Annotated in this window: 53 protein-coding genes (1 of these 53 cut by a window edge); 32 read left to right on the forward strand and 21 right to left on the reverse strand. The window is 66.3% G+C overall.

Going from position 1 to position 55081, the window contains the following annotated elements:
* Both B4M43_RS04180 and norR read right to left on the reverse strand, forming a co-directional pair.
* Positions 1-2494, reverse strand: a 2494-nt coding sequence (locus tag B4M43_RS04180; RefSeq protein WP_296264488.1) for an Ig-like domain-containing protein, incomplete at its 3' end; no start/stop codon positions are given.
* A 187-nt stretch (positions 2495-2681) separates the two neighbouring features.
* Positions 2682-4232: a nitric oxide reductase transcriptional regulator NorR gene (gene norR, locus B4M43_RS04185; RefSeq protein WP_296264490.1), complete on the reverse strand. Its 1551-nt coding sequence runs from the start codon at positions 4230-4232 to the stop codon at positions 2682-2684.
* A 152-nt stretch (positions 4233-4384) separates the two neighbouring features.
* Between norR and hmpA the strand changes: the two genes are divergently transcribed.
* On the forward strand, positions 4385-5563 hold the full coding sequence (hmpA, locus tag B4M43_RS04190; protein ID WP_296264491.1) for an NO-inducible flavohemoprotein: 1179 nt from the start codon (positions 4385-4387) through the stop codon (positions 5561-5563).
* A gap of 49 nt (positions 5564-5612) precedes the next feature.
* On the opposite strand, the gene B4M43_RS04195 is transcribed toward hmpA, so the two are convergent.
* A complete protein-coding gene (locus B4M43_RS04195) occupies positions 5613-6569 on the reverse strand; it encodes an arsenic resistance protein (protein WP_296264493.1) in 957 nt (318 codons plus the stop codon).
* Between the two features lie 448 nt (positions 6570-7017).
* A complete protein-coding gene (locus tag B4M43_RS04200) occupies positions 7018-8196 on the reverse strand; it encodes an acetyl-CoA C-acetyltransferase (RefSeq protein WP_296264495.1) in 1179 nt (392 codons plus the stop codon).
* A gap of 278 nt (positions 8197-8474) precedes the next feature.
* Between B4M43_RS04200 and fabV the strand changes: the two genes are divergently transcribed.
* Complete coding sequence (fabV, locus tag B4M43_RS04205; RefSeq protein WP_296264496.1) at positions 8475-9686, forward strand: enoyl-ACP reductase FabV; 1212 nt, start codon at positions 8475-8477, stop codon at positions 9684-9686.
* A gap of 132 nt (positions 9687-9818) precedes the next feature.
* Here the strand turns inward: fabV and B4M43_RS04210 are convergent, their stop codons facing one another.
* Genes B4M43_RS04210 through folM form a run of 3 tightly spaced genes read right to left on the reverse strand, consistent with a single transcriptional unit; the run spans position 9819 to position 11227 of the window.
* Positions 9819-10160, reverse strand: a complete 342-nt coding sequence (locus tag B4M43_RS04210) for a HopJ type III effector protein (RefSeq protein WP_296264498.1) — start codon at positions 10158-10160, stop codon at positions 9819-9821.
* Entirely contained in the window at positions 10157-10450 is a 294-nt protein-coding gene (locus B4M43_RS04215) for a DUF1244 domain-containing protein (protein ID WP_296264499.1), read from the reverse strand. Before B4M43_RS04215 ends, B4M43_RS04210 begins: the two co-directional genes overlap by 4 nt.
* A gap of 45 nt (positions 10451-10495) precedes the next feature.
* Complete coding sequence (gene folM / locus B4M43_RS04220; protein WP_296264501.1) at positions 10496-11227, reverse strand: dihydromonapterin reductase; 732 nt, start codon at positions 11225-11227, stop codon at positions 10496-10498.
* A gap of 129 nt (positions 11228-11356) precedes the next feature.
* Here folM and B4M43_RS04225 point away from each other — a divergent pair, with 129 nt between their 5' ends.
* Complete coding sequence (locus B4M43_RS04225; protein WP_296264503.1) at positions 11357-12271, forward strand: MerR family transcriptional regulator; 915 nt, start codon at positions 11357-11359, stop codon at positions 12269-12271.
* A gap of 15 nt (positions 12272-12286) precedes the next feature.
* Here the strand turns inward: B4M43_RS04225 and B4M43_RS04230 are convergent, their stop codons facing one another.
* Positions 12287-12712 (reverse strand): PAS domain S-box protein, encoded by a 426-nt coding sequence (locus B4M43_RS04230; protein ID WP_296264506.1) that lies wholly within the window; start codon positions 12710-12712, stop codon positions 12287-12289.
* 103 nt (positions 12713-12815) lie between these two features.
* On the opposite strand from B4M43_RS04230, the gene B4M43_RS04235 reads away from it, so the two are divergent.
* Positions 12816-13271: a flavodoxin gene (locus B4M43_RS04235; protein WP_296264508.1), complete on the forward strand. Its 456-nt coding sequence runs from the start codon at positions 12816-12818 to the stop codon at positions 13269-13271.
* Positions 13272-13468: 197 nt separating this feature from the next.
* A complete protein-coding gene (locus tag B4M43_RS04240) occupies positions 13469-14395 on the forward strand; it encodes an alpha/beta fold hydrolase (protein ID WP_296264510.1) in 927 nt (308 codons plus the stop codon).
* Between the two features lie 209 nt (positions 14396-14604).
* Here the strand turns inward: B4M43_RS04240 and B4M43_RS04245 are convergent, their stop codons facing one another.
* Entirely contained in the window at positions 14605-15384 is a 780-nt protein-coding gene (locus B4M43_RS04245; protein WP_296264512.1) for an IclR family transcriptional regulator, read from the reverse strand.
* Between the two features lie 152 nt (positions 15385-15536).
* Between B4M43_RS04245 and hmgA the strand changes: the two genes are divergently transcribed.
* The 3 genes from hmgA to maiA are packed head-to-tail and all read left to right on the forward strand — an operon-like array spanning position 15537 to position 18792.
* Positions 15537-16844, forward strand: a complete 1308-nt coding sequence (gene hmgA, locus B4M43_RS04250; RefSeq protein ID WP_296264514.1) for a homogentisate 1,2-dioxygenase — start codon at positions 15537-15539, stop codon at positions 16842-16844.
* Complete coding sequence (gene fahA, locus B4M43_RS04255; protein ID WP_296264516.1) at positions 16841-18145, forward strand: fumarylacetoacetase; 1305 nt, start codon at positions 16841-16843, stop codon at positions 18143-18145. Before hmgA ends, fahA begins: the two co-directional genes overlap by 4 nt.
* Before the next feature lie 14 nt (positions 18146-18159).
* Positions 18160-18792: a maleylacetoacetate isomerase gene (gene maiA, locus B4M43_RS04260; RefSeq protein WP_296264518.1), complete on the forward strand. Its 633-nt coding sequence runs from the start codon at positions 18160-18162 to the stop codon at positions 18790-18792.
* On the opposite strand, the gene B4M43_RS04265 is transcribed toward maiA, so the two are convergent.
* Positions 18786-19592: a SirB1 family protein gene (locus B4M43_RS04265; RefSeq protein ID WP_296264520.1), complete on the reverse strand. Its 807-nt coding sequence runs from the start codon at positions 19590-19592 to the stop codon at positions 18786-18788. The two genes, maiA and B4M43_RS04265, sit on opposite strands and share 7 nt — an antisense overlap.
* Before the next feature lie 137 nt (positions 19593-19729).
* Here B4M43_RS04265 and B4M43_RS04270 point away from each other — a divergent pair, with 137 nt between their 5' ends.
* Positions 19730-20761, forward strand: coding sequence for a Glu/Leu/Phe/Val dehydrogenase family protein (locus B4M43_RS04270; RefSeq protein ID WP_296264522.1), 1032 nt, complete (start codon positions 19730-19732; stop codon positions 20759-20761).
* A 156-nt stretch (positions 20762-20917) separates the two neighbouring features.
* On the forward strand, positions 20918-22123 hold the full coding sequence (locus tag B4M43_RS04275; protein WP_296264524.1) for an MFS transporter: 1206 nt from the start codon (positions 20918-20920) through the stop codon (positions 22121-22123).
* A 54-nt stretch (positions 22124-22177) separates the two neighbouring features.
* Here the strand turns inward: B4M43_RS04275 and B4M43_RS04280 are convergent, their stop codons facing one another.
* Entirely contained in the window at positions 22178-22444 is a 267-nt protein-coding gene (locus B4M43_RS04280; RefSeq protein ID WP_296265316.1) for a YebG family protein, read from the reverse strand.
* A gap of 341 nt (positions 22445-22785) precedes the next feature.
* Here B4M43_RS04280 and B4M43_RS04285 point away from each other — a divergent pair, with 341 nt between their 5' ends.
* Entirely contained in the window at positions 22786-23223 is a 438-nt protein-coding gene (locus B4M43_RS04285; RefSeq protein WP_296264526.1) for a phosphate-starvation-inducible protein PsiE, read from the forward strand.
* Positions 23224-23241: 18 nt separating this feature from the next.
* Here B4M43_RS04285 and B4M43_RS04290 read toward each other — a convergent pair whose 3' ends face one another.
* Both B4M43_RS04290 and B4M43_RS04295 read right to left on the reverse strand, forming a co-directional pair.
* Positions 23242-24111 (reverse strand): DMT family transporter, encoded by an 870-nt coding sequence (locus B4M43_RS04290; protein WP_296264528.1) that lies wholly within the window; start codon positions 24109-24111, stop codon positions 23242-23244.
* On the reverse strand, positions 24108-24998 hold the full coding sequence (locus B4M43_RS04295; protein ID WP_296264529.1) for an aspartyl/asparaginyl beta-hydroxylase domain-containing protein: 891 nt from the start codon (positions 24996-24998) through the stop codon (positions 24108-24110). The genes B4M43_RS04290 and B4M43_RS04295 overlap by 4 nt, the downstream gene beginning before the upstream one ends.
* Positions 24999-25114: 116 nt before the next feature.
* Between B4M43_RS04295 and B4M43_RS04300 the strand changes: the two genes are divergently transcribed.
* Together B4M43_RS04300 and B4M43_RS04305 are read left to right on the forward strand one after the other, a co-directional pair.
* Positions 25115-26032 (forward strand): LysR substrate-binding domain-containing protein, encoded by a 918-nt coding sequence (locus B4M43_RS04300; protein ID WP_296264531.1) that lies wholly within the window; start codon positions 25115-25117, stop codon positions 26030-26032.
* Between the two features lie 198 nt (positions 26033-26230).
* Positions 26231-26533, forward strand: coding sequence for a hypothetical protein (locus B4M43_RS04305; RefSeq protein WP_296264532.1), 303 nt, complete (start codon positions 26231-26233; stop codon positions 26531-26533).
* On the opposite strand, the gene B4M43_RS04310 is transcribed toward B4M43_RS04305, so the two are convergent.
* Together B4M43_RS04310 and B4M43_RS04315 are read right to left on the reverse strand one after the other, a co-directional pair.
* On the reverse strand, positions 26522-26842 hold the full coding sequence (locus B4M43_RS04310; protein WP_296264534.1) for a DUF3509 domain-containing protein: 321 nt from the start codon (positions 26840-26842) through the stop codon (positions 26522-26524). The two genes, B4M43_RS04305 and B4M43_RS04310, sit on opposite strands and share 12 nt — an antisense overlap.
* A gap of 110 nt (positions 26843-26952) precedes the next feature.
* The gene (locus B4M43_RS04315; protein ID WP_296264536.1) at positions 26953-27303 is read right to left on the reverse strand and encodes an HPF/RaiA family ribosome-associated protein; all 351 of its coding nucleotides are present in this window, start codon (positions 27301-27303) and stop codon (positions 26953-26955) included.
* Between the two features lie 293 nt (positions 27304-27596).
* Here B4M43_RS04315 and B4M43_RS04320 point away from each other — a divergent pair, with 293 nt between their 5' ends.
* From B4M43_RS04320 to B4M43_RS04345, 6 genes are all read left to right on the forward strand, one after another.
* A complete protein-coding gene (locus B4M43_RS04320) occupies positions 27597-27902 on the forward strand; it encodes a DUF3649 domain-containing protein (RefSeq protein ID WP_296264538.1) in 306 nt (101 codons plus the stop codon).
* On the forward strand, positions 27899-29482 hold the full coding sequence (locus B4M43_RS04325) for a PepSY-associated TM helix domain-containing protein (RefSeq protein ID WP_296264540.1): 1584 nt from the start codon (positions 27899-27901) through the stop codon (positions 29480-29482). Before B4M43_RS04320 ends, B4M43_RS04325 begins: the two co-directional genes overlap by 4 nt.
* A complete protein-coding gene (locus tag B4M43_RS04330) occupies positions 29482-29808 on the forward strand; it encodes a DUF3325 domain-containing protein (protein WP_296264542.1) in 327 nt (108 codons plus the stop codon). The genes B4M43_RS04325 and B4M43_RS04330 overlap by 1 nt, the downstream gene beginning before the upstream one ends.
* A 4-nt stretch (positions 29809-29812) precedes the next feature.
* Entirely contained in the window at positions 29813-30388 is a 576-nt protein-coding gene (locus B4M43_RS04335) for an RNA polymerase sigma factor (RefSeq protein WP_296264544.1), read from the forward strand.
* A complete protein-coding gene (locus B4M43_RS04340) occupies positions 30385-31365 on the forward strand; it encodes a FecR family protein (RefSeq protein WP_296264546.1) in 981 nt (326 codons plus the stop codon). Before B4M43_RS04335 ends, B4M43_RS04340 begins: the two co-directional genes overlap by 4 nt.
* Positions 31366-31491: 126 nt before the next feature.
* The gene (locus tag B4M43_RS04345) at positions 31492-33888 is read left to right on the forward strand and encodes a TonB-dependent siderophore receptor (protein ID WP_296264548.1); all 2397 of its coding nucleotides are present in this window, start codon (positions 31492-31494) and stop codon (positions 33886-33888) included.
* A 229-nt stretch (positions 33889-34117) separates the two neighbouring features.
* Here the strand turns inward: B4M43_RS04345 and B4M43_RS04350 are convergent, their stop codons facing one another.
* Together B4M43_RS04350 and B4M43_RS04355 are read right to left on the reverse strand one after the other, a co-directional pair.
* The gene (locus tag B4M43_RS04350; protein ID WP_296264550.1) at positions 34118-35092 is read right to left on the reverse strand and encodes a 2-hydroxyacid dehydrogenase; all 975 of its coding nucleotides are present in this window, start codon (positions 35090-35092) and stop codon (positions 34118-34120) included.
* Positions 35093-35161: 69 nt separating this feature from the next.
* Positions 35162-36109, reverse strand: a complete 948-nt coding sequence (locus tag B4M43_RS04355) for a LysR family transcriptional regulator (RefSeq protein ID WP_296264553.1) — start codon at positions 36107-36109, stop codon at positions 35162-35164.
* A gap of 139 nt (positions 36110-36248) precedes the next feature.
* Between B4M43_RS04355 and B4M43_RS04360 the strand changes: the two genes are divergently transcribed.
* The 5 genes from B4M43_RS04360 (at position 36249) to B4M43_RS04380 (ending at position 41962) form a co-directional block, all read left to right on the forward strand.
* Positions 36249-37814 (forward strand): efflux transporter outer membrane subunit, encoded by a 1566-nt coding sequence (locus tag B4M43_RS04360; RefSeq protein ID WP_414707816.1) that lies wholly within the window; start codon positions 36249-36251, stop codon positions 37812-37814.
* A complete protein-coding gene (locus B4M43_RS04365; RefSeq protein ID WP_296264554.1) occupies positions 37811-39988 on the forward strand; it encodes an FUSC family protein in 2178 nt (725 codons plus the stop codon). The genes B4M43_RS04360 and B4M43_RS04365 overlap by 4 nt, the downstream gene beginning before the upstream one ends.
* Complete coding sequence (locus B4M43_RS04370; RefSeq protein WP_296264555.1) at positions 39978-40178, forward strand: DUF1656 domain-containing protein; 201 nt, start codon at positions 39978-39980, stop codon at positions 40176-40178. Before B4M43_RS04365 ends, B4M43_RS04370 begins: the two co-directional genes overlap by 11 nt.
* A 9-nt stretch (positions 40179-40187) precedes the next feature.
* Positions 40188-41054: an HlyD family secretion protein gene (locus B4M43_RS04375; RefSeq protein ID WP_296264556.1), complete on the forward strand. Its 867-nt coding sequence runs from the start codon at positions 40188-40190 to the stop codon at positions 41052-41054.
* A gap of 95 nt (positions 41055-41149) precedes the next feature.
* A complete protein-coding gene (locus B4M43_RS04380) occupies positions 41150-41962 on the forward strand; it encodes an RHS repeat-associated core domain-containing protein (RefSeq protein WP_296264558.1) in 813 nt (270 codons plus the stop codon).
* Between the two features lie 133 nt (positions 41963-42095).
* Here B4M43_RS04380 and B4M43_RS04385 read toward each other — a convergent pair whose 3' ends face one another.
* Positions 42096-42542: a universal stress protein gene (locus B4M43_RS04385; protein WP_296264560.1), complete on the reverse strand. Its 447-nt coding sequence runs from the start codon at positions 42540-42542 to the stop codon at positions 42096-42098.
* A gap of 154 nt (positions 42543-42696) precedes the next feature.
* Between B4M43_RS04385 and B4M43_RS04390 the strand changes: the two genes are divergently transcribed.
* The 4 genes from B4M43_RS04390 to B4M43_RS04405 all read left to right on the forward strand — a co-directional run bounded on the left by B4M43_RS04390 (position 42697) and on the right by B4M43_RS04405 (position 47832).
* The gene (locus B4M43_RS04390) at positions 42697-43623 is read left to right on the forward strand and encodes a LysR family transcriptional regulator (protein ID WP_296264562.1); all 927 of its coding nucleotides are present in this window, start codon (positions 42697-42699) and stop codon (positions 43621-43623) included.
* Between the two features lie 116 nt (positions 43624-43739).
* Entirely contained in the window at positions 43740-45281 is a 1542-nt protein-coding gene (locus B4M43_RS04395) for an MFS transporter (protein ID WP_296264563.1), read from the forward strand.
* A 23-nt stretch (positions 45282-45304) separates the two neighbouring features.
* Positions 45305-46378 (forward strand): HlyD family secretion protein, encoded by a 1074-nt coding sequence (locus B4M43_RS04400; RefSeq protein ID WP_296264564.1) that lies wholly within the window; start codon positions 45305-45307, stop codon positions 46376-46378.
* A complete protein-coding gene (locus B4M43_RS04405; protein WP_296264565.1) occupies positions 46375-47832 on the forward strand; it encodes an efflux transporter outer membrane subunit in 1458 nt (485 codons plus the stop codon). The genes B4M43_RS04400 and B4M43_RS04405 overlap by 4 nt, the downstream gene beginning before the upstream one ends.
* Here the strand turns inward: B4M43_RS04405 and B4M43_RS04410 are convergent.
* On the reverse strand, positions 47815-48639 hold the full coding sequence (locus tag B4M43_RS04410; RefSeq protein ID WP_296264566.1) for an SDR family oxidoreductase: 825 nt from the start codon (positions 48637-48639) through the stop codon (positions 47815-47817). The two genes, B4M43_RS04405 and B4M43_RS04410, sit on opposite strands and share 18 nt — an antisense overlap.
* A 455-nt stretch (positions 48640-49094) precedes the next feature.
* On the opposite strand from B4M43_RS04410, the gene B4M43_RS04415 reads away from it, so the two are divergent.
* The gene (locus B4M43_RS04415) at positions 49095-50171 is read left to right on the forward strand and encodes an aminotransferase class I/II-fold pyridoxal phosphate-dependent enzyme (protein WP_296264567.1); all 1077 of its coding nucleotides are present in this window, start codon (positions 49095-49097) and stop codon (positions 50169-50171) included.
* 120 nt (positions 50172-50291) lie between these two features.
* Here the strand turns inward: B4M43_RS04415 and B4M43_RS04420 are convergent, their stop codons facing one another.
* Positions 50292-50756, reverse strand: coding sequence for a multidrug transporter (locus B4M43_RS04420; RefSeq protein WP_296264568.1), 465 nt, complete (start codon positions 50754-50756; stop codon positions 50292-50294).
* A 274-nt stretch (positions 50757-51030) separates the two neighbouring features.
* On the opposite strand from B4M43_RS04420, the gene B4M43_RS04425 reads away from it, so the two are divergent.
* Positions 51031-51786, forward strand: a complete 756-nt coding sequence (locus B4M43_RS04425; protein WP_296264569.1) for a hypothetical protein — start codon at positions 51031-51033, stop codon at positions 51784-51786.
* 69 nt (positions 51787-51855) lie between these two features.
* Here B4M43_RS04425 and yaaA read toward each other — a convergent pair whose 3' ends face one another.
* The gene (gene yaaA, locus B4M43_RS04430; RefSeq protein ID WP_296264570.1) at positions 51856-52635 is read right to left on the reverse strand and encodes a peroxide stress protein YaaA; all 780 of its coding nucleotides are present in this window, start codon (positions 52633-52635) and stop codon (positions 51856-51858) included.
* 135 nt (positions 52636-52770) lie between these two features.
* On the opposite strand from yaaA, the gene B4M43_RS04435 reads away from it, so the two are divergent.
* Both B4M43_RS04435 and B4M43_RS04440 read left to right on the forward strand, forming a co-directional pair.
* Positions 52771-53904 carry a polysaccharide deacetylase family protein gene (locus tag B4M43_RS04435; RefSeq protein WP_296264571.1) on the forward strand — a complete coding sequence of 378 codons (1134 nt, stop codon included), beginning with the start codon at positions 52771-52773 and terminating at the stop codon, positions 53902-53904.
* Between the two features lie 288 nt (positions 53905-54192).
* A protein-coding gene (locus B4M43_RS04440) for a PhoH family protein (protein WP_296264572.1) crosses the window boundary here: on the forward strand, positions 54193-55081 show its 5' portion. 506 nt of this gene lie beyond the right edge of the window; the window shows 889 of its 1395 coding nt (coding positions 1-889); the start codon lies at positions 54193-54195; its stop codon lies beyond the right edge, outside the window.

The raw sequence follows: 55081 nt of genomic DNA on the forward strand, positions 1-55081 counted from the left end.
TTTGCGTCAGGGCGATGGCTTGGTTTGCGGCCACTGGAGTATCCAGGGTCAGCACGAAGGTGCCATTGGCGGCCACCGTGCCGGTGCCAATGAGGTTACCGTTGCCATCGCGCACCTGCACGGTGGCGCCTGCTTCGCCACGGCCAGACAACGTCACGCCATCGGCGCCGACCACCACATTGGTGACGGCAGCAGGCGCAGTGATGTCGGGCACCTGGAACGCCAGCGGCACGGAGGTGTTGCCTGCCGCGTCGGTCTGGCGCACGTCGATGAATTCGCCATTGGCCTGAGCTGGATTAAGGGCAAGAGTGAAGCTGCCATCGGCACCCACGGTACCGGTGCCTATCAAATTGCCTTGGGCATCACGCACTTGGACCGTGGCGCCAGGTTCGCCGGTACCGGTCAGGGTGACGCCATTGGCGACTGCTAGATCGGTCAGCGGGGCAGGTGCGGTCAGGTCTGGCGACAGCACCGATCCCGGTTGCGAGACATTGCCCGCGGCATCGGTCAGGTCCACTTGCAAAGCGCTGCCATCGATGACGGCGGGATTGAGCACGACGGTAAAGCTGCCATCAGTGCCCACGGTCCCGGTGCCAATCACATTGCCTTGGGCATCGCGCACATTGACGGTGGTACCGGCCTCGCCACGGCCGCTCAACTGGCTGCCGCCTGGGCTGACGACCAGGTTGGTGGGCGCATCGGGCGCGGTGTCATCGACCGGCGCGTCCACATCGGGCGCCGTCACCGCCACGCCGGCCGAAGTGTTGCCGGCCGCATCCTGCGCAGTGACCGACAGCGCCTGGCCGTCGATCTGCGGCGGCGCGAGCGTGACCGCGAAGCTGCCGGCGGCGTTGACGGTGGCCGTGCCGAGCACGTTGCCCTGCGCATCGACCACGCGCACGGTGCTGCCAGGTTCGGCGCGGCCGGTCAGCACCGTTCCGTCGGCGCTGACAGCCAGTTCGGTCGGAGCATTGGGGGCGGTGATGTCGGGGACTTGGAACGTCACCGGTACGGAGGTGTTGCCCGCCGCATCGGTCTGGCGCACATCGATGATCTCGCCGTTCGCTTGCGCCGGGTTGAGGTTCAGCGTGAACCCGCCGTCGGCGCCGACGGTGCCGCTGCCGATCAGGTTGCCGGCGGCATCGCGCACCTGGACCGTGGCGCCAGGCTCGCCCGTGCCGGTCAGGGTGACGCCATTGGCGATTGCCAGATCGGTCAGCGGGGCGGGTGCGGTCAAGTCCGGCGACAGTACCGAGCCCGGTTGCGAGACATTGCCTGCGGCATCGGTCAGGTCCACTTGCAGGGCACTGCCATCGATCACGGCAGGATCGAGCACGACGGTGAAGCTGCCATCGGCGCCTACGGTGCCGGTGCCGATCACATTGCCCTGGGCATCGCGCACGCTGACGGTGGCGCCGGCTTCGCCGCGGCCGCTCAATTGACTGCCGCCCGCGTTTACGGCCAGGTCGGTGGGTGCGTCCGGCGCGCTGGTGTCGGGTGGCGTGTTGGTCGCGGGCGCGGCGATGACCGTGCTGCCGGAGGTGTTGCCGGCCGGATCGGTCACGCTGACCTGCAAGGGCTGCCCGCCCGTCTGCGGAGGCTGCAAGGTGACGCTGAAGCTGCCATCGCCAGCCACCACGCCGCTGCCGAGCAGGCTGCCGTCCGGGCCACGCACCACCACGCTGGCGCCCGGCTCGGCGGTGCCGGAGACGACCGCGCCTTGGGGGTCGATCGCAAGGTCCGTGGGCGGTTGCGGCGCGGTGATGTCGGGCGCTGTGACCGTAGCGGAGTCGGAGGTGTTGCCAGCGGCGTCGGTCAGGCTGACGCCCAGCGCTTCGCCATTGGCCTGGGCCGGCGCCAAGGCGATGTCGAAGCTGCCATCGCCGGCCACCGTACCGCTGCCGATCAGATTGCCCGCCGCGTCGCGCACGTTGACGGTGCTGCCGGCTTCGCCACGCCCGCTCAAACGCAGGCCGTCGGCGCTGACCAGCAGGTCGGTCGCAGCGGCCGGGGCCGTGGTGTCCACTGGGGCACCGCCGCCGCCGCCGCCACCACCGCCACCGGCAGCGCCCCCGGCAGCCGCTGCGGCGCCGCCGGCGCCGAGCAGGCCTAGCCCGGCAATGGCGAAGGTAGGCGTGGCATTGCCCGCTTCGCCCAGGCCGGCCATGAGCTGGTCGAGCGAGGCGACGTCGTCGAAGGTGAAGCCGGTAAAGGCGTCGGCGTCGTAGAGGCCGTGCCAGAGCGTGCCGTCTTCGCCGACGAAGACGATGTCGTTGCCGATCCCTGCATCGTTGACCACGAAGAAGTTGCCGAGGGTGATCTTTTCCCCGGTCTTGAGCGTGACCACCAGGTTCTGCCCATCGCGCACCACATTGGCCACACGGTCGGGCGAGACCGGCAGTTGCACCAGGCTGGGTTGGTTGAGGCTGAGGTCGCCCCAGGCGGATTGCGACAGCTGTTCGGTGCTTTTGTCGGCGACGACGATGTTATCCATATGTGCTCCCTGCTGGATGGAGGGCTGTTACACCGCACGGCGGTGATCGGCCAATCCTGCTCGTCCGCGTGCGCGAACGAACCCGTAACAGCCCTGTTACAGATCGTTAAAAATGTATAGGTAGCACTGACCGAAACGACCAGTTTGTCTGGCGCGCCAAATATTTAACGGTCGAATAATTGGCGTGTCAGTCGATGCCCAGACGTTTGCACAGGCGGCTCAGGTTGGCTCGGTCGATACCCAGGTCACGCGCAGCAGCGGCGCGGTTTTGCGCATGCTGGGCGAGCGATCGCTGGATCAGATGGCGTTGGAAATCGTCCAGGCTTTGGCGTAAATCACCGGCGGATTGTCCGACAAACGGTATCGCTGAGGTTTCGATGGCCGTGGCGATGGCCGTGCTGGAAGGCAGGTCGAGGTCGCTCGTGGTCAAGCTCAGGATGCGCGGGCGGTGGGCTTGGCGGCCCAGTGCCTTGAGCGCGCTGCGGCCGATCAGATGCTCCAGTTCGCGCACGTTGCCCGGCCAGTCGTAACGCAGCAGCGCTGTTTGCGCGTCGGCGGCCAAGCGCAAGCCGTTCAGGCCCAGGCGCGAGCGGTTCTGTTCGAGGAAGGTACCGGCCAGGAGCAGGACGTCGCGCCCGCGTTCGCGCAGCGGCGGCACCCGCAGCGGGTACACGCTCAAGCGGTGGTAGAAGTCGGCACGCAGACGGCCTTGGCGCACCTCTTCGGCCAGGTCGCGGTTGGTGGCGGCGATCACCCGCACATCGACGCGGTGCTCGCGGTCCGAGCCCAGGCGCTGCAACTGGCCGCTTTGCAGCACCCGCAACAGTTTGGCCTGTACCGTCAGGCTCAACTCGCCCACTTCGTCGAGAAACAGCGTGCCGCCATGGGCCAGCTCGAACTTGCCGCGTCGGTCGCCATGGGCGCCGGTGAAGGCGCCACGCACATGGCCGAACAACTCGCTTTCCACCAGGGTGTCGGGCAGCGCCGCGCAATTGAGGCTGATCAAGGGTTTGTCGGCGCGCAGGCTGGCCTGGTGCAGGGCTTGGGCGACCAGCTCCTTGCCTACGCCGGTCTCGCCGGTGACCAGTACCGTCAGCTCGCTGGCCGCGACCAGATGCACCTGGTCGAGCAGTTGTCGGTGCGCTTCGCTCTGGCCGACCAACTGCCGCTCGGGGTGGCTGGCCTGGCGGTAGAGTTCGGCGCGTTGGCGTTCGTCTTCGGCGCGCAGGGCCAGGTGGGTGATGCGTTCGGCGACGGTGACAGTGGCCGCGGCCAGGCTGGCGAAGGCTTGCAGCTCATCCAGTTCGACCCTTTGGAATTGCTCCGGGCGCAAGGCATCTAGGGTCAGCAAGCCCCATGGGCGGTCTTCGACCAGCAGTGGGCAACCCATGCAGTCGTGCACGTGCAGATCGACCTGCGGAGCGTTGACCAGACCGTCGTAAGGGTCGGGCAACGGGCTGTCGCTGGGAAAGCGGGTAGGGGTGGGCTGGCTCAGCAGGATCTGGAAGCGCGGGTGCTCGCTGATCTTGAAACGCCGGCCCAAGGTGTCGGGCGTCAAGCCATCGACCGCCAGCGGCACCAGCCACTCGCCGTCTAGCCGCAGCAGCGCGGCGGCGTCGCAGGGCAGCAGGTCGCGCAGGGCTTGCAGCAGGCGACGGTAGCGTTCGTTTTCGGGCAGCTCGCGGGACAGGTCGCGGACCAGGGGCAGCAGAGCACGGAGCAATGGGGTGGCGGTCATAAAGACTCCTCGTGGTCGAAATGACTATAGCTGCGAGCGAGTCATTTCGACACAATCCTCGTTTAAAGCCTTGATTTAAAAGGGACTCGTGGTTGGCACGCATTGTGTAGTACCTGGGTATCCGTTTCCCATGTTTGCCCCAGGAGTCACCCATGCTCACCGCCGACCAACGCGCCATCGTCAAAGCCACCGTCCCGCTGCTCGAAAGCGGCGGCGAAGCGCTGACCACGCATTTCTACAAGATGATGCTCGACGAGCACCCCGAGGTGCGTCCGTTGTTCAACCAGGCCCACCAGGCCAATGGCGACCAGCCGCGGGCGCTGGCCAACGGCGTGCTGATGTACGCCCGGCACATCGATCGGTTGGAACAGCTGGGCGGCCTGGTCGGGCAGATCATCAACAAGCACGTGGCGCTGCAAATCCTGCCCGAGCATTACCCGATCGTCGGGGGCTGCCTGCTGCGGGCCATCAGGGAAGTGCTCGGCGAAGACATTGCCACGCCGGCGGTGATCGATGCCTGGGGGGCGGCTTACGGCCAACTGGCGGACATCCTCATCGGCGCCGAGGAAAACCTGTATCAGGCCAAGGAGCATGCGATGGGCGGCTGGCGTGGCACCCGCGCCTTCAGGCTGGCGCGCCGCGAACAAGAGAGCGTGGACATCGTGTCCTTCTACTTCGCGCCGGTCGATGGCCAGCCGGTGCTCAAGGCCGAGCCTGGCCAGTACATCGGTTTGCAGGTGTCCGTCGACGGCAGCGAGCAGCGCCGCAATTATTCGCTGTCGGCGCTGTGCGATGGCCGCGAGTACCGCATCAGCGTCAAGCGCGAGGCAGGCGGCAAGGTGTCCAACTACCTGCACGATCGGTTGCAGGTGGGCGATGTGCTGCAACTGTTCCCGCCAGCCGGTGATTTCACCCTGACGGCCAGCGACAAGCCGCTGGTGCTGATCAGTGGCGGCGTCGGCATCACACCGACTCTGGCCATGCTGCAAGCGGCCCTGGCAAGCGGCCGGCCGGTGCGTTTCATCCACTGCGCGCGCAACGCCGCTGTGCATGCCTTCCGTGACACCGTCGATGCGCTGGCGGCGGAGCACCCGCAGCTCGAACGGTTCTACTGCTATGCCGAAGACGATGGCGGCGCGCCTGCCCAGGCGGTCGGCTTGATGAGCCAGGCACTGCTCGGTGAATGGCTGCCCGTCGAGCGCGACGTGGACGTGTATTTCCTTGGTCCGAAGCCGTTCATGGCGGCGATCAAGCGCCAGCTCGCGGCGTTGGGCATCCCGCCGGAGCAAAGTCGTTTCGAGTTCTTCGGGCCTGCGGCTGCGCTGGAGTGAGACGCCGCTTGGCCGTCAGTGCGGCAGGCCTCTTAGGGGTCAACGCGCCTCAGCGGCGGATCAGCACCGGCAGCAGCCGCACGTAGATCAACTCGGCCACCAGCTCCACCAGGGTCTGGGTCATCACGGCGGCGGCGGCGAGGGTGCGCAGTTCGGGCGGCAGGGCCAGGGCCAGGGGCAGCACCACCAGCGAGTTGCGTGTGGCGGTGCTGAAGGCGAGCGCACGTGCCTGCGGCACAGGCAGGCGCCACAGCCGGGCCACGAGCAGGCCGATGCACGGTGCCAGGACGGCGAAACCGACGTACACCGGCACTACCGGCAGCAGCCGACCCGCATCGGCCACCACCTCGCCGATCTGCGACGCCACCACCAGCATCAGCACCAGCGCCATGGCCGGCACCGGCAGCCAGGCACAGGCCCTGTCCCAGGCCGCCATGCCGGCGAAGCGCCGGGCGCTGGCGCTGGTGGCCACGGCCAGCAACAGCGGCAGCGCGATCAGGCCCAGGAAGGCGCCGATGAAGGGCGTGAAGGTGAGCCGTACCATCATCCCCTGGCCCATCATCGCGGTGACGTAGATCGGTAGCAGCAGCAACTGCACCAGCAGCAACACCGGTGTCGCGGCGAGCATCGAACGGGCATCGCCCTTGCCCAAGTGGGTGAACACCACCACGTAGTCGATGCAGGGCGTCAACAGCACCAGCAGCGCGCCGATCAACAGCGCCGGATGCTCGACCAGGCTGCGTGTGCCCACCCATACCAGCAGCGGCACCAGCACGAAATTGGCCAGCAGCAGGGCCGCCATGAAGCGGCCCCTGGGCAGGCTGGTGCGCAGGTCGAGGAAGGGGATTTGCAGGAACATGGCGTACATCAGGAGCGCGATGGCCGGAGCGATCATCCCGCTGAGGCTCGCTGCGGCGCCGGGGGCCAGCAACCCGACGACCGCGGCGAGCGCCACGGCGGCGAAGTACAAGGGGATCTGGCGCTGTTCGAGTTGGTCTCGGGTCAAGGGGGGGCTGCCTGCGCGGTTCGGTGGGCTGCCGGGCGACGGGCGCGTCGGGCCGGGCAGGTGAGGGCCGGCATTATGCCTCAGGGGTGTGGGTGAGTTGAGGGGAATGGCCAAGGGCGCTCTGACTTACCTGTGGTGACTGACACCGTGGAGCGGCCATTGGGCCGGCGGTGCCGGCCATCGCGACTAAAGTCGCTCCCACAATGGGGGGAGGAGTGGCTCCTGAACACTTGGGCACAGTCTATCCCTGTGGGAGCGGCTTCAGCCGCGATGGGCGGCATCGCCGCCCCGAGTCCAGACACTGCATACTCACTGTCGGAAAAGTGTCAGCGCCATGGGATCGACAGTACCGGCCCATCATGACTGATCGGAACGCCGAACCGGCCGCGCCTGCAATGGGATAGCGAAATCGGAGGCCTGGATACGGAGCGCGCAGTTTTGCTTGCCGTCAACGCTCGATGGCCAGCGCCACGCCTTGCCCGCCGCCGATGCATAGCGTCGCCAGGCCCTTGTGCGCATCGCGCTTGAGCATTTCGTGCAAGAGCGTCACCAGTACCCGGCAGCCCGAGGCGCCGATGGGGTGGCCCAAGGCGATGGCGCCGCCGTTGACGTTGACCCGCGACGCGTCCCATTGCAGCTCCTGGCCCACCGCCAGCGCCTGGGCGGCGAAGGCTTCGTTGGCTTCGATCAGGTCCAGGTCCTGCATCTGCCAACCGGCCTTGTCCAGGCAGCGCCGGGTGGCCGAGACCGGGCCGATGCCCATCACCGCCGGATCGACTCCGGCACTGGCGTACGCCGTGATGCGCGCCAGAATCGGCAGGCCCAGCGCTTGGGCCTTGGCCACGCTCATCAGCAGCACGGCCGCCGCGCCGTCGTTGAGGGTCGAGGCGTTGCCGGCGGTCACGCTCCCGTCCTTGCGGAATGCCGGGCGCAGCTTGCCCAGGGCCTCGGCGGTGGTGCCGGGACGCGGCTGCTCGTCGGTGGCGAAGACGGTCGGCTCGCCCTTGCGCTGTGGGATATGGATGGGCGTGATCTCGTCGTCGAAACGCCCGCTGCCGATGGCTGCCAAGGCCTTGCGCTGGGACTCGGCGGCGAAGGCATCCTGCTGCTCGCGGGTCAGGCCATAGGCCTCGACCAGGTTTTCGGCGGTGATCCCCATGTGGTAGTCGTTGAAGGCGTCCCACAGCCCATCGGTGATCATGCTGTCGAGCATCTGCCCATGGCCCATGCGCTGCCCGGTGCGGGCGCTGGGCAGCACGTAGGGCGCCAGGCTCATGTTCTCCTGGCCCCTGGCGATCACCACCTCGGCGTCGCCGCAGCGGATCGCCTGGGCGCCCAGGTGGATGGCCTTGAGGCCCGAGCCGCAGACCTTGTTCAGGGTCAGGGCCGGCACCGCATGGGGCAGGCCGGCCTTGATCGCGCTCTGCCGCGCCGGGTTCTGGCCGCTGCCGGCGGTCAGCACCTGGCCGAGGATCACTTCGTCGACCTGGGCCGGGTCCAGACCGGTTTGCGCCAGCAGGCGGCGGATCACCGCAGCGCCCAGCTCGACGGCGGAGACCGTGGCCAATGCTCCCTGGAAGCTGCCGATGGCAGTGCGGGTGGCGGCGACGATGGCGACTTCGTTCATGGCGGTGCTCCCTGGACAGGCTGGAAAGCCCCACAGCATCCACGCCCTCGCCGAGCATGAGAAGTTTGTTTTTCTGGCCGATTGATCGCCTTTTCAAATCAATGCCGGCGATTGGTGGCGATTGCGCGAGTGTTTGAAACCTGGGGCACAGCCCTTAAGATGTGTCGCGACGTGGACGGGTGTAGTCTCACCCTCCCAGAAATCCCGGAAATTCCAGACACGCATGCGCTCGCCTTCGCGCGAACGCAGCCTGCTCAACACCTGACGAGGTACAGACATTGGCCATCATTCATCCTAAGGTTCGCGGTTTCATCTGCACCACGACCCACCCGAAGGGCTGCGAGCTCAACGTCCGTGATCAGATCGAAGCTACCCGCAAACTGGGCGTGCGCGAAGATGGTCCGAAGAAGGTCCTGGTCATCGGCGCCTCCAGCGGCTACGGCCTGGCCGCGCGCATCACCGCCGCCTTCGGCTTCAAGGCCGACACCCTGGGCGTGTTCTTCGAAAAGCCCGGCACCGAAACCAAGGCCGGCACCGCCGGCTGGTACAACTCGGCGGCCTTCGACAAGTTCGCCAAGGCCGAAGGCCTGTACAGCAAGTCGATCAATGGCGATGCCTTCTCCGACGAAGCCCGCGCCAAGGTCATCGAGCTGATCCAGCAAGAGATGGGCGGCAAGGTCGACCTGGTCATCTACTCTCTGGCCTCCCCGGTGCGCAAGCTGCCGCAGACCGGTGAAGTGATCCGCTCGGCGCTCAAGCCCATTGGCCAGCCGTACAAGTCGACCGCCATCGACACCAACAAGGACGTCATCACCGAGGCCAGCATCGAGCCGGCCTCGGAGCAGGAAATCGCCGACACCGTCACCGTCATGGGCGGCCAGGACTGGCAGCTGTGGATCGACGCCCTGGCAGGCGCCAACGTGCTGGCCGACGGTGCGCGCACCGTGGCCTTCAGCTACATCGGCACGGAAATCACCTGGCCGATCTACTGGCACGGCGCCCTGGGCAAAGCCAAGCAGGACCTGGACGACACCGCACTGCGCCTGGACGAGAAACTGGCCTCGCAGGTGCAGGGCGGCGCCAACGTGGCGGTGCTCAAATCGGTGGTGACCCAGGCCAGCTCGGCCATCCCGGTGATGCCGCTGTACCTGTCGATGGTGTTCAAGATCATGCAGGAGAAGGGCGTGCACGAAGGCACGGGCGACCAGCTCAACCGCATGTTCCGCGAGCGCCTGTACCGCACCGACGGCCAGCCGGCCGAGGTGGACGAGAAGCGCCGCCTGCGCCTGGACGACTGGGAACTGCGCGACGACGTGCAGGACGCCTGCAAGGCGCTGTGGCCGCAGGTCACCACCGAGAACCTGTTCGAAGTGACCGACTACGCCGGTTACAAGAAGGAGTTCCTCAACCTGTTCGGCTTCGAACGCGCCGATGTCGACTACGACGCCGACGTGGCGACCGATGTGAAGTTCGACTGCATCGAGCTGTAAGCCGCCAGGCGCCCAGGCCGGGCTCGCCGGCCTGGGCGACCGAACGTCGGACCACTGCGCAAGGGTTCGACGCTCTTCGAAGGACTGCTGCGCGGTACCGACCCCTCGTAGCCGTCCTGTTCAGGCGTTACCTCAGTCCAACCGCTGCAGCGGCTGCGCCTGGAACGTCACTCCCGCGAGCCCCCCTTTCATCAGCGCACGGATGTTGCCGTGGTCGCTGCCCTCGGGTGTGCTCAGCACATCGCGGTAGTGCTCGCCGAACGCCAACAGCGCCTCGTCCTTGGTGAAGTTTTCCAGCAGCGCCAGGCCAAGGGTCTTGCACGACCCCTCGTTCTGCCCCGCGGCGCTGACCAGCCCATTGTTGTCGAAACCTTGCGGTGTGTAGCGGTAGTGCTGGGCGACGAACGCGAGCGTGTCCGCGAAGGCATGCTCGCCACTGTTGAGCGAATCGCGCAGGGTCAGGAGATCGGTCACGGTGCTTTCCTCTGGTCGAACGCCGCCTGTTGCTCGGCGTTGGCTTCTTTCTGGTAATGGGCTTTCCACTCGGCGTAGGGCATGCCATAGACCGCTTCGCGGGCATCGTCGAGGCTGAGTTCTACCTGTTGCTCGTCGGCGGCGGCCTTGTACCACTTCGACAGGCAGTTGCGGCAGAAGCCGGAGAGGTTCATCAGGTCGATGTTCTGCACGTCGGTGCGCTGTTGCAGGTGGCCGACCAAACGGCGAAACGCGGCGGCTTCGAGTTCGAGCTGTTGCTGTGGGGTCATGGTAGGGCTTCCGGTGATGATGGTGCGCTTGGCCCGATGGGGCGCTCAGAGCATGCGGTTCTTCAGGTGCCGGCCACCGTTGATCGTCACTTGGCTGCCGGTGCTGTATTGGCTTTGCAGCAGGAACAGCACGGCTTCGATCAGTGGCTGGGGGCCGGGTTCGAATTCGAGCAGGGCTTTTTGCAGGGCGTGCTGGCGGTAGGCTTCGTCGCCTTCGGGCTTGAACATCAGCAGGCCGGGCAGGATGCCGTTGACCCGCACCTGCGGCGCGTACTTTTCGGCGAACGACAGCACCATGTTCTGCAGGGCGGCCTTGGTGGCGGCATAGCCGATGTGGCTCTTGCTGCCGCGCGAGGAGGTCTCGTCGCAGATGTGGATGATGTCGGCCTTGCCGGCGCCTTGCAGCAGCTCGCCCAGCGCCAGGTTCAGGTGGTAGGGCGCCTCGACGTGCAGGCGGAACATGGTGTCGAGGTTGTCCAGGCCGTCGTCGAGCCACAGCGAGGCGTTGTGGATGACCGCGCGCAGGCTGGTGCAGTGGCGCCGCAGGTGGGCGATCAACGCTTCGCGGTCGGCCACCCGGCACAGGTCGGCTTCGAAGTGCAGCAGGTTCGGGTGCGCCGGCGGCTGGCTGCGGCTGGCGCAGACCACCGTGTGGCCGGCCTCCGCCAGGGCCTGGGCCAAGGCCAGCCCGACACGCTGGCTGGCGCCGGTGAGAAGGATGGGGCTGTTCATGTTCGAGGCGGTCGACCGTGGTGTCCTTGCGATGGGGCCAAGCATACCCGAACTGTTTCCCCCTGTGCGGGCACGCCGCCTCGCGGCGGATGGGCGCCATCGGGCAGCGCCGCTCGCCGCGCCGGGCCGCCCGACGTACACTGGGCGGCTCTTTCCACAGCAGGCATCGGTCCCATGAATCAACGGTACGCAGATTGCCCGGCACAGCAGCATCAAGAGCCGGTGCTGCACTCCATTGGCGAAGTGGCGCGCGACACCGGCGTCAACGCGGTGACCTTGCGCGCCTGGGAACGGCGCCACGGGCTGCTGCAACCGACCCGCACCGACACCGGCCACCGCCTGTACAGCCAGGCCGACATCGACACCATCCACAGCATCCAGGGCTGGCTCAAGCGTGGCGTGCCGGTGAGCCGGATCGCACGCATCCTGGCCCGCGGCACGGCCGCCACCCAGGCGCTGGCCGACGGTTGGCACGCGCAGGCGCGCGCGGCTTTGGCCGACTTCGACCGGCTGCGCCTGGCCGAGGTGCACCGGCAGGCCCTGGCGGCCTTGGGCCAGGACGCGCTGTTCGAACAGGTGTGGATGCCGCTGTGGACGTCGCTGCGCGGCGTCGGTCAGGCCTATGGCCAGGTCAGCGAAGGGCTGTTTCTCGATCAGTTCCTGCGTCACCAGGTGCTGGAGCAATTGCGCGAGCAGCCTGTCGAGGGCCGCTTGCAGGTACTGGTGGCGCCCCTGAACGAACAGGCGCACAAGCTGGAACTGCTGGTGGCCGGCTTGCTGTTGAGCGATGCCCAGACGGCGGTAACCGTGTTGCCTTTAGGCCAGCCATTGGCCGAGCTGGCGCTGATCTGCGAACGGCGCGCGGCGGATGCGTTGGTGCTGGTTGCCCATCATCACCGGCCGGCCGAGTTGGGCGGTTTGCTGGCCAAAGCCACGCGCGGGCTGACCTGCCCCCTGGCGCTGGCTGGGGAAGTGTCCGAATCGGCCGAACCGTCGTTGCGCGGCGGCCCCGTGGCGGGCCTGGGCGCGCAGGGCGCGGTGATGCGTCGGCGCTTGCGGTCGTTTCTGGCGGGGCAGCTCGATACCTGAGGCGCGATGCCGCGCTTAGACCGGGTCCGCGCTCAGCGCCGCCAGCGCCTCGGCCAACTGGCGCTCCAGCTCGACCTGGCGGGTGACGTCCTTCTGGATGCCGATGTAGTAGGTGCGCTGCGAGAGGGGATCGTGCAGCGGGGTGATCGACAGCTCGTTCCAGAACGCCTGGCCGTCCTTGCGGTAGTTGCGCAGCACCTCGCGACACGGCTGGTGTTCGGCCATGGCGCGGCGGATGCGCACGCGGGCCAGTTGGTCGCGGTCCTCGCCTTGCAGGAAGCGGCAGTCCTGGTATAGCGCCTCGCTGCTGGCGTAGCCGGTCAGCCGTTCGAACGCGGGGTTCATGTAGATGAGGATGGTGTCCTCGCCTTCGCGTTCGGCGATCACGATGCCGTCGTTGGAGGCATCGACCATCGACTGCAGCAAGTAGGGATTGATCATCGGCAAGACCTGAAAGAAGGAGGGGACACCGGCAGCGTGCTTTTTCGCGCGTGTCGAAAGCCAGTATCCTACGACTTCATTCACCTCTGGAAATCCCTTCCCGATGAAAATCGCCATCCTGTGCGGCTCGGTCTATGGCGCGGCCGAAGACGTCGCCCGCCATGCCGAAACCGTGCTCGCCGCTGCCGGCTTGCAGGCCTGGCATGCCCAACGCGCCACGCTCGACGACATCCAGCGTTTCGCCCCCGAGGCAGTGCTGGCCGTGACTTCGACCACCGGCATGGGCGAGTTGCCCGATAACCTGGTGAACCTGTACAGCGAACTCAAGGACACCTTGCCCGCCACTTGGCGCGGCCTGCCGGGCGCGGTGATCGGCCTGGGCGATTCGAGCTACGACACCTTCTGCGGTGGCGGCGAGCTGATGGGCGAGCTGTTCGACGAGCTGGGTGTGCAGGCCGTGCTGCCGATGTTGCGTCTGGACGCCGCCGAAACGGTCACGCCGGAGACCGACGCCGAGCCGTGGCTGGCGCAGTTCGCGGCCGCCCTGAAAGCACGCTAGGGGCCGCCCGCCCATCAGGCAGCGCGTGCCGCTGTCCCGTACGGCCATCAAGCTGGCTGCCAACGCGACGCAGCGCCCAGGCCGCCCTGGCTAGACTCCACCTCGAGAGCGAGAGCACACCCATGTGCCAAGAGGTGATTCGTCATGCGTGCAGTCTTGATGGCCTCCCGTTGTACCGACCTAGGGGGGCGCGCCTGATGCCCCTCGCCGAAATCCCCCTTTGTGTCTGGCGCACACGTGCGCAGTCCTTCACCTTCGCTGGGCAGAGCGTGCGCTACTGGACGGCCGGGCAGGGCGAACCGCTGCTGTTGCTGCATGGCTTTCCCATGGCCAGCTGGGACTGGCACTACCTATGGGCGCCGCTGGCCCAGCGCTTTCGGCTGATCGCCTGTGACATGCTCGGTTTCGGCGATTCGGCCAAACCCCTGGACCACAACTACAGCCTGTTGGCCCAAGCCGACCTGCAGCAGGCGCTGTTGTGGCATCTGTGCATCGACCAGCCCGTGCACGTGCTGGCCCACGACTATGGCGGCCATGTGGCCCAGGAGCTGTTGGCACGGCAGCGCGAAGGCCGCGCCGAGCTGGCCAGCTGCGTGTTTCTCAGCACAGGCCTGCTGCCCGAGTGCCACCCTCTGCAAATGGCCCACAAGCTGTTGCTCAGCCCCTTGGGTTGGTTGGTGGGGCGTGCCTTCGGCAGGGAGGACCTGGTGCGCAGCCTGTCGCAGACGCACGGGCTGGACACCCATCTGAGCGAGAGTGCCCTGGACGACTACTGGAGCCTGATTCTGTCCAACCGCGGCACGCGCATCCTGCACAAGCTGATGGGCTTTGCACGCGAGCGCGTGCTTCACCGCCAACGCTGGCTCGACGCCTTGCAGCAGAGTGACGTGCCCTTGGCGGTCATCAACGGCGCGGACGATTCGCTGTGCAGCGCGCCGGCGCTGGCGCGCTATCGACAGGTGCTGCCCGGGATCGAGATCAGCCTGCTGCCCGGTGTCGGCCACTACCCCCATACCCAGGCGCCTGCGCAGGTGCTACAGCAGTACCTGGCGCTACGCGAGCAGCCGCTGGTCCATCTACCGCACAAGGCCACCTGGGGCGAGCTGCGCCAGGCACAGCCATAAAAAAAGCCGCTGCACCGGCAGCGGCCAAGGAAGACGGCAGATCAAGGAGCTTCAAAATCGGCCTGGATCCCCGGCCGGCACCGGTCACTGGGGGTTCGGGGTGCAAGGGCCGGGGAGGGGCAGCATAAGCCGTCGACCCCCTTGGAAAAATACGGTTTGCGGACAATCACCGTTACACGTCCGGTAACAGTGGCGTGTGCGGCCCTGCCTCAACCCGGTTCGAAACCCATCCGCCAACTGCTGGCCTGCGCCGCGGCGCGCAAGCGCTCGGCCGCAGGGCCTTGGCTGTCGGCGTTGAACATCGAGGTCGGCCCGACTACGGTCATCACGGCCGCAATGCGACCCAGGGCATCGAAGATCGGCGCCGACAGGGCGTCGACCCCCGGCATCAGCAACCCGTGGATGTGGTGCAGCCCTTCGGTACGGATGGCCCGGAGGGTGGCCTCGTAGTCGCAGGCCTTGCGCTTGGACTGGGCCAGTTCCTGCTCGCGCAGCTCGGCGATCTCGCGTTCCGGCAGGTAGGCGGCGAACACCAGCCCCGTGGACGAACCCAGCAGCGGCAGCACCGAGCCGATCTGCGTCACCACCGTGACCGCGCGTACGGCCGGCTCGATGCCGACCACCGTCGCCCCCTGATTGCCCCAGACCGCGATGAAGCAGCTCTCGTTGAGGGTGTCGCGCAACTGCGCCAGCGGTTCGGCGGCGACCTTCAGCACATCGATGCTGCCCAGCGCGGCCAAGCCCACGCGCAGCGCTTCGCGACCCAGGCCGTAGTGGTTGGTGGCCGGGTTCTGCTCGGCGAAACCGCTGGCGATCAGCGCCTGTAGATAGCGGTGCACCTTGCTGGCGGGCATGTCGACGAATTCGGCCAGACGCGACAGCGAGGTGGACGGCGCGAGCTGCGCCAGGGCCTTGAGGATGTCGGTGCCGACTTCTGCCGAGCGGACTTTCTGCTTGCCGCTGTCGGCAGGTGATTGGGGCTGGGTCATCGAAGCGTTCTTCCGGTGGAGGTGGCGACCTTATAGCTTGACGCCCGGCATTGAGCAAATTACGTTATACGTAATCCGATTACGATAAATACAATTCAGCGAGTCTGCTGCGGTGCGACACCGCTTGGCAGCCCGCCCGATCCGGAGGCCCCATGCAGCGCACCCCGTCCGCCGATGTGCAGTACCTCAGCGGTTTTGCCAACGAATTCGCCAGCGAAGCCCTGCCGGGCAGCCTGCCGCAGGGGTGCAATTCCCCGCAGCGGGCGCCCTATGGGCTGTATGCCGAGCAGTTGTCCGGCACCGCCTTCACCATGCCGCGCCACGAGCAGCGCCGCAGTTGGCTGTACCGCCTGCGCCCGAGCGCCCTGCACCCGCGCTTCGAGCGCCTGGCGCGGCAACCGTTGGCCGAGGCCGAAGGGCAGATCACGCCCAACCGCCTGCGCTGGAACCCGCAGCCCCTACCGACCGAGCCGACCGACTTCATCGACGGCTGGTCGCCCATGGCGGCGACCGCCGCCGCCGAAGCGCCCAGCGGCGTCAGCGTCTACCTCTACGCGGCCAACCAGTCGATGCAGCGGGCGTTCTACGACGCCGACGGCGAACTGCTGGTGGTGCCGGAAAGGGGTCGCCTGCGCATCCTTACCGAACTGGGCGTGCTGGAACTGGCGCCGCTGGAAATTGCCGTGATCCCGCGCGGCATGAAGTTTCGCGTGGAACTGCTCGATGGCGAAGCCCGTGGCTATCTGGCGGAAAACCACGGCGCTGCGCTGCGCATCCCCGACCTGGGGCCGATCGGCAGCAACGGCCTGGCCAATCCGCGGGACTTCCTCGCCCCGGTCGCCCACTACGAAGACACCACCGGCCCCGTGCAACTGGTGCAGAAATTTCTCGGCCAGTTCTGGGGCTGCGAGCTGAACCATTCGCCGCTCGACGTCGTGGCCTGGCACGGCAACAACGTGCCGTACAAGTACGACCTGCGGACCTTCAACACCCTCGGTACGGTGAGCTACGACCATCCCGACCCATCGATCTTCACCGTGTTGACCTCGCCCAGCAGCGTACCGGGCATGGCCAACATGGACTTCGTGATCTTCCCGCCGCGCTGGATGGTGGCGGAGAACACCTTCCGCCCGCCGTGGTTCCACCGCAACCTGATGAACGAGTTCATGGGCCTGATCGCCGGCGCCTACGACGCCAAGGCCGAGGGTTTCCTGCCCGGCGGCGTGTCGCTGCACCCGTGCATGAGCGCCCATGGCCCCGACGCCGAGACCTGCGAAAAGGCCATCGCCGCCGAACTGGCCCCGCACAAGATCGACGGCACCATGGCCTTCATGTTCGAGACCAGCCAGGTGCTGCGCCCCAGCCGCCAGGCGATGCGCAGCCCGCAATTGCAAACCGACTACGACCGCTGCTGGGCCAGCCTGGCGACGACTTTCGATCCGCAGGGAGCCAAACCATGACCTCGTCCACCCACCCGTCCGCCATCGCCCGCAGTTGGGTCGAACACGCCAACGGGCACCGCGACTTCCCGTTGCAGAACCTGCCCCTGGGCATCTTCAGTCGGCCGGGCGAAGCGCGCCGCGCCGGGGTCGCCATCGGCGAGGCGATCCTCGACTTGCCGGCGGTGCTCGATGCCGGGTTGTTCGACGGTCAGGCCAGGATCGCGGCCGAGGCCGCATCGAGCGACTGGCTCAATGATTTGTTCGCCCTCGGCAGCGGCCCACGCGTGGCCCTGCGCGAACGCTTGACGGCGCTGCTCGGCGAACACAGCGAGCACCAGGCGACCCTGCGCCCGTTGCTGTACCCGGCGCAGGAGTGCGAGATGCACCTGCCGGCGCGGGTCGGCGACTACACCGATTTCTACGTGGGCATCCAGCACGCCACCAACGTCGGCAAACTGTTCCGCCCCGACAATCCGCTGCTGCCCAACTACAAGTACGTGCCGATCGGCTACCACGGTCGCGCATCGACCTTGCGCCCGGGCGGCGTCGAGGTGCGCCGTCCCAAGGGCCAGACGCTGCCGGCAGGGGAAAGCTCACCGCGCTTCGGCCCGTGCGCGCGGCTCGACTACGAACTGGAACTGGGGGTGTGGATCGGCCAGGGCAACGCCATGGGCGAGGCCATCGACATCGCCCGTGCGGGCGAGCACGTCGCCGGTCTGTGCCTGCTCAACGACTGGTCGGCGCGCGATATCCAGGCCTGGGAGTACCAGCCACTGGGGCCGTTCCTGTCGAAGAGTTTCATCACCAGCCTGTCGCCCTGGGTGGTCACCGCCGAGGCGCTGGCGCCGTTCCGCTGCGCGCAGCCGCCGCGCCCCGAAGGCGATCCGCAACCGCTGGCCTATCTGTTCGACGCCGACGACCAGGCCCAGGGCGCGTTCGACATCGAACTCGAAGTGCTGCTGCTCACCCAGCGCATGCGCGAGCAAGGCCAGGCGCCCGAGCGTTTGGCGCTGAGCAACAGCCTGAGCATGTACTGGACCGTGGCCCAACTGGTGGCGCACCACAGCGTCAACGGCTGCCAATTGCAACCGGGCGACCTGTTCGGTTCGGGCACGCTGTCCGGGGCCGGGCAGGGCGCCTATGGCAGCCTGCTGGAGATCACCGAAGGCGGCAAACAGCCGGTGCGTCTGGGCAATGGCGAGCAGCGCACTTTCCTCGAAGACGGTGACGAAATCATCCTGCGCGGGCGTTGCGTGCGCGAGGGCGTCGCCAGCATCGGCTTCGGCGAGTGCCGTGGCCGCGTCGTGCCCGCCAACTGAACGAGGCTGCGGCGATGGAGCTGTTCACCTATTACCGTTCCACCTCGTCCTACCGGGTGCGCATCGCGCTGGCGCTCAAAGGCCTCGATCATCGAGCGATCGCCGTCAACCTGCTGGGCGGCGAGCAACTGCAAGCGGCCTATCGGGCGCTCAATCCGCAGGCGCGGGTGCCGATGCTGCGCACCGACCACGGCGAGCTGCTGTCGCAGTCGCCGGCGATCATCGAGTACCTGGAGGAGGCCTATCCCGTGCCGGCGCTGCTACACGGCGATGCCCAGGCACGGGCGAAGGCGCGTGCGGTCGCGGCGCTGATCGCCTGCGACGTGCACCCGCTGCACAACGTGAGCGTGCTCAACCGGTTGCGCGGCATGGGTCAGGACGAGGTGCAGGTGGCGGCGTGGACGGCGCACTGGATCGGCGAGGGCCTGGCTGCGGTGGAACGACTGATCGGGGACGAGGGCTATTGTTTCGGCGACGAGCCGGGCCTGGCCGACCTCTATTTGGTGCCGCAGCTGTATGCCGCGCAGCGGTTTCAGGTCGATCTGGCCGCCTACCCGCGCATTGGCCGCGTCGCCGCGCTGGCGGCGCAGCACCCGGCGTTTCAGCTGGCGCATCCGGCCCGTCAGGCCGATGCGCCGGCTCAGTGAAGCGAGCGGGGCGCCAAAGGTAGCTGTTCGAGGCGTTCGGTCAGTTGCAGGCGTTGCACCGGATCGTCACTGAGCAACAAGGCGTGCTCCAGGTCGAAACGTTCGGCCTGCGGGCAGTTAAGCCTTTGGTACAGCCCAGCCCGTGCCAGGTAGTCGGTGCTGAGCACCGGACCCAACTGCATCACCCGTTCGGCGTCCACCAGCGCCGCCAGGTAGTCGTCGTGCTGGGTATGCAGGTGCCTGAGGTTGCGCGACAGGCGTTGCAGCATCTGTGCCGGTGTGGCGGCCGCCAGGTGTTCGGCGCTCAGGGATGCACGGGCGCCGTACTGGCGCTGCAACAGTTCGCGGCAGTCGGAGGGGTACAGACGGCGACCGCCGCACGGGTCGAGCAGGTAATCGGCGCCCGGCACGCGCAGCAGGAAGTGGCCCGGGAAGTTCACCCCTTCCAGCGGAATGGCCAGGCGCTGGGCGATTTCCAGCGCCAGGAGCGCCAGGGCCAAGGGCTGGCCGCGACGTCGTTGCAACACTTGGTCGAGCAGGGCGGCCTGGGGCCGGATGGGCCGATACTCCTCTTGCTGGAAACCCAATGTGCTCAGGGTGCGCAGCAAGGGCTGGGCGAGTTCTCTGGGCGGTAGTATCGGCAGATGGTGGGCGACATCCAGTTGCAGGTGTTGCAACCGGTTGAGGCTGTCACCAGGCAACACGCCAGGATCGTGTTCGGCGGCTATCCACAGCGCCGCTTCGAAAGGTGCGGCAGGGGTGCGTTGCAGGCACAGCAGGCAGTGTTGACGTGGGTTCATCGAGGCCTCCACACAGCGGTCGTCTTCGGACGTGGCAGTGCGTCTCGGTACGCGCGGCCGGCCGGTGGTCCGACGGCGATTCGCACTGCGGGGCGCTGCCTATACTGGGAATCTGCACCTTTTATGGGAGCTCGTCGATGTTCGCGCTCATGCATGCCACACGCGCCCAGGCCCTGCACCTGTGGAGCGACCCCGCGACCGGCCTGCGCGCGGTGGCGGTGATCCACAACGAGCAGTTGGGGCCTGCCATGGGCGGCTGCCGTTACCTGCCCTATGCCGACGACGACACCGCCATCGCCGACGCCCTGCAATTGGCCCGGGCCATGAGTTACAAGGCCGCGCTGGCCGGGCTGCCGGTGGGCGGGGGCAAGGCGGTGATCCTGCGCGGCGCCCAGGACGGCGACCGCGCCGCGCTGTTCCAGGCCTTCGGCCGCTTTCTCGACACCCTGGGCGGGCGCCTGGTGGTGGCGGTGGACAGCGGCACCTCCATCGACGACATGGACTGCATCGCCCGCAGCACGCGCCATGTCGGCAGCACCCGCGCCGCCGGCGACCCTGCGCCGGTCGCCGCGCTCGGGGTGCTCGCGGGTCTGCGCGCCACGGCCCAGGCCCGTCTGGGCAGCGGCAGCCTCGAAGGCTTGCGCGTGGCGGTGCAGGGGCTGGGCCACGTAGGCCACGCACTGGCCGAGGGCTTGCACGCGGCGGGGGCGGAACTGCTGGTCAGCGATCTCGACCCCGACCGCGTGCGCCGCGCCGTGGAGCGGTTCGACGCCTGGCCGGTAGCCCACGACGCACTGCTGAGCACGCCCTGCGACCTGTTCGTGCCCTGTGGCGTGGGGCCGGTGCTCAATGCCCAGAGCGTGATGCAGTTGCGCTGCGCCGCGGTGGCAGGCTCGGCCAACAACCCGCTGACCACTTTGGAGGTGGCCGACCAACTGCAAAGCCGCGGCATCCTGTATGCGCCCGACACCATCATCAACGCCGGCGGCCTGATCCACGTGGCCTTGACCCACCGTGGCGAAGCGCCCGAGCGCATCACCGCCTACCTGGCGCGCATCCCCGAACGCCTCACCGAAGTGTTCGGCCATGCCCAGGCGCAGAATCGCTCGCCAGCGCGGGTGGCGCAGGCGCTCGCCGAGCGGTTGCTCTACGGATGCGCGGGAACCTGAGCGCTGCCCTGGGCTCAGAGCCATAGAGGCTCTGGGTTGGACGCTCGCGTCGCACACCTTTAGACTCCGCGCCCCGGCGTTCGGGCTCGCCTTCGAGCCGCGCCTGCTCCACCGCGCCCTGCCTTGCGGCGCCCCATTCGAACGATAAGGTTTTCCATGACGACACAACACACCGCACCCCATGTGGGCACGGCGCTGGTGCTGTTCGCGTTGGCGGTCGGTGGCTTCGCCATCGGCACCACGGAATTCGCCACCATGAGCCTGTTGCCCTTTTTCGCGCCGGACCTGGGCATCGACGCGCCGACCGCCGGCCATGTGATCAGCGCCTATGCCCTCGGCGTGGTGGTCGGCGCGCCCTTGTTGGCCGTGCTGGGCGCGCGCCTGGCGCGCCGTACCCTGCTGATCGGGCTGATGGGCCTGTTCGCCCTGGGCAACGGCCTGTCGGCGCTGGCGCCGGACTACCACTGGATGCTGGTATTCCGCTTCATCGCCGGCCTGCCGCACGGCGCCTACTTCGGCATCGCGTCTTTGGTCGCCGCTTCGCTGGTGCCGCCCAATCGCCGCACCTGGGCAGTAGGGCGCATGTTCTTCGGCCTGACCATCGCCACGATCATCGGCGTGCCGCTGGCCAACTGGCTGGGCCAGTTGTTCGGCTGGCGCTACAGCTTCGCCTTGGTGGCGCTGCTGGGTGTCGGCACCATGCTCGCCCTGACCCTGTACGCGCCACGCGATGCCGCCAACCCCACGGCCAGCCCGCTGCGTGAGCTCAGCGCACTGCGCAACGCGCAGGTGTGGTTGACGCTGGGCATCGGCGCCATCGGCTTTGGCGGGCTGTTCGCCGTGTACACCTACCTGGCCGACATCCTCGGCGCCGTCACCCATGTTTCCCACAGCACCGTGCCGCTGGTGTTGGCGGTGTTCGGTGTGGGCATGACCCTCGGCACCCTGATCGTGCCGATTTTCGCCGATCGCGCCCTGATGGCCACCGCCGGCGGCATGCTGGTGTTCAGCGCCGTGATGCTGGCGCTGTTCCCCTTCGCGGCGGGCAACGTATGGACCATTTCGCTGTGCGTGCTGTTGATCGGCTCGGGCGGTGCGCTGGGCACGGTGTTGCAAACGCGCCTGATGGACGTTGCCGCCGACGCCCAGGGTCTGGCGGCCGCCCTCAACCATTCGGCCTTCAACTTCGCCAACGCCCTTGGCCCATTCCTGGGCGGGCTGGCGCTCACGGCCGGCTATGGCTGGACATCGCCAGGATGGGTAGGTTGTGGCCTGGCCCTGGGCGGGTTGGCCATCTGGGCCGTGTCCGCCGGGCTGGACCGTCGCACCCTTGGCAGCCCGGCCGAGCAGACGCCTTCCTAACCAGCGGAAACGAGAAGGGCGGGATTTGCTATCCCGCCCTTCGATCGCCCCACATCACTCGCCGGCTTCGGCCTTGGCCTCTAGCTCGGCCAGCGCGCCGGCATTGCTCTTGAATGCCGTGGCGAATACGGCGCGGTTCTTCGCCATGAAGATACTGGCCTCTTCGGCCAGGTTTTCGTCCAGCCCGGCTACGTTTTTCACCAGGACCTGGGTAAGCACCTCGGCCAGTTCCAGCATCTGGTCATGGGCATCTGCAAGTTTGCGGTCCAAGAACGTCGTCTCCAAATCGCGAGTGCTGCGGTAAAGAATCTCAACAGCCATACGAGGCCTCTCAGTCAGTGATGTCAGGGGCGCCGGCGCGGCGCGGCCTGGGTCGCAACGAAAGCCGCTGCGGTAGGTGGCGACATCTTCGTTCGAACGGGGTGGTGATTCGGTTACAGATTGACTGTATCGATATACAGTATACGCGGCGATTGCCTTCATGCAACCGCCACGTATCCACGCGATGATCTTCCGGCGCCTCCCGGATGCCCTGCGGCATTGCAGATGCCTGCGGCATTCGGTCGCCTTCCGCAATGCGGAGCTGGCCTTTTAACTGCATGGCTTGGGCGTCATGCCTGCGGCGCAGGCTGTTCCTGGCCGCACACGAGGGGAGGGGAAACATGAAATGGGCGGATAGAATGCGGGTCCGGCTGCATGCCGGGGCCAACAGCCTGGGTAACCTGGGCGTCGAGCTGTTCCATTACCTGGCGTTGTTCGGCATCGGCGCGATTACCGTGTATGCCGGCATCAACACCTTCATCGACATGCTCGGGCAAGACAAGGTCAGCGTCGACGACATCCTGCTGCTGTTCATCTACCTCGAACTGCTGGCGATGAGCGGCATCTACTTCCGCACCAACCACATGCCACTGCGGTTCTTGTTGTACATCGGCGTCACGGCATTGATTCGTCTGTTGATCAGCGACGTTTCCCACCACAAGTCGCCCGATGCGGGCATCTTGTATCTGACCGGGGGCGTGGTGCTGTTGTCGGTTTCGATCCTGGTGGTCAGGTATGCGTCGGCGCGGTTTCCTTCGGTGCAGGAGAAGACCGAGTGAGCGGCTCGTGGGGACGTTTCACTTTCGGCAATGCACCTGGCTGAATCGCCTGACTGCGACGACGATCACTAGCGCACCGAAAAGGGTGACCCAGGAAATCGTATTGCCGAAGACGATGTAGTCCAGCACGACGGTCACCACCGGAACCAAATAGAAGAGCACCCCCACCTGACTCGCGACCTTCCTGCTCAGCATGTAGAACAACAGCAGCACCGCGCAGGTGGACACGATGAGAATCATCCATGTGGCCGCTACCAGGAATTGAGGGGTGACGTTCAGCGCTACTTGGGTAAAGGGTAGGGCAAGTACGAATATGCAGGACGCGGTGAGCGTCTGGTAGAAAGCCGAGGCGACAGGGTGGATCACCGAGCGTTTCTGCATGACCGAGCCCGCGCTGATCGCAAGTACGGAAACGAGCCCGAATAGAACGCCGATCGCTGTTACAGCGCCCACTTCGCGTGCACCGAGGATCGCGATAATCAGGCCTGCAAGACCAAGACCCAAGTAGCAGCAGCTCGCTCGCTCCAGGCGTTCTTGGGCCAGCGCAGGTGTCAGAATGGGCTGTAGGCCCAGGATGATTGCCAATACGCCGGGCGTCAGTTGGTGATCGAGCGCCAGGAAATAGGCGGCCTGATAACCCACTTGGATCAGCAGGCCGATCACCATGGCCCTCAACAACAACGGCCTGGGCAGAACCAGCAATGTACGCATATTCGTTCGCTGGACGATGACCGCATAGACGATCCCCAACGCGAGCGTAGCCCCTATGGCACGCACCGTCAGAAACACCGAGACCGAGGCGTCCTCCAGGCCAAGTTTCACGAAAATGGCGCCGCTGCTCCACATCAGTAGAAACAGCAGCGGAGCGTATCTTTCCAAGGCACTCACTGAGCGACTCCAACCTGGAAGGTCCAGTCGTTCAAGGCGTAGCGTTCACCCATCGCTCTGTGTTCGATGAGGTACCGACGCAGTGTCTTCGCTTTTTCCAGTACTGGTGCATTGTTCGCCTGTTCGGCCGCACTGATGATCCAGTCGTAACAGGAGGCCACAGGCACATCATAGAGAAAGTGATATTTGGATAACGCGAACACGATGTCCTTGAAGGTGAAGCATTCGATCAATGTGGCGGTCGCCGCGACGATTTCGCGTTCTTGCAGGGGCTGGAGCGGCAAGCGCTCGATATAGATGTCGCTACGCTGGAAGTGGGCGGATCGACGATCTCTGAAAATGTCGGCCGGTTCGAAGTGCGCTTCGTATATGAAGTCCAAGCAGAGGAACATGCGGCTGTTCAGGCCAAAGTTTACCGCCGCATGGCTGATACCGGCATCCAGAAACCAGACTTCGTCCGCGCGCATCTGAAAGACGCCGTGTTCATCGGAATGGAACGCTTGTTCATTGTCTTCGAGCGCTAGAAATACGCGGTAATAAGTGACCGCTGCATCCAACTCCACAAAGTCACGGTGGGGAATGACGATGCCGTCCACCAGGCTGCGGGCGCGGACCATCCTGAGAGCCGTGGGCTCGAACTGCTCATGGATGAGCTTCGCGATGGCTGGGCACTGGCGCAGGTGTTCGGTAGGCAGGCAGCGCTGTGCGTTTCGGTAGAGGGTGTCGTCCGCTTCGCCGGTTGCATTGTAAAGGGATATGTTTTTCCAGTGCCCTTGGCCGAACTCGTCGTATTCTTCGGGCTGTTTCCTGATCGACCTGAGGCGCTCGATGTCATGACCGAGTTGGTAATGTTCAAGGTTTATCGTTCCTATGATTTTAGAGGCCATCGCTCGCTCCTTATGCAGTCGCCTCATCCTAGGCAATGCAATGGTCTACCGTCGTTAATAGTTATGATAAGGGCCATCACCGATGGTGATGAAAAGGGACCGCGATGAACTTGGACATGAACCAGTTGCGCGCCTTCGTGACGGTCGCCGAACTCAAAAGTTTTTCCAGAGCCTCGCATCGGTTATGTCGCGTGCAGTCTGCCATTAGCCAGCAAATCCAAAAGCTCGAGCGCTCGATCGGCGCGGCGCTGTTCGTCAGAGGTGGGCGTACGCTCGAACTTACCGCCCAAGGCGAACACCTGTTGGCCTATGCGCTGAAGATTCTGGCATGGAACGATGTCGCCATCACCGAGTTGACCGAGGTATGCACGGCGCGCGTGGTCAAGATAGGCACTTCGGATACCTATGCGACATGCCATCTTCCGCACATCATAAAAACCTGCGCCCAGCGGCTGCCTTCCATGGAAATCGAGGTGCAGTGCGACTACAGCGGTGCGCTGTGGAAGCGCTACCGCGCCGGGGAGCTGGACATCGTGCTGACCCAAGACTGCCCTGCGGACATTTCGGCGCAGTTGCTGTATTCACAGCCCTTGGTCTGGGTCGTCGCGAGGCAGAGCCGCGTGTTCGAGCGGGAAACGGTGCCGCTGGCGCTTTTCACCCAGGGGTGCGGTGACAGGGCGCTGGTGCTCGATGCCCTCAATCGTACCGGCAAGCCCTACCGAATCGGCTACCACGGTACGAGCCATGCCGGCGTGATCGCAGCGTTGTCCACGGGGTGTTACGTCTCGGCCGTGCTGCCGAGCAGTGCCGACCCTAACCTGCGGGTCTTGGACGAAGCGCAAGGCTTCCCACCGTTGGGCAGCCTGGACATTTCGCTCGCCTGCCGAGAAAAGTCGCATATCGCCTTGGTCAGCCTGTTCGCAGAGGTGGCCCGTAGCTACTTCCACCGCTTGAACGCTGCGCCTTCGAGTTTCGAGCGCCATTCGATGCCAATCGATACAGCGGCGGATGCGCTGCCCGATTCGGTGCGCTAAGGCCGAACCACCACGTCGAAGGGCTTTCCTGGAAAGGTTTTCGAGAGCAGGCAGTGAGGGTCGTTAGCCATCTTCGACGGCCTGAGGTGCTGATTATCTAAAGATGCAGCCGCACCCAAGTCCTTTCCAATACCGCGACTCGGCCTCCCAGCGGCTTTTCCGACCGCTGGCCGTCGGGTATGGAATCGAGGGACTCACATGAGCGAACGAGAACACGTCATCGACTTTCTGGAAGGCTACCTGCAACCGCTGGGGCTGGACTTGGAAAGCACGTACATCAACGAGATCAACAACGTCATCGAGCCGCAGGTGGTCGCCTCGCGCTCGATAGCCGACGAGGTGGTGCACTGGATAAGGTTGGGTCAGGAGCCGACCTACGACCCTGGTCTGGTGGGAGTCTTCCGGGAACCGCATAGTTTTGCGGATACGCACCGCGAACCCCGGCTGCGCCTGTCCGAGCTTGAAAGGGCTATACGCGCGCTGCTCGACCTAGCGGGCTGACGGGCGGGGCAGGTGCGTGGGCGGCAGTGGGAGGCGTTCGGCAAGGCTTGCCAGCACAGCGGCGGTGTCGTCGGCACTGGTCGCCAGTTCCAGCTGGATATGTTCGACCAGTCGTTGCAACTGCCGTGGATCGTTGCGCTGTGCCGGCGCGATCAGATGTTTGGCCACAATGCCGTCTGCTTTGGACAAAGTGAGCATGATGCTGCCATCCAGACCTGCGACACGCAGGTTCACGCGGTAGTCGCCGGCAAAGGCCTTGTTGATCAGTGCGAAGGGGTTGTACATGGTCATGTTCTGCAACGTGGACATTGTAGAGATGACTGGCAGCGAGCCGGGAAGGTTCACCGCCCGAACCCCAAGCACTCCAACGAAAAACGCCCGGCATTGGAATGCCGGGCGTTTTCAGACGAGGCGTGCAATCACTCGTCAGGGTCTTCGTTCAATTCGAGTGTCGGCCGCTTGCTGCGCAGTTTGCCGTAGAAGTGCTCCAGAGCATGGTTGAGCTTGGTGGTGGCGCCATCGACCGCCAGGTCGAGCGAGTTGGCGGTATGGCTGACCGAGATCGGTGCATGGCCCTTGGGGCGAGCTTCCATCTGGCAGCGCTTGTCGTGTGGACCGGGCTTGGCGCCGTTGTCGTCGCTCAGGTGGACTTCGATGCGGGTGAGGTCGTCTTCGTACCGCTCGAGACCGCCTTGCAACGTGGTGCGGACCCATTCTTCCAAGCGCACATCGCCCTGGATCTGGTTGCTGCTGTTGACCTGGATTTGCATGATTCCAATCCTTATTCAGCTGGCTCGCAAAGGCGGCTCCCGGCGTTCTTGCCGTGGGAAATGCTGCGCCCTTGACTCTAAGGTCAGGCAACGCCCGGTTGAATTCAACCCTGGTTGAAAAATAAATCTCCTGTTGCAATTAGTATCGAACCAAGGCGTCAAAGGGCGCCCCATGGATCGACTTCGGAGGTTCGCAAGCAACGGCAAGCAACGCTGGCGACTCATCAGGCAAACTTTGCTTATGAGAATTGAAATCATTACTATTGCATCCCCCGAAACCCCGGACCTTTTCCATGAAACCCAAAGCCACGGGTCTGCCTCTGCATTACCGCCTGGCGGTCGTGTCCCGCTGCCTGGCGGCCTTGCTGGGCGGCTATGTCCTGGCTTCGCTGACCAGTGTGTGTCTGGCGCTGCTGGCGCCCTTGGCGCAGGTGGACGCCGTACTCTTGGGCATGATGCTGTCGTTCGTCGTGTATCTACTGGCCTTCATCTGGTGCTTCGCCTGCCGTAGCGCTTGGCAGGCCTGGGTTGGCGTGTCGGCGCCGAGTCTGGTGCTGGGGGCGATCGACGCGCTGGCCTATTGGATGAACCTGCCATGAGAGAAGGCTTCCGCCAGGCGATGGCCTGGCTGCACACCTGGACCGGGCTGATCTTCGGCTGGTTGCTGTTCGCGATTTTCCTGACCGGCACGATGTCGTATTTCAAGGAAGAAATCAGCCACTGGAGCCAGCCGGAGATCCAGCGCCACGCCCTCGATCCGGCCAACAGCCTGGCCTTGGCGCAACGCTACCTGCAAAACAACGCAGGCTCGGCCAGCGGTTGGTTCATCCGCCTGCCCAGCGAACGCGAGCCGGCCATCAGCGTGGGTTGGCGCACACCCGAAGGCGGCCGTCGCGGCTTCATGCGCAAGGACCTCGACGCATCCAGCGGCGAAGAGGTGCAGGCGCGCGACAGCCGCGGCGGCGAATTCTTCTACCGCTTCCATTTCCAGCTGGAGATGCCCCACCCCTGGGGGCGCTGGCTGTCGACCCTGTGCGCTTTCATCATGTTCCTCGGGCTGATCACCGGGATCATCACCCACAAGAAGATCTTCAAGGAGTTCTTCACCTTCCGCCCCGGCAAAGGCCAGCGCTCCTGGCTGGACGGGCACAACGCCATCGGTGTGCTGGTGCTGCCGTTCCACCTGATGATCAGCTACAGCAGCCTGGTGCTGTTCATGTACATGGTCATGCCGGCCGGCATCCTGGCCAGCTATGGCGGTGAGACCAACCGCTACTTCAGCGACCTGTTCGGGCGCGACCTCGACGTCACTCCCGCCGGCGTGGTGGCGCCCATGGCTGCGCTGCCCACGCTGTACGCCAAGGCGCTGGAACAGGCGCCCGGCGCGCACCTCGACACGGTCCAGGTGCAGAACCCCAACGACCAGAATGCCCGGGTCAGCTTCACCCGCGCCTCGTCCGACGACGTCGCCTACCGCCGTAGCCAGACCTGGAGCTTCGACGGCGTCAGCGGCAGGTTGCTGTCCAGCGGTGCGCCCGAGAGCGGCATGATGATGACCTCGTTCAGCTTCGCCGGCCTGCACATGGGCAACTTCGCCGGGCCCTGGCTGCGCTGGCTGTACTTCTTCTTCGGCCTCGGCGGCACGGCGGTGATCGGCACCGGCCTGGTGATGTGGCTGGGCAAACGCCAGCTCAAGCACGCCAAGCGCGCACGCATGCCGGCCGAGCTGCGGCTGGTCGAGGTGCTCAACATCGCCAGCATGAGCGGCCTGTTGCTGGGGGTGGCGGCGTTCTTCTGGAGCAACCGCTTGCTGCCGCTGGAGATGCAGGGGCGCGGCGACATGGAGGTCAATGCGTTTCTTGGGGTATGGGCCTTGTCGCTGCTGCACGCCATACTGCGCCCCGGCCGCCGCGCCTGGGCCGAGCAATTGGGCCTGGGCGCACTGGCCTTCGCGTCGCTGCCGCTGCTCAACGCGTTGACCACCGGGCAGGGCCTGAACCATTCGCTCGCGGTGGGCGACTGGGCGATGGCCGGCTTCGACCTGACTGCGTTTGCCGTCGGCCTGTTCCTGGGCTGGACCGCGCGCAAGATGCTGACACCGCCCACCGTCGCCGCCAAGCGTGCGCCCCGGGCCTTGCCCGCACGCCGCGACAGCGGCGCCGAAGTGGAGGCGCACTGATGTTCGGTATCGCCCTGATGGGCTTCGCAGGCTTCGCGGCGTTGTGCCTGGCCATGGAAAAGCACTTCAAGGAGTTGCTCAAACGCAGCCCTGACGCGCGTCGCGGCAAAGCCTTGCGCCTCGGCGGCTGGGCGCTGTTGCTGACCTCCCTGTCGCTGGCCGTGCACTTGCGCGGCTGGGCGCATGGCCTGGTGGAATGGATCGCCGTGTCGATGGCGGGGGTGGCCGCATGGGTGTTCGTGCTGCCCTATCGACCGCGCCTGTTGCTGGGCCTGGCCGCTGCCAGCGCCGTACTCGGCCCGTTGCTGGCCGTGTTCACGCTGTGACGCCGTGAGCGAGCCGGGAGAGCGCATCGAACCAGTCGGCGAACCAGCCTGCGGGCGGGCGCGGTTCGTCCAGGTGTTCCAGGCGCAACGCGCACGCATGGAAGCGCTGGTCAGCCGCCGCGTCGGCTGCCGCGCCACGGCCTCGGACCTTGTCCAGGAGCTGTTCCTGCGCTTCTGGCGCCGGCCGCAGATCGAAGTCGAGGCACTCGACACCTACCTGCTGCGCTGCGCCGGCAACCTGGCCATCGACCACCTGCGCAGCGAAGGCAGCCGCGAGCGGACGGCCGAAGCCGTAGCGCCGGCGAACGAGGCGGCCACTGCCCTGGCTCCGGAGCAGGCGTTGGAAGTCGACCACGACTTGCAGCGCATCGAGGCCGCTTTGCGTGCCTTGCCCGAACGCACAAGGCACATCTTCCTGCTCAACCGTATCCACGGCCGCAAGTACGGCGAGATCGCCAGGGCCATGCAGCTGTCCCAGAGCGCGGTGGAAAAGCATATGATGCGCGCCCTCCAAGCGTGCAAGGCGAGTGTCGCCGAGCCCACGTCCCTTCCACGTCGGTCAGGAAGCGCCCGTCGATGAGCCCATCACCGTCGACCACCGAAGCGCAGTTGCAGGCTGCCCTGCACTGGCTCAGCCGGATCAACGAGCAGCCCGCGCAGGCCGAAGGCCCGGCCTTCAAACGCTGGCTGCTGGCCGACCCCGGGCACCGCGACGCCTACGCGCAAGCGCAATCACTGTGGCGAAGCAGTGCGGCGCCGGCGCTGCGCCTGGCCGAAGAGGAGGGCGACAGCCTGCAACGCTACCTCGACGCCATGAGCCGGCCCGTCGGGCGCTCACGGCGACAATGGGCGGCGGCCTTGGCGACGGCGGCTTGCCTGGTGTTGGCCGTGGGCATCGCCGGCGGGTGGCATCCCGGTCATTGGCTGCAGGACATGCAGGCCGATTATCGCAGCGCCGAGGGCCTGCGCCAGATCACCCTGGCCGACCGCTCGCAGGTGACGCTGGATGCAGGCAGCGCGATCGCCGTCGATTTCACCGGCGGCGAGCGCCGCGTGCGCTTGTTGCGCGGCGCGGCGTTCTTCCAGGTCAGCCATACCGGCGAGGCGTTCCGGGTCGAGGCAGCGGGCGGTGAAGTGCGAGTGCTCGGCACGCAATTCGAAGTGCGCGAGCTCGACGACGGCGCGCAGGTCACGGTACGCCGCGGGCGCGTGGCGGTGAGCCCGACACCGGGCGGGACGGTGCGCGAGCTGACCGCCGACCGGCAGGTGAGCTACCGCGCCGGCCGGCTTGGCGCCATCCAGGCCATCGACAGCGACAACCGTCTGGCCTGGCGCCAGGGCTGGCTGAGCTACCACCAGGCGCCGCTGGCGCAGGTGGTGGACGACTTGGGGCGCTATTACCCCGGGCGCATCCTGTTGCTCGACGAAAAGCTGGCGCAGCGCACCGTCAGTGGCAGTTTTCCGGTCGCCGAGCCGATGCAGGCGCTGGATTCGCTGGGCCAAGTACTGGGCTTTTCGCGGCAGACGCTGCTGGGGCGGCTGACCCTGATCCGCTAGGCCACCGCGGATCGGAAGATCCGGGAAATATTTTCAATCACGGGTGAGGTCGTCCGCGTCGGCATCCGTGTAATGAGTGGAACTGCGATTGATTCGCAGTCATAGCCCTCTCACAGGTCAGCGTTCATGAAGTTCACCCCGCGTTGCGTCCCTCTCTGGCTCGGTCTCGCCCTGCTGCCGGTCACGGCATTCATCTCTCCGGCCAGCGCCGCCGCGCAGCAGCAGACCTATGCGTTCGCCCAGCCGGCCCAGCCCCTGGCCCAGGCCCTCGACGCCTTTAGCCGCGCCACCGGCCAAAGCGTGGTGTACACCCTCGAATTGCCCGGCGCCCAGGCGCCGGCGCTCGACGGCCGTTACAGCGCCGAGCAGGCGCTGCAACGTTTGCTCGGCAGCACGGGCCTGGCTTGGCGTCGCCTTGATGCCCGCACGCTGACCCTGGAAACGCCGGCCTTGGATGCCGCAGACACCGTCAACCTGCAGGCCACCACCGTCGACTCGCTGCTGGACGATGACAGCTACCAACCACCGACCAGCGCGTCGATCATGCGCGGCCAAGGCCCGAGCCAGGACATTCCCCAGGCGATCAACGTAGTGCCGGCCCAGGTCATCCGCGACCAGGCCCCACGCAACCTCGACGACGCCCTGGCCAACGTCAGCGGCATCACCCAGGGCAACAACTTCGGCGGCACCTCCGACACGGTGATGAAGCGCGGCTTCGGTGACAACCGCGACGGCTCGATCATGCGCGACGGCATGCCCCTCGTGCAGGGCCGCAGTCTCAATGCCAGCACCGAGCGGGTCGAAGTGCTCAAGGGGCCGGCCTCGCTGCTGTACGGCATCCAGGACCCGGGCGGGGTCATCAACGTGGTCAGCAAGCGCCCGCAGCGCGAGCAATACAACGCCCTGAACGTGCGCGGCTCGACCTACGGCAACGGCAAGAACGGCAGCGGCGGCGGTTTCGACAGCACCGGCGCCCTGGGCGACAGCAACCTGGCCTACCGGCTGATCGTCGATCACGAGGACGAAGACTACTGGCGCAACTACGGTACGCACCGCGAATCGCTGGTGGCGCCGTCGCTGGCCTGGCTGGGCGAAGACACCCAAGTGGTGCTGGCCTACGAGCATCGCGAGTTCCTCTACCCCTTCGACCGCGGCACGGCGTTCGGCAGCAACGGGCACCCGCTGGACATTCCCGCCACCCGCCGCCTGGACGAGCCGTTCAACGACATGGAAGGGCGCTCCGACCTCTATCGCCTGGAAGTCGACCATCAGCTGGACGACGTCTGGAAGCTGCATATGGGCTACAGCTTCAACCGCGAAACCTACGACGCCAGCCAGGTGCGCGTCACCGGCGTGAACCCAACCGCCGGCACCCTGACCCGCAGCATCGACGGCACCCACAACGCCATGAGCCGCGACCAGTACGCCATCGTCCACCTCAACGGCAGCGTCGAACTGGCCGGCATGCAGCACGACCTCCTGTTAGGTGTCGACCACGAAGACCGCAAGGTCTTTCGCGGCGACCTGATCCGCCAAACTGCGCGCTCGCGATTCAGCTACGTCGATCCGGTCTATGGCCGGGAGGTGGAGGGCAGCACGGTACGCGCCAGCGACAGCGACCAGACCGACAAACTGCGCACCGATGCGCTGTTCATGCAGGACGCCCTGCACTTGGACGACCACTGGATTCTGGTCGCCGGCGCGCGCTTCCAGCAGTACGACCAGTACGCCGGACGTGGCCGCCCGTTCAGCGCCAACACCGACAACAGCGGCCAGTCCTGGGTGCCCCACGCCGGCATCGTCTACAAGGTCGACGACCAGTTGTCGTTCTATGGCAGCTACAGCGAGTCGTTCAAACCCAACTCCAGCATCGCACCGCTGAGCGGTGGCCTGGTGCTCGATTCCTCGATCGCGCCCGAAGAGGGCAAGGCCTGGGAGCTGGGCGCCAAGCTGGACATGCCAGGCAGCTTGACCGGCACCTTGGCGCTGTTCGACATCACCAAGCGCAACGTGCTGGTGTCCAACTTCGACAGCGGCACGGGCGAGACGCTGTACAGCAATGCCGGCGAGGTCAACTCACGCGGCGTCGAACTGGACCTGACCGGCCAGCTCAGCGACCGCTGGAGCTTGATCGGCAGCTACGCCTTCACCGACGCCGAAGTCACCAAGGACCCGGACCTGGAAGGCAATCGCTTGCAAAACGTGGCGCGCCACAGCGGCTCGCTGTCGGCGGTGTACGACTACGGCAGCCTGTTCGGCGGCGATCGTCTGCGGATCGGAGCAGGCGCGCGCTATGTGGGCGAGCGTTCGGGTAACGCCACCAACACCTTCGATTTGCCGTCGTATACGGTGGCCGATGCCTTCGCCACCTACGAAACCAAGCTCGATGAGCACAAGGTGTTGTTGCAACTGAACGTGAAGAACCTGTTCGACCGGGTCTATTACAGCTCGGCGGTGAACCAGTATTTCGTGGCGCTTGGCGATGCGCGGCAGGTGAGTGTGTCCACCACGCTGCAGTTCTGAGAGGGCACCGGCTGCCGTGCTGCGGCAGGGCAAAGGTTATGCGGGGGCCGAACCAGGCCGGCGGCGCCGGCCATCGCGGCTAAAGCCGCTCCCACAGGGGCTTCGCCGCCCATCGCGGCTGATCGGAACGCCGAACCGGCCGTTTCCTGTGGGAGCGGCTTCAGCCGCGATGGCCGGCGCCGCCGGCCCAATGGCCACGGCGCCTTCCTACAGATCCCGGCGCGGATCGTTAGCCCTTCCACACCTGCGGATTCACCAGATTCTGCGGCCGCTCGCCTAACAGCGCCGCGCGCAGGTTGTCCAGCGCCCGGTTGGCCATGGCCTCGCGGGTTTCGGCGGTGGCCGAGCCCAGGTGTGGCAAGGTCAAGGCGTTGGGCAGCTTGAACAAGGGCGATTCGCGCAATGGCTCCTGCTCGTACACGTCCAGGCCGGCGCCGCGGATCGTGCCGCTTTGCAGGGCTTCGATCAGCGCCGCCTCGTCCACTACCGGACCACGGGCGATGTTGATCAGAAACGCACTGGGCTTCATCAGCTTCAACTCCCGCGCGCCGATCAGCTTGCGCGTGGCGTCGGACAGCGGCACCACGATGACCACGAAGTCCGCCTCGCCCAACAACTGCTCCAGGCTGCGGTACTGCGCGCCCAGCTCCTGCTCCAGGGCCGCCTTGCGGCTGTTGCCGGCATACAGCACCGACATGTTGAAGCCGAAGCGCCCACGGCGGGCGATGGCCGCACCGATGTTGCCCAGGCCGACGATGCCGAGGGTCTTGCCATGCACGTCGCTGCCGAACTGCGCCGGCCCCACGGTGGCCTGCCAGTTGCCGGCCTTGGTCCAGGCGTCGAGCTCGGCGGTGCGTCGTGCGCAGCCCATGATCAGCGAGAAGCCGAGGTCGGCGGTGGTTTCGGTGAGCACGTCGGGGGTGTTGGTCAGGGCGATGCCGCGCTCGTTGAAGTAGTCCACGTCGTAGTTGTCGTAGCCCACCGATACGCTCGACACCACCTCCAGCTTGGCCGCGCCTTCGAGCTGGCTGCGGCCCAGCTTGCGCCCCGCGCCGATCAGGCCATGGGCTTGGGGCAATGCTTCGTTGAACTGCGCCGCGATGTCGCCGTGTTTGGGGTCGGGCACGATCACGTTGAAGTCGGACTGCAGGCGTTCGGCCATGGCAGGGGTGATGCGGCTGAAGGCCAGGACGGTTTTTTTCATGGGCGGCTTCTCTGCGAGGTGATTGGTTAGCAACCTAACATCGTCCGCCACCCCGATGCAGCCGCTTTTTCAATGGGCCACGTGCAACTCGTGGATCTTCAGGTCGGCATCATGGGCGGCGAGGATTTCCGGCAGGGAGTTGCGCAGGTATTCCACCCAGGTCTTGATCTTGGCGTCCAGGTACTGCCGCGACGGGTAGATCGCGTACAGGTTCAGCTCCTGCAAGCGGTAGTCGGGGACCACCCGCACCAGGCTGCCGTCGCGAAGGCCGTCGATGGCGGTGTAGATCGGCAGCACGCCCACGCCCATGCCACTGCGGATCGCGGTCTTCATGGCGTCGGCGGAATTGACCTGGAACGGCGAGGACGGCACGTTGATCACTTCCTGGCCTTCCGGGCCGTTGAACAGCCACTTCTCCAACGCGATCACCGGGCTGACCATGCGCAGGCAGGCGTGCTTGGCGAGTTCGGCCGGCTTTTGCGCGATGCCGTGGCGCGCCACGTAGTCGGGCGAGGCGCAGACGATGCTGTAGGTGATGCCCAGGCGCTGGGAAACGAAGCCCGAGTCGGGCAGCTCGCTGGCCAGCACGATCGACACGTCGTAGCCCTCGTCGAGCAGGTCCGGCACGCGGTTGGCCATGGTCAGGTCGAAGGTCACGTCCGGGTGGGTTTCCCGGTAGCGGGCGATGGCATCGACCACGAAGTGCTGGCCCACCCCGGTCATCGAATGCACCTTGAGCTGCCCGGCCGGGCGCGCATGGGCGTCGCTGGCTTCGGCTTCGGCTTCTTCGACGTAGGTGAGGATCTGCTCGCAGCGCGTCAGGTAACGCTTGCCGGCTTCGGTCAGGGCGATGCGCCGGGTGGTGCGGTTGAGCAGGCGCGTTTGCAGGTGCGCTTCGAGGTTGGAGACGGCACGCGACACGTTCGCAGTGGTGGTGTCCAGTTGGGCGGCGGCGGCGGTGAAGCTGCCCAGCTGCGCCACGCAGCTGAACGCGCGCATGTTTTGCAAGGTGTCCATGGGTCACTCTCGGGGTTGAGGGCGAAATTGTGACATGAAGCAACGGCGGAGGCGCTTCGACCAAAGCCGGATTATCGCTCTTTTGGTAACAAAGATTCGCATGAATATACGCTTATCGGCGTTCGCGCCGCCCCCTAGAATGGCGCCGCCCACCCTCCATGCCCCGGAAACCGCCGCTGTGCAGCGTCGCCTCGTTAGCGCACTTCGTGTGCTCAGTTGTTGTGTCATCAGCTTGAATCTACAGGGTTGTATCGATACTGCCGGTATCGCCCCCCACCAGCACCCCGTGCAGCCCGACGCCCTGGCCATCGACGCGGCCATCCGCAGCGCCGAGCAAGACGCGCACTGGCCCCGCCAGCGCTGGTGGCAAGCCTATGGCGACCCGCAGCTCGACCGGCTGATCGACCAGGCCCTGGCCGGCAGCCCCAGCCTGGCCGCTGCCGTGGCGCGCCTGCGCCAGGCCCAGGCGTTGGCCGGTGTGGCCGAGTCGGCCGAGCGTGTGCAGGGCAACGCCGAAGCCGCGCTGAACCGCCACGGCTGGCCGCAGGATCAGTTCTACGGCCCCGGCGGATTGTCCGGCGCCAGCACCTGGGACACCCACGCCGGCCTTGGTCTGAGCTATTCCCTCGACCTCTGGGGCCGCGAACGCAATGCCAGCGAGCAGGCTCTGGACGTCGCCCACCAGCGCACCGCCCAAGCCCGGCAAGCGCAGCTGGAGTTGCAGAACAACGTGGCCAAAGCCTATATCCAGCTGGCGCTGCACTACGCGCAGCGCGACATCGTCGAGCGTCAGTTAGCCCGCCAGGAGCAGATCCTGGCCCTGACCCAGCGTCGCCTCGACGCCGGCATGGGCACCCACCTGGAAGTCAGCCAGGCGCAGGCGCCGCTGCCGGAAATCCACCGCCAGCTCGACGACCTCGACGAATCCATGGCCCTGACCCGCAACCAATTGATGGCCCTGGCCGGCCTCGGTCCGGGGCAAGGCGCCAGCCTGCAACGGCCGACCCTGGCCCTGGCCGCGCCTTTGCCGTTGCCGTCGCGGGTGCCGGCCGAACTGCTCGGCCAGCGCCCGGACGTGGTCGCCAGCCGTTGGCAGGTGGCGGCGCAAGCGCGGGGCATCGACGTGGCCCATGCGGATTTCCTGCCCAACATCGACCTGCTCGCCAACCTCGGCTTCATGGCCACCGGCGGCGCCGCCCTGAGCCTGTTCGACGCGCGCAAGCGCACCTATCAGGCAGGGCCTGCGCTGAGCCTGCCGGTGTTCGACGGCGGCCGCCTGCGCGCACAGCTGGGCGCGGCGGCGGCCGGCTACGACCTGGCCGTGGCGCACTACGACCAGACCTTGGTCGAGGCGTTGAAAGCCATTTCCGACCAGTTGATCCGCCGCGAGTCGATGCAGGCCCAGGCGCGCCTGGCCGGCGAATCGGTGGCCGCCGCCCAGCGCACCTACGACATCGCCACCGTAGCCTTCCAGCGCGGGCTCACCGGTTACCAGGACGTGCTCGACGCGCAGACCCTGCTGTTGCGCCAGCAGCAGATCGAACAGCAGGTCTGGGCCGCGCGCCTGACCGTGCACGCCGAACTGGCCACGGCCCTGGGCGGCGGGCTGGGCGCCGGCGACGATGCCCCCGAGCCTTCGCGCGAAGCGGCGCCTCCCTTACCGGCCGCCCTGGCCTTGGGGCAACGCGGCGGTGGCGCGCGATGAGCAGCGTAGGCCTGGCCTGGCACCGCCTCCAGGGCCTGGAGTGGCGACGCGGTTTCTTCGCCTGGGCGCGCACCGACGGCGTGACCTGGGTGTACATCCTCAAGGTGCTGATGGCGGCCTTCCTCACCCTGTGGCTGGCCATGCGCTTGGAGCTGCCGCAGCCGCGCACGGCGATGATCACCGTGTTCATCGTCATGCAGCCGCAGAGCGGGCACGTGTTCGCCAAGAGCTTCTACCGCGTGCTAGGCACCCTGGCCGGCTCGGCGATGATGGTGCTGCTGATGGCACTGTTCCCGCAGAACACCGAGCTGTTCCTCCCAAGCCTGGCGCTGTGGGTGGGCCTGTGCGCGGCCGGGGCCATGCGCTACCGCACCTTCCAGGCCTACGGCTTCGTGCTGGCCGGCTACACCGCAGCCATGACCGGTCTGCCGGTGCTCGAACACCCCGACCAGGCCTTTCTGGCGGCGGTGTGGCGGGTGCTGGAAATCGGCCTGGGCATCGTCGTCTCCACGGCGGTCAGCGCCGCGATCCTGCCGCAGTCGTCCAGCGCGGCCCTGCGCAATGCCCTGTACCAGCGCTTCGGCGTATTCGCCGGGGTGGCGGTGCAAGCGTTGCGCGGCGGCAACGCACCGGCCGACTTCGAAGCCAACAGCGTGCGCCTGGTGGCCGAAGCCGTGGGCCTGGAAAGCCTGCGCAACGTGACCGCCTTCGAAGACCCGCACATGCGCCGGCGCAGTGGCCGGCTGGTGCGCATGAACAGCGAGTTCATGGGCGTGACCACGCGCTTCAACGCCCTCTACCGCCTGCTCGAACGCCTGCGCGCGCAGGGCTCGGCACCCATCAACGCGGCGCTCGCGCCGGGTGTGGCGAGCCTGATCGAGCTGTTCGAGCCTTATATGAACCGTTTGCTGACCGATGCCGACGCGCTGCGCCTGACCCTGGAGCTGGCCGCCTACCGCGACGGCCTGCAACAGCAGGTGCGCGAGCTGCGCGCCGCGTTCCTGGCCAGTACGCCCAGCGAGGCCGAGCTGCTGGATTTCCATACCGCCTTCGAACTGCTCTACCGCTTGATCGACGACCTCTACAACTATGCCCAGACCCACGCCTCGCTGGCCGCCCACAAGCACGCCCGCGAGCAGTGGCGCGAACCCTTCGTGGCCCGCACCAATTGGCGAGTGTCAGCGGCGGCCGGGGTGCGCTCGGCGGCGGTGCTGTTGCTGCTGGGCAGCTACTGGCTGCTCAGCGACTGGCCTAGCGGGGCGATGATGACCTTGATCGCCACGGTCACTGCCGGGCTCTCGGCGGCCTCGCCCAACCCCAAGCGCATGGCCTTCCAGATGGCCTGCGGCACTTTGTTCGGGGCCTTCGTCGGCTTTTTCGAAACCTTCTTCGTCTTTCCCTGGATCGACGGCTTCGCCTTGCTCTGCCTGGTGCTCGCGCCGGTGTTCGTGCTCGGCGCGTTTCTCTCCTCGCGCCCGGCCTATGCCGGCTACGGCATCGGCCTGCTGGTGTTCTTCGCCACCGGTTCCGTGCCGAACAACCTGACCCAGTACAACCCCTACGTGTTCGTCAACGACTACATCGCCATGGTCATCGGCATGCTGGTCTGTGCGGCGGCGGGGGCGATCGTCCTGCCGCCCAACAGCCGCTGGTTGTGGCAGCGCCTGGAACACGACCTGCGCGGGCAGGTGCTGTTCGCCCTCGGTGGGCGTCTGCGCGGGTTGGGCTCGGCCTTCGAAAGCGGCACCCGCGACCTGTTGCACCAAGCCTACGGCCTGGCCGCCGGCACGCCCAAGGTGCAGGGCGAGCTGGTGCGCTGGATGTTCGCGGTGCTGGAGATCGGCCACGCCATCATCGAGCTGCGCAAGGAACAAGCGCAGGCCCCGGTGCACCCGGCCTACGCCGAAACGCAGCCTTGGCGCCAGGCCATCCGCGTCATGGGCCGGGCCCTGGCGCGGCTGTTCCTGCAACCGAGCGCCAGCCACCACGCGCGCGCGCTGGTGGCCGTGGACCATGCCATCGGCCGCGTGCAGGCCACCGACGAGCCGTTCGCCCGGCATTTCGACACCTCGGTGCTGCGCCGGGTGCAGAGCTACCTGCACTTCATCCGCACCTCGCTCCTCGACCCCCAATCGCCGCTGGCACCCGCCGCAGGACTCGACCATGCCCCGTGAAATCGCCTTCCACGGCCTGTACCTGCCGACCCTGACCCTGCTGTTCCTGCTCGTCGCGGGGCTGGCCTGGGGCCTGGACCGGTTCATCGCCAGCGTCGACGGCTACCGCTTCTTCTGGCATCCGGCGCTGCTGCGCCTGTCGCTGTTCGTCTGTCTCTTCGGCGCCCTGGCGCTGACCGTTTACGGGTAAGCACCTGCAATGAAAAAGTTCTACAGCCTGATCGCCACCCTGTTGGTGCTGGCCGCCGCCGTGTTCATCGGTCGGCAGTTGTGGGTCGACTACATGACCACGCCCTGGACCCGCGACGGCCGGGTGCGCGCCGACATCATCAACGTCGCCGCCGACGTGCCGGGTTACGTGCTGGACGTGCCGGTGCGCGACAACCAACGGGTGAGAAAAGGCGACCTGCTGATCCAGATCGATCCGGCCCATTACCAGGTGGCGGTGGACCAGGCCAGGGCGCTGGTGGCCTCGCGCAAGGCCACCTGGCAGATGCGCCAGGTCAACGCCCGGCGCCGCGCCGACCTGGACAACCTGGTGATCTCCCAGGAGAACCGCGACGACGCCCGCGACATCGCCGGTGCCGCCCTGGCCGACTACCAGCAGGCCCAGGCCCAGCTCGCCGCCGCCGAGCTGAACCTGGCGCGCACGCGCATCCTGGCCACGGTCGACGGCTATGTCACCAACCTCAACGTGCACCGTGGCGACTACGCGCGCACGGGCGAGGCGGTGATGGCGGTGGTCGACGAGCAGTCGTTCTGGGTCTATGGCTTCTTCGAAGAGACCAAACTGCCGCACGTGAAGGTGGGCGATACGGCCGAGTTGCAGATGATGAGCGGCGAACGCCTGCGTGGGCATGTCGAGAGCATCGCCCGCGGCATCTACGACCGCGACAACCCGCAGAGCCGCGAGCTGGTGGCTGACGTCAACCCGACCTTCAACTGGGTGAGGTTGGCGCAGCGGGTGCCGGTGCGGATTCATATCGACCGGGTGCCGGAGGGGTATCTGTTGGCGGCGGGAATGACGTGTACGGTGGTGGTAGAACACGATGCTGAAACGAACTGATAAATTTGCCAGTTACTGAAACGGATGCTTCTGGCGATACTGTCGAAGTTGTTTGTCCAGGCGTTGCAGAAAGAGGTCAGCGGAAGGGGTGAAACATGCCTACATTAAAAGTAGATCTCGCGTACGAGCCTTACGGTTATTGCAGAGTTTCAGAGAAGACTTCGAGTTTTCTCGGATTTAATGGTGCTCATGCCGACGTGCTGACAGGCAATTATGCGTTGGGTAATGGGCACAGAGTGTACGCCCCAACGCTCAGGCGCTTCCAGAGCGCGGACCGGCTAAGCCCGTTCGGTCGTGGAGGCCTCAATACGTATGTCTATTGTCTAGGTGACCCAATCAATCGAGCAGACCCTTCTGGCCAATTTTCGCTGCGGCGCAGATTCCAAGCGTGGACAGGTGGACCAAAGAGCGTCGCTTCGTTGCGTGAGCTCAAAAACACCAACGCCGATCGAATCTATGTTGAAACCGAAAGGACCAGATACAATCTGCACTACGGCTTCGCAAAGTTGATGGTCGTGGAGCAGGAAGGTTCTCTTCCTGCGCTCCTGGGTACGTCGCGTTCATACACACATAAGTGGCTGGTCACCAAAAGCGGCGAATTCGTGATTGGAAGTTTCGATCACACCAAGGCGTACTCGACACACGCAAGTTTCGCAGTGCTTGCGGCAGAGATGAAGGGTGTCGACCCTATTGTCGTGGCTGCCGGAGAACTTGAAATAAAGAAGGGCCGTATTGTAATGAACAACTACAGTGGGCATTACAAAACCTCCTACGGCAGGCTATGGCCGGTCAAGATGCATGTCGAGCGGTTTGCTGGGGAAATGAAGATCGTACGGCAATCTTACCTGGCTGTTGACCCTGCTACGCATCCAACCATGGACGGCGGGGTTGGCCTAGGCCGGTGGTAGGCGCTGAAAGTGTCTGGAGACACGGCGTTCAGCCAGCATATCTTGCTTGGAGCACCTGCCCATCGTACCCGCACTGACTGGCGGTCAATAAAGTACGCACTGGCTTCAGCCAACCAATGAGCAACAGCGGGCCTCAGGTCGCACCCACCAACACCGGCACACTCACCTGATCGATCACCTTCGCGCTGACCGACGGATCGAGCAGCCGGCCCAGCCGCGACAGGTGGCGGTGGCCCATGACGATCAATTCGCAGTCCAGCGTCCGCGCCATGTCGAGAATCGCCTCTACCGGCACCCCTGGCACGGTGCGCCCCTGGCACTCGAAACCCGCCGCGCGTAACGTCTCGACCGCCTGGGCCACGGCCTGCTCGGCCAGTCGCTGCTCTTCGCAGGCGGCCGGGTACTGGTCGCGCTCCTGTTCGGTGTAGCCGGCCGGCGCAGAGTGCACGGCAAAGCTGGGGTCGATCACCAGCAGCACGTGCAGGGTCTGTTCCGCAGGCCGGCAATAACGTTGGGCCAATTCGAGGATGGCGCGGCGGGCTGGGGAGGCGTCGATGGCGATCAGGACTGGGCGCGGCATGGGGATTACCTCGGTGGTGGAAGGGCAGGCCTGCATTCTCGACGCTTGCCGGCCCGCGGATAAAGCCCCTGGCACGCACGAGCCGATTGCGTCTGGCGCACGGATGCCAGCTGTTAAGATTGCCGTTTCTCACAGCTTTCGCGGACATTACCCGATGCCACTGCCGGACATGAACCTGTTGGTCGCCCTCGATGCCTTGCTTGACGAGGGCAGCGTGGTCGGCGCGGCCCAACGCATGAACCTGAGCCCCGCCGCCATGAGCCGCACCCTGGGACGCATCCGCGAGGCGCTGGGCGACCCGATCCTGGTGCGTGCCGGGCGCGGCCTGGTGCCGACGCCACGGGCGCTGGCCCTGCGCGAGCAGGTCAGCCACTTGGTGGAACAGGCCGGCCAGGTGTTTCGCAGTGCCGAGAGCGTCGATCTGGCCAACCTGGACCGCGCCTTCAACATCCGCACCAACGACCTGTTCATCGCCCTGTACGGGGCGCAATTGTTGCGCATGATGCACGAACAGGCGCCGCGCACCGTGTTGCGCTTCGTGCCCGAAGGCGGCCAGGACGACGACGCGGTGCTGCGCGACGGGCGCACCGACCTGCTGATCAGTTCGAGCATCGACCTGGGCCCGGAGATCAAGGTGCAGCGCCTGTTCCACACCCTCTACATCGGCCTCGCCCGGCGCGAGCACCCGATCTTCGACGGCCCGATCACCCCCGAGCGCTTCGCCGCCTACCCGCAGATCAGCGTCTCGCGCCGTGGCCGCGCCAACGGACCGATCGACGCGGAACTGGCGCTGCACAAGGTGCAACGGCATGTGGCGCTGATCACGCCGAGCTTTCATTCGGCGATGTTTTCCCTGCCCGATTCCGACCTGATCCTGCCGATGCCGGCCAACATCCTCGCCAGCGTCAACAAGCTCGACCTGCCGCTACGGGCCTTCGACATTCCGCTGCCGATGGAGCGGGTGACGGTGATGCAGGCCTGGCATCCGCGCTACCACAACGACCCGGCGCACCGCTGGCTGCGCCAGACCCTCAAGGCCTGTTGCCAGATGGAGATGGGTGAAGAGGGCCAGTGGGTCTGAAACCAACGCTTGCCGATTGCGTCGTACGCAAAGTAAAACTGCCGATAAGTCAGTTTTCGTAAGCATTCGATCTTTCTAGACTGCCCAGCATCAAATTATTGCTGGAGATTTCAGGCATGGCGGTGTCGCTCAACCCACCGGCGGCGCTCGCCCCTGCGCCGCCAGCGGCCGCGCCGGCGCAATCGGCGTTCGGCCCGCGTGTGGTGACCGGGTTGTTCGGCGTGCTGCTGGCGGTGCTGTGCGCCGGCCTCAACGAAGCGGTGACCAAGCTGTCGCTGGCCGACATCCGCGGTGGCATGGGCATCGGCGCCGACGAAGGCGCCTGGCTGTTGGCGGTGTACAGCGCCGCTTCGGTATCGGCCATGGCCTTTTCGCCCTGGTTGGCCACCACCTTTTCCCTGCGCCGTTTCACCTTGTGCGCCATCGCCCTGTTCGCCGTGCTCGGCCTGCTGCAACCCTTCGCGCCGAACCTGCACAGCCTGATGCTGCTGCGCATTCTGCAAGGGCTGGCGGCCGGCGCCTTGCCGCCGATGCTGATGAGCGTGGCGCTGCGCTTTTTACCGCCAGGCATCAAGATCTACGGCCTGGCCTGCTATGCGTTGACCGCCACCTTCGGCCCCAACCTGGGCACGCCGCTGGCGGGCCTGTGGACCGAGTACGTCGGCTGGCAATGGGCGTTCTGGCAGATCATCGGCCCGTCGCTGCTGGCCATGGCCTGCGTGGCCTGGGGCTTGCCGCAAGACCCTCTGCGCCTGGAGCGCTTCGCCCAGTTCAACTGGCGCGGTGTGCTGCTGGGGCTGCCGGCTTTGAGCTGCCTGGTGCTGGGTTTGTCGTTGGGCGATCGCTGGGGCTGGTTCGACTCGCCGCTGATCGCGGCGCTGCTGGGCAGCGGTGGCTTGCTGCTGGTGCTGTTTCTGTACAACGAGTGGTCGGAACCGGTGCCGTTCTTCCAGCTGCGGCTGCTGTCGCGGCGCAACCTGGCCTTCGCGCTGGTGACCCTGGCCGGCGTACTGGTGGTGCTGTCCGGTTCGGGCAGCCTGCCGTCGGCGTACCTGGCGCAGATCCATGGCTATCGGCCGGCGCAGACCAGCCCGCTGATGCTGCTGGTGGCGCTGCCGCAGTTGCTCGCGCTGCCGCTGACCGCGGCACTGTGCAACCTGCGCGCCGTCGATTGCCGCTGGGTGCTGGCCGCAGGTTTGGGTCTGCTGGTGCTGTCGTGCCTGGGCAGCAACGGACTGACCAGCGCCTGGATTCGCGACGACTTCTACCCGATCTACCTGCTGCAAGTGTTCGGCCAGCCCATGGCGGTGCTGCCGCTCTTGATGCTGTCGACCAACGGCATGAGCCCCCAGGAGGGGCCGTTCGCCTCGGCCTGGTTCAACACCGTCAAGGGCCTGGCCGCGGTGGTGGCCACGGCCGTGCTGGAGCTGCTGGGCACCTGGCGCCGGCATTTCCATTCCAACCACCTGGTCGACAGCCTGGGCAACGCGCCCCAGCTCGACGACCGCGCCGCCGGGCTCGCCCAGCGCATCCACGAACAGGCCCAGGTGCTGACCTCGGCCGACCTGTATCTGGTGATGGCAGGAATCGGCGTCGCGCTGATCTGCCTGATTCCTTTCGTACCTACCCGGGTCTACCCGCCGCGCGCGGTGGCCTGAACCTGTGACCGAGAACCGCTGACATGAAGGACAACCGCAAGACCCTGATCATCGCCGGCGTGCTCGCCGTGGCGGCGCTGGCCGTGCTCGCCGGCCGCTGGCTGCTGGGCAGCGACCACCGGCAACGCACCGAAGACGCCTACGTGGTGGCCGACTACACCGTGGTCGCGCCGAAAGTGGCCGGCTTCATCAAGCAGGTGCTCGTCGAGGACAACCAGCAGGTCAAGGCCGGGCAACTGCTCGCCACCCTCGACGACCGCGACTATCAAACCGCCCTGGACGCCGCCCTGGCCCGGCAGAGCGTGGCCCAGGCGCAGCGCGCCAATGCCCAGGCGACCCTCGAGCGCCAGGCCGCGCTGATCGCCCAGGCCGAAGCGGCGGTGCGAGCGGCCAAGGCCGAGACGGCCTTCGCCGAACACGAAGTGGGCCGTTACGGGCGCCTGGCCGAGCAGGGCGCCGGCACCGTGCAGAACGCCCAGCAGGCGCGCAGCCGGGTCGAACAAGCGCGCGCGCAGCAGGCCAACAGTGCGGCGGCCTTGCTCGCCGCCCGCAAGCAGGTGGATGTGCTCAGCGCCCAGCGCGACAGCGCCCAAGGCCAGTTCAAGCAGGCCGAGGCCGAGGTGGAAAAGGCACGCCTGGACCTGTCGTACACGCGCATCACCGCACCCGTCGACGGCATGGTCGGCGAGCGCGCGCTGCGTGTCGGTGCCTACGTCAGCCCCGGCACGCGGCTGCTGTCGGTGGTGCCGCTGGCCGACGCCTATGTGGTCGGCAACTTCCTCGAGACGCAACTGACCCACGTGCAGCCCGGCCAGCCCGTGCAATTGCGGGTCGACACCTTCGCCGAGCACAGCCTGCACGGCCACGTGCAGAGCATCGCGCCGGCTACCGGCGTGACCTTCGCCGCGGTCAAGCCCGACAACGCCACCGGCAACTTCACCAAGGTGGTGCAGCGCATCCCGGTGAAGATCGTCTTCGATGCCGACCAGCCCGGCTTGGAGCGGTTGCGCGTCGGCATGTCGGTCGAGGCCAGCATCGAGACCGATGCCGGCAGCCACGTCGATAGCCCCGTTGGCCGCGAGGTCAGCGCGCGATGAAGGCGATGGCCCGTCTCAGCCCTTTGCTGCTGGCCGCAGCCCTGGCCGGGTGCAGCCTGGGCCCGGATTTCCAGGCGCCACACAGCCAGACCCCGGCGCAGTGGTCGTCGCCGCGCGGTGAGGCCGCGCGCAGTCAGCCAAGCGCCGACCCCCTCCAGCAGCGCTGGTGGGACAACTTCCACGACGCCCGTCTCAGTGCTCTGATCGAACAGGTGACGGCGCGCAACCTCGACCTGCAACTGGCCAGCGCCCGTGTGCTGCAGAGCCGCGCCGCGCGCAGTTCGGTGGCCGGCGAAGAACTGCCGTCGGTTGATGCCGAGGCCGGCTACAGCCGTGCGCGCAACAGCGCCGAAGGTTTGAACGATCCGTCCGGCAATGCCGGTAAGTCCGCCTATAGCCTGTGGCAGGGCGACCTCACCGCCGGCTGGGAACTGGACCTCTGGGGCCGGGTGCGGCGCCAGGTGGAGGCGGCCGATGCCAACGTGCAGGTGGCCGAGGACGACCGTCGCGGCGTGCTGCTGACGCTGCTCGCCGAAACCGCGCGCGATTACATTCAACTGCGCGCCGTGCAACGCACCCTGGGCGTCACCGAAGACAACCTCAAGCTCGCCCGGCATGGTCTGGCGCTGTCGCAAGACCGTTTGAACGAAGGGGTGGCGACCCAGTTGGACGTGGCCCAGGCCAGTGCGCAAGTCGCCTCCATCGAGGCGCGCTTGCCGACCTTGCAGGCCCGGCGCGACGACCTGATCAACGCCTTGAGCCTGCTCGCCGCCGAGCCGCCCGGGCGCTTGCAGGCGCAGTTGCTGGCCCCTGGGGCCGTGCCCGAGCCGCAACAGCGCTTCGCCATCGGCCTGCCGTCGCAACTGGCCGCACGCCGCCCGGACATCCGCCAGGCCGAAGCGCGCCTGCATGCCGCCACCGCCAGCATCGGCGTGGCCCAGGCCGACTTCTACCCCAGCATCCGCTTGTCGGGCAGCGTGGGCTTGCAGTCGCTGCAACTGGCCGACCTGGGCAGCTGGAGCGCGCGCCGTTTCGCCGTCGGCCCGCAACTGTCGCTGCCGATCTTCGAGGGTGGGCGGCTCAAGGGCGTGCTGCAACTGCGCGAGGCGCAGCAGCAGGAAGCGGCGGTGAACTACCGCAAGACCGTGCTCGGCGCTTGGCATGAGATCGACGACGTGCTGCGCCTGTACAACGCCAGCCAGTTGCGCCGCGACCACCTGGCCGAAGCCGTGCGGCAGAACCGCATCGCCTTGCAGACCGCGCAGCGCCAGTACGTGGAAGGGGCAGTGGACTTTCTCAACGTGCTCAGCGTGCAAAGCGCGCTGCTGGCCAGCGAAGAGCAGTGGATCGACAGTTCGGCGGCGGTGGCCCAGGCCATGGTGGGGCTGTACAAGGCGCTGGGCGGGGGCTGGGAAGCGTTCGAAGCGGCGCCTGCTTCACAACCGTCGCAGTAACCCGAAGCGCTTGCGCAGCGCCCAGTCCAGCAGGCGCCGCGGCACAAGCCTGGCGAGCAGAGGCAGGGCGGTGCTGCCATTGCCCAGGCGCACCACGGCCGGCAGTGGGCGCCGCTCCAGTGCGGCGAGCACGCCGCGGGCGAGCTGCGCAGCGGGGGTGGGATGGTCCTGCGAAGCCCGGGCACGCGCCTCGACCTGCGCACGCAAGGGCCACCACGGCGAATCGGCCCGCATCACCTCGGCCGTCTGGCGCTGGGCGGTGCTGGCGAACTGCGAGGCGATGGCGCCGGGTTGCACCTGCATGACGGCGATGCCGAACGGCGACAGTTCCAGGCGCAGGGCGTCGCTCAGGGCGTGCACGGCCGCCTTGGAAGCGCAGTAGGCACCGGCGAACGGCGTGACCAGCACCCCTGACACGCTGCCGATGTTGACCACCGTGCCCTGGCTGCGGCGCAGCAGCGGGAAGAACACGCGGGTCACGTCCACTAGGGCGAACACGTTGGTTTCGAATTGCTGGCGCAGCGCGTCGGCGCCGCCGTCGAGCAGCGGGCCCATGGCGCCGTAGCCGGCGTTGTTGACCAGCAGGTCGAGGCCTGCGCCGCTCGCCTGCATCTCATCGGCCAGGCGCAGCAGCGCAGGGCGGTCGTTGACGTCCAGCGCACGGGCGGTGAAGCCGGCCGCGGCCAGGCGCTCGACATCGCCGGCCTGCCGCGCCGTGGCCCAGACCTGGTAGCCCCCATCGCGCAAGGCGTCGGCCAAGGCGCGGCCGATGCCGCTGGAACAACCGGTGATCAGAGCAGTGGGCATGACGTGGGACCGTGGCGAGGGCAGGGAGGGGAAGTCTGGCAGAGTGCGCGGGGCAATGCGCGCAATCAGGCGTATTGCAGGCTAATGCCGATCCGTTGAGCAATCGGAGCCGTAACGGCCTGCAAAGCAGGCCTAATGACTGCGATCGGTTGCGTCAGGTGCTCTACGATGTCTGCCTGAATAAGGCCTGCTGCGCAGGCCATCGCGGCTAAAGCCGCTCCAACAAAATGCTGACCGACTGCAAGACCTGCACCCAGCTTACCCCCCACACAAATCCTGTTGGAGCGGCCGGTTCGGCGTTCCGATCAGCCCCAATCAACGCTGTTTACCCTCAACTGACTGGCACCAGGCATTGCAGGCTCGCTTTGGAGCGGCCGGGCATGGCGTCGTGCCACCCTAAAGACCGTTCCACGCCAGGCGTTCTCTAGGCATCGACCCCTTGGAGGCACTACCACATGGAAGGTTTATCGCGTCGTCGCCTTGTCGGGCTGGGTGCGGCCCTGCCGCTGCTCGGCCAGGTCAGCTGGGCATTGCCAGCACGTGCCGAACCGTCACCCGTGCGGCTCAACTACAACGAGAGCCCGTGGGGACCGAGCGTGGCGGCGCAAGCGGCCATGCAAGAGGGGATTGCCGGTTGCGGCCGCTATCCCTACCCGTTGCAGTACGAGTTGATCGAGGTATTCGCGCGGCAGAACGGCGTGAGCGAAGACCAGGTGCAGGTGTTCTGCGGCTCCAAGCTGGCCCTGCAATACGCCGTGCATGCCTTCACCGGCCCGCCCAGCCTGGTAGTGGCCGAACCCTCCTACGAAGCGCCGGTCGATGCTGCCCAGGTGCGCGGCACGCGGGTGCATGCCATCCCCCTGGATGCCCGCCACGCCCACGACGTGGACGCCATGCTGGCCGCCGACGCCGCGCCGGGCATGCTCTACCTGTGCAACCCCAACAACCCTACCGGCACTCTGACCCCGGCGGCAGCGCTCGAGCGGCTCATCGCCAAGGCGCCGTCCGACACCGTGGTGGTGGTCGACGAGGCCTACATCCACTTCAGCGATGCTCCCAGTTGCCTGCCATTGATCGCCAGGCACCCTAACCTGCTGGTGTTGCGCACTTTCTCCAAGCTGTACGGCATGGCCGGCGCCCGGGTGGGTTTGGCCATTGGGCAACCCGCGCTGCTGGAACGCCTGGAGGCGTTCGACGGCTACAACGTCGGCGCCGAGCCCAGCCTGCGCGGCGCCCTGGCCAGCTTGCAGGACGGCCTCCTGGTCGCGCAGCGCAAGCGCGACAACCAGCGCTTGCGCGACGCGACCCTGGCGCGGCTGCGGCAGGCGGGCTGGCGCTGCACGGCCTCGCAGGCCAACTGTTTCATGGTCGATGTGCGGCGGCCGGCCGAAGGTGTGGTGGAGGCGTTGGCCAAGGCACAGGTGCTGGTGGGGCGGGTGTGGCCGAGTTGGCCGAGTTGGCTGCGGGTCAGCGTCGGCGATGTGGCGCAGATGCAACGCTTCGAGGAGGCGTTTTTCCAGGTGATGGGCTGAGCCGGTCGGTGTCGGCCAGGGGGCTTCGCTGTGAGCACCGAGAGTCTGCGCTCTCGATGGGGTATGCACCGAGCGAGGGAAGGAGGGCGTTCGGCCCATTGTTCTCTGGGCGTACCTCGCTCAGTTGGCGAAGCGTCCTTGCAGGTGCTCGGCACGAAACTCCAGGGTCTGTGGGCGATAGCCACTGCGCAGTGGCGGCAGCGGCAGGCAGTCGCTCCATTGGGCGCCGGCCTGCAACTCGCCCGGCCCGCGATAGCGTGGTGCGCTGTAGGTGCTTTCGGCGAGGTTGACGGTGTCGCCTGGCGCATAGGCAGCGATGCGCCAGCGCAGTTCGCTCAGCGGCGCCGCGTTTGCATTCGTCATCTGCACCTGCAAAGGCCGATCGGCCGGACAACGGTCGGGCGTATAGCTCAGCCGCAGGTCGAGCCGCGCCAGTTGCGAGGCTTCACGGGTGTCTTGCCAGGCGACCCACGCCGCGACCATACCCAGCCCGAACACGGCTGCCAGAGACAGCGGCAAGGCCTTTTGCGGATAGCGCAACAGCAGGGCCAGCCAAGTGAGCAGCAACAACGCGCCGATGAGCATGGAATGCGAGCCTGGGTGGGAGGTGGTTTGGCCATGCTAGCGGTATTCGATCTGGGGTTCAAAGCGCCTGGGCGGCTACGGCTGCGGTGCAGTGTGAGGCATGGACGCGTGGCAGGACGCGGCCTGGGCAAGCCGTTGACGGCGCGTGCGGGCCAGGCGCCTGGCATTTCTGCCAGTACAGATCGAGCGCCGCTGGCTCTAGGGTAGTCGCCGAGAGCTGTCTGGTAGGCAGCAACACCACGCAACTGCGACTCCGTGCGCACAGGGAACTGACATGACGACTTCCGAGAACGCTACCCACGATCAAGGCTACATGAGCGCCACCATCGACGGTAAACCAACGTCCCTCACCACCACGATCGACCCATCCGGTGGGGTCATCGGCATCAACGACAGGAGCCAGTTCGTTTACATCGGTTTTCCCGAGGACCTTGCCGACGGCAATCACGACATCGGCGAGCATGGCGTCTCGGCCTACGTAGGCGGCGACCATTCAGGGGCGGCGGTAGGCGGCAAGCTCAAGGACTTCAAACGGGGCGAAAGCGACCGGGCGATCATCCAGGGCAAGTTCGAATTCACGGCCGTCGACGAGAATGACCATGATATCGAGGTCAAGGACGGCGCATTCTCGGTGTCGGCGACACCGGCCGCGAAAGCCGACGCTTCGGGTGTGGCGTCAGCCACGTTCGACCCCGAACTGGCGACCAACGCAGGGTTCGTCGCCGACCACTTCAGCTATTCCGGCACGCCTGACAAACCGGGCTCGGTCTGGGTAAGACAGGACGAGAACGTCCAGGGCGGCTTGAATTCGCTGGGGGTGTTGTTGACCCTCGCCTATCACGACCCCGCGAACCCGACCGTTGTGGATGCGTTCATGACCCTCCACCAGTCGGTCGTGCCAGCCACGCTACTCAGCCCCGGTACGGTGAACTTCACGCCTGGCCGGAACATCGACATCCAGTTCGAGGTGGGATTCTCGTACCTGGGCCGCTCGTACAAAAGCAAAGGCTCGCTGACGCTCGATCTGTAAACGTTCGACGCGTTCGCCTGCTCGCGCCGCTCGCACGGAAGTGGCGCGAGCGGCATTGCCGTTGCCGCGTCAGGCCGGCGCCTGGTCGCGCAAGAACACCAAGTGGTCCGGCTTGGACTGCTCGGCACTGTAGTAGTAGCCCTGCGCGTCGAAGCCCTGGAGTTGCTGCGGGTCTTCGATGCGCTGCTGGATCACGAAGCGGCTCATCATGCCCCGCGCCTTCTTGGCGTAGAAGCTGATGATCTTGTACTGGCCGTTCTTCAAGTCCTTGAAGTCGACGTCGATCACCCGGGCCTTGAGCGCGCTGCGTTTGACCGCACCGAAGTACTCGTTGCTGGCCAGGTTCAGCAGCAGGTCGTCGCCCTGGTCGGCCAGGGCTTGGTTCAGCCATTGGCTGATGCGCGTGTCCCAGAAGGCGTAGAGGTCCTTGCCGCGCGGGTTGGCCAGTTTGGTGCCCATTTCCAGGCGGTAGGGCTGCATCAGGTCGAGGGGGCGCAACAGGCCATACAGGCCCGAGAGCATGCGCAGGTGGTCCTGGGCATAGCTGAAATCGTCTTCGCCGAGGCTTTCGGCATCCAGGCCCGTGTAGACGTCGCCCTTGAAGGCGAGCAGCGCCTGTTTGGCGTTGGCCGGGCTGAACTCGGCGTTCCAGCTGCCGAAGCGTGCGGCATTGAGGCCGGCGAGCTTGTCGGAAAGGTGCATCAGGGCGGCAATCTGCGCCGGCGTCAGCTCGCGCAGTTGCGCGATCAGCAACTCGGTATGTTCGAGGTGCTGCGGCAGGGTGAAGCGCTCGGTGACGGGCGGGGTGTCGTAGTCGAGGGTCTTGGCGGGGGAAATCACCGTCAGCATCGGTTCGGCTCCTGAAGTCGATGAGGGATTCTACGGCGCAGGTCGTGCAAGGCCAAATCGGCGTGGCGACGAACGCAGACCTCAGGCGGGGCAGAGGCTATAGTGCCGGCCATGTCTTTTGCGGAGTGATCGATCGTGCGCATTGCCCTGGGCCTGCTGGCCGGCTTGTTGAGCTTGGCCGTACCGGCCGCGCCCGTCTCGCCCTATGTCAATCTCGATCGCGCAGCGTGGCCCGAGCGGTTGGACAGCCCGGTGCTGTTCGACGTCGCTTCGCGTGCGGAAATCCTCTCTTTCGCACGGGCGCTCAACGACAGCGAGCAGCTCGACGAAGCGGCGCTGGCGGCGCGTCTGGGCCTGCGCCAGGTCAACCTGCAGAAGGTGCGCGCCGTGCGGGCGCGGCTATGGCAGCGGCTGTGGCAAAACTACCAGCAGGCGCAGCTGAGCTGCGAGCAGGACGCCTCGTTCTGCTACCCGCTGGAAAGTCTGGCCGAGTTGCGCACCCAGGCCGCGCAATTCGCCGAAGATGTCGGCGAGTTCTATACCGGTTGGGTCGAACCGAGCTACCGCTTCCACCAGCGCTACCTCGACGAGCAGTTGCGCAAGGCGGCGCTGCTCGGCCAAACCTCCAGCGAAGTGGAGCGGCTCTCGGACGCCGAGCGCGATGGCGAAACCCTGAACGACCGGGTGTTCCTGCTCAGTTTCGTCGGCGGCCCGAGTGCGCCGGGCGGCGCCACCGACGGGCTGACCGACTACCTGCGGCGCCAGCGGGTCGAGGGCACCTTCTTCGTGCTCGGCAACCGCTTGCAGCAACGCCGCAACGCCAGCTCGGTCGAGGCGCTGCGCGCGTTGTATGCGCACCAGTGCGTCGGCATCCAGGGCTGGGAATACCGCTCCCATGCCCAATGGCAGGGCTGGCAGGACTCGCTGCGGCGTAGCCAGGCGCGGGTGCAGGGCGATCTGCCGGCGCAGTACGTGCCGCTGTTCCGTCCGCCCTATGGGCAGCGGCGCAGCGACGGCGACGGCTTCATGGCCAGCCAGGGGTTGCAGGTGTCGCTGTGGGACATCGACGCCCAGGACGACGGCACCCTCGACAGCCAGGCCTCGGCGCAGCGCGTGCTGACCTTGATGCTGTTGTGGCGCAAGGGCGTGGTGCAGTTCCACGACAACTTGGACAAGGCGCAGCCGGCCGTCGAGTGGTTGCTGGAGAACACCGCGCAGAGCGGTCTGGCTTGGGAAGACTGCCACGCCTATGGCTCGTCGACGCGCTGAAGCGCCAGGGCGAGGCCTATCACTTTAGCCGTCGTTCGACTGTACGCAAGGTCGCTTGGGCGATCGGAAAAATAAACTGCATATCCGCATGAAAGTGCTTTTTCCCGTCATGGGTTTTGCGGTATGAAAGAAGCCAGACAGCCGAATCCTGCAGTACAGGTGGCGTCATCCAGACTCCTACTTGCCAGGTGTGCCCCCCGCCCGTAACGACGCGGATACGGGGAGAACGGCGGTCAATCTGTAGCGCAGCGGCACGTGCTACGTGGCTTCGATATAAGGTGACCGAGTATGGATGACCAAGGACGCACCCCTTCCTCCAGCAAGCCAATCCTCTATGTCCTCGATACCAATGTCCTGATTCACGACCCCAACGCGTTACTCAACTTCGAGGAGCACCACGTCGCCCTGCCGATGACCGTGCTGGAGGAACTCGACAAGCTCAAGACCGGCAAGCAATCGATCGCCGCCGACTGCCGCCAGGCCATCCGCCTGATCGACCAGACGCTTGGCGACGCCACGCCCAGTGCGGTGGAGCAGGGCGTGCCGATCCAGCGTGGCAAGAGCGGGCCGAAGGGCTTTCTGTCGATCCTGATGAGCCCGCGCAACGAAACGACCCATGTGCTGCCTGCGCACCTGAACGACAACATCATCATCAACCAGCTCCTGGAACTGCGCGCAAAGCGTACCGACCTCGACGTGGTGCTGGTCACCAAAGACATCAACATGCGCCTGAAGGCGCGCGCCTGCGGCATCGCCGCCGAGGACTACAGCACCGACCAACTGGTCGACGACGTCTCTCTGCTATCCAAGGGCTACCACTCGGTCAAAGGCTCGTTCTGGGACCGCGTCAGCAAGGTCGACACCCGCCAGGAGCGCGGGCGCACCTGGCACCGCGTGCAACTGGCCGAGGCCCTGCCGGCGGTGCACGTCAACGAATTCATCATCGACGAACAAGGCTTCGTGGGCTGGATCAAGGGCGCACGCGAGGGCGAGCTGCTGCTGCTCGACCTGCACCAGGAACCGCTGCTGCACCAGGAAGCCTGGGGTCTGAAGCCGCGCGACATCCACCAGAGCCTGGCGCTGTTCGCGCTGCTCGACCCCGACATCCACCTGGTCAACCTGACCGGCGCCGCCGGTTCGGGCAAGACGATCCTGGCCCTGGCGGCGGCCATCGAGC

This window comes from Pseudomonas sp. UBA6562 (assembly GCF_002434265.1).
Lineage (GTDB): Bacteria > Pseudomonadota > Gammaproteobacteria > Pseudomonadales > Pseudomonadaceae > Aquipseudomonas.

What these genes read in the sequence shown, in the direction of transcription:
- norR (WP_296264490.1), bottom strand. Translation starts at nt 4,232, where the DNA reads ATGACCGCCACCCCATTGCTCCGTGCTCTGCTGCCCCTGGTCCGCGAC.
- hmpA (WP_296264491.1), top strand. Translation starts at nt 4,385, where the DNA reads ATGCTCACCGCCGACCAACGCGCCATCGTCAAAGCCACCGTCCCGCTG.
- B4M43_RS04200 (WP_296264495.1), bottom strand. Translation starts at nt 8,196, where the DNA reads ATGAACGAAGTCGCCATCGTCGCCGCCACCCGCACTGCCATCGGCAGC.
- B4M43_RS04215 (WP_296264499.1), bottom strand. Translation starts at nt 10,450, where the DNA reads ATGACCCCACAGCAACAGCTCGAACTCGAAGCCGCCGCGTTTCGCCGT.
- folM (WP_296264501.1), bottom strand. Translation starts at nt 11,227, where the DNA reads ATGCTTGGCCCCATCGCAAGGACACCACGGTCGACCGCCTCGAACATG.
- B4M43_RS04225 (WP_296264503.1), top strand. Translation starts at nt 11,357, where the DNA reads ATGAATCAACGGTACGCAGATTGCCCGGCACAGCAGCATCAAGAGCCG.
- B4M43_RS04230 (WP_296264506.1), bottom strand. Translation starts at nt 12,712, where the DNA reads ATGATCAATCCCTACTTGCTGCAGTCGATGGTCGATGCCTCCAACGAC.
- B4M43_RS04235 (WP_296264508.1), top strand. Translation starts at nt 12,816, where the DNA reads ATGAAAATCGCCATCCTGTGCGGCTCGGTCTATGGCGCGGCCGAAGAC.
- B4M43_RS04240 (WP_296264510.1), top strand. Translation starts at nt 13,469, where the DNA reads ATGCCCCTCGCCGAAATCCCCCTTTGTGTCTGGCGCACACGTGCGCAG.
- B4M43_RS04245 (WP_296264512.1), bottom strand. Translation starts at nt 15,384, where the DNA reads ATGACCCAGCCCCAATCACCTGCCGACAGCGGCAAGCAGAAAGTCCGC.
- hmgA (WP_296264514.1), top strand. Translation starts at nt 15,537, where the DNA reads ATGCAGCGCACCCCGTCCGCCGATGTGCAGTACCTCAGCGGTTTTGCC.
- fahA (WP_296264516.1), top strand. Translation starts at nt 16,841, where the DNA reads ATGACCTCGTCCACCCACCCGTCCGCCATCGCCCGCAGTTGGGTCGAA.
- maiA (WP_296264518.1), top strand. Translation starts at nt 18,160, where the DNA reads ATGGAGCTGTTCACCTATTACCGTTCCACCTCGTCCTACCGGGTGCGC.
- B4M43_RS04265 (WP_296264520.1), bottom strand. Translation starts at nt 19,592, where the DNA reads ATGAACCCACGTCAACACTGCCTGCTGTGCCTGCAACGCACCCCTGCC.
- B4M43_RS04270 (WP_296264522.1), top strand. Translation starts at nt 19,730, where the DNA reads ATGTTCGCGCTCATGCATGCCACACGCGCCCAGGCCCTGCACCTGTGG.
- B4M43_RS04275 (WP_296264524.1), top strand. Translation starts at nt 20,918, where the DNA reads ATGACGACACAACACACCGCACCCCATGTGGGCACGGCGCTGGTGCTG.
- B4M43_RS04280 (WP_296265316.1), bottom strand. Translation starts at nt 22,444, where the DNA reads ATGGCTGTTGAGATTCTTTACCGCAGCACTCGCGATTTGGAGACGACG.
- B4M43_RS04285 (WP_296264526.1), top strand. Translation starts at nt 22,786, where the DNA reads ATGAAATGGGCGGATAGAATGCGGGTCCGGCTGCATGCCGGGGCCAAC.
- B4M43_RS04295 (WP_296264529.1), bottom strand. Translation starts at nt 24,998, where the DNA reads ATGGCCTCTAAAATCATAGGAACGATAAACCTTGAACATTACCAACTC.
- B4M43_RS04300 (WP_296264531.1), top strand. Translation starts at nt 25,115, where the DNA reads ATGAACCAGTTGCGCGCCTTCGTGACGGTCGCCGAACTCAAAAGTTTT.
- B4M43_RS04305 (WP_296264532.1), top strand. Translation starts at nt 26,231, where the DNA reads ATGAGCGAACGAGAACACGTCATCGACTTTCTGGAAGGCTACCTGCAA.
- B4M43_RS04310 (WP_296264534.1), bottom strand. Translation starts at nt 26,842, where the DNA reads ATGTCCACGTTGCAGAACATGACCATGTACAACCCCTTCGCACTGATC.
- B4M43_RS04315 (WP_296264536.1), bottom strand. Translation starts at nt 27,303, where the DNA reads ATGCAAATCCAGGTCAACAGCAGCAACCAGATCCAGGGCGATGTGCGC.
- B4M43_RS04320 (WP_296264538.1), top strand. Translation starts at nt 27,597, where the DNA reads ATGAAACCCAAAGCCACGGGTCTGCCTCTGCATTACCGCCTGGCGGTC.
- B4M43_RS04325 (WP_296264540.1), top strand. Translation starts at nt 27,899, where the DNA reads ATGAGAGAAGGCTTCCGCCAGGCGATGGCCTGGCTGCACACCTGGACC.
- B4M43_RS04330 (WP_296264542.1), top strand. Translation starts at nt 29,482, where the DNA reads ATGTTCGGTATCGCCCTGATGGGCTTCGCAGGCTTCGCGGCGTTGTGC.
- B4M43_RS04340 (WP_296264546.1), top strand. Translation starts at nt 30,385, where the DNA reads ATGAGCCCATCACCGTCGACCACCGAAGCGCAGTTGCAGGCTGCCCTG.
- B4M43_RS04345 (WP_296264548.1), top strand. Translation starts at nt 31,492, where the DNA reads ATGAAGTTCACCCCGCGTTGCGTCCCTCTCTGGCTCGGTCTCGCCCTG.
- B4M43_RS04350 (WP_296264550.1), bottom strand. Translation starts at nt 35,092, where the DNA reads ATGAAAAAAACCGTCCTGGCCTTCAGCCGCATCACCCCTGCCATGGCC.
- B4M43_RS04355 (WP_296264553.1), bottom strand. Translation starts at nt 36,109, where the DNA reads ATGGACACCTTGCAAAACATGCGCGCGTTCAGCTGCGTGGCGCAGCTG.
- B4M43_RS04360 (WP_414707816.1), top strand. Translation starts at nt 36,249, where the DNA reads ATGGCGCCGCCCACCCTCCATGCCCCGGAAACCGCCGCTGTGCAGCGT.
- B4M43_RS04365 (WP_296264554.1), top strand. Translation starts at nt 37,811, where the DNA reads ATGAGCAGCGTAGGCCTGGCCTGGCACCGCCTCCAGGGCCTGGAGTGG.
- B4M43_RS04370 (WP_296264555.1), top strand. Translation starts at nt 39,978, where the DNA reads ATGCCCCGTGAAATCGCCTTCCACGGCCTGTACCTGCCGACCCTGACC.
- B4M43_RS04375 (WP_296264556.1), top strand. Translation starts at nt 40,188, where the DNA reads ATGAAAAAGTTCTACAGCCTGATCGCCACCCTGTTGGTGCTGGCCGCC.
- B4M43_RS04380 (WP_296264558.1), top strand. Translation starts at nt 41,150, where the DNA reads ATGCCTACATTAAAAGTAGATCTCGCGTACGAGCCTTACGGTTATTGC.
- B4M43_RS04385 (WP_296264560.1), bottom strand. Translation starts at nt 42,542, where the DNA reads ATGCCGCGCCCAGTCCTGATCGCCATCGACGCCTCCCCAGCCCGCCGC.
- B4M43_RS04390 (WP_296264562.1), top strand. Translation starts at nt 42,697, where the DNA reads ATGCCACTGCCGGACATGAACCTGTTGGTCGCCCTCGATGCCTTGCTT.
- B4M43_RS04395 (WP_296264563.1), top strand. Translation starts at nt 43,740, where the DNA reads ATGGCGGTGTCGCTCAACCCACCGGCGGCGCTCGCCCCTGCGCCGCCA.
- B4M43_RS04400 (WP_296264564.1), top strand. Translation starts at nt 45,305, where the DNA reads ATGAAGGACAACCGCAAGACCCTGATCATCGCCGGCGTGCTCGCCGTG.
- B4M43_RS04405 (WP_296264565.1), top strand. Translation starts at nt 46,375, where the DNA reads ATGAAGGCGATGGCCCGTCTCAGCCCTTTGCTGCTGGCCGCAGCCCTG.
- B4M43_RS04410 (WP_296264566.1), bottom strand. Translation starts at nt 48,639, where the DNA reads ATGCCCACTGCTCTGATCACCGGTTGTTCCAGCGGCATCGGCCGCGCC.
- B4M43_RS04415 (WP_296264567.1), top strand. Translation starts at nt 49,095, where the DNA reads ATGGAAGGTTTATCGCGTCGTCGCCTTGTCGGGCTGGGTGCGGCCCTG.
- B4M43_RS04420 (WP_296264568.1), bottom strand. Translation starts at nt 50,756, where the DNA reads ATGCTCATCGGCGCGTTGTTGCTGCTCACTTGGCTGGCCCTGCTGTTG.
- B4M43_RS04425 (WP_296264569.1), top strand. Translation starts at nt 51,031, where the DNA reads ATGACGACTTCCGAGAACGCTACCCACGATCAAGGCTACATGAGCGCC.
- yaaA (WP_296264570.1), bottom strand. Translation starts at nt 52,635, where the DNA reads ATGCTGACGGTGATTTCCCCCGCCAAGACCCTCGACTACGACACCCCG.